Source organism: Edaphosphingomonas laterariae (assembly GCF_900188165.1).
Lineage (GTDB): Bacteria > Pseudomonadota > Alphaproteobacteria > Sphingomonadales > Sphingomonadaceae > Sphingomonas_E > Sphingomonas_E laterariae.
Genome location: NZ_FZOS01000030.1, coordinates 1 through 42991 on the forward strand (window position 1 = coordinate 1; position 42991 = coordinate 42991).

The 42991-nt window shown below is 65.3% G+C and carries 28 protein-coding genes, 1 pseudogene and 1 riboswitch; of the genes and pseudogenes, 13 read left to right on the top strand and 16 right to left on the bottom strand.

Going from position 1 to position 42991, the window contains the following annotated elements; genetic code table 11:
• Positions 1-95: 95 nt before the first annotated feature.
• Positions 96-877, bottom strand: a pseudogene (locus CHB74_RS22835) (IS5 family transposase).
• 163 nt (positions 878-1040) lie between these two features.
• Between CHB74_RS22835 and CHB74_RS17840 the strand changes: the two are divergent.
• The 3 genes from CHB74_RS17840 to CHB74_RS17850 all read left to right on the top strand — a co-directional run bounded on the left by CHB74_RS17840 (position 1041) and on the right by CHB74_RS17850 (position 6039).
• Complete coding sequence (locus CHB74_RS17840; protein ID WP_089220895.1) at positions 1041-1562, top strand: RNA polymerase sigma factor; 522 nt, start codon at positions 1041-1043, stop codon at positions 1560-1562.
• On the top strand, positions 1559-2590 hold the full coding sequence (locus CHB74_RS17845; protein ID WP_089220896.1) for a FecR family protein: 1032 nt from the start codon (positions 1559-1561) through the stop codon (positions 2588-2590). Before CHB74_RS17840 ends, CHB74_RS17845 begins: the two co-directional genes overlap by 4 nt.
• 209 nt (positions 2591-2799) lie before the next feature.
• The gene (locus CHB74_RS17850) at positions 2800-6039 is read left to right on the top strand and encodes a TonB-dependent receptor (RefSeq protein ID WP_089220897.1); all 3240 of its coding nucleotides are present in this window, start codon (positions 2800-2802) and stop codon (positions 6037-6039) included.
• 72 nt (positions 6040-6111) lie between these two features.
• On the opposite strand, the gene CHB74_RS17855 is transcribed toward CHB74_RS17850, so the two are convergent.
• Entirely contained in the window at positions 6112-6468 is a 357-nt protein-coding gene (locus CHB74_RS17855; protein WP_089220898.1) for a hypothetical protein, read from the bottom strand.
• Between the two features lie 138 nt (positions 6469-6606).
• Here CHB74_RS17855 and CHB74_RS17860 point away from each other — a divergent pair, with 138 nt between their 5' ends.
• Entirely contained in the window at positions 6607-7740 is a 1134-nt protein-coding gene (locus CHB74_RS17860) for a sensor histidine kinase (protein WP_245843006.1), read from the top strand.
• Positions 7733-8353: a response regulator transcription factor gene (locus CHB74_RS17865; protein WP_089220917.1), complete on the top strand. Its 621-nt coding sequence runs from the start codon at positions 7733-7735 to the stop codon at positions 8351-8353. The genes CHB74_RS17860 and CHB74_RS17865 overlap by 8 nt, the downstream gene beginning before the upstream one ends.
• Positions 8354-8371: 18 nt before the next feature.
• Here CHB74_RS17865 and CHB74_RS17870 read toward each other — a convergent pair whose 3' ends face one another.
• Both CHB74_RS17870 and hemN read right to left on the bottom strand, forming a co-directional pair.
• Positions 8372-8599: a multidrug efflux MFS transporter gene (locus CHB74_RS17870; RefSeq protein ID WP_144033849.1), complete on the bottom strand. Its 228-nt coding sequence runs from the start codon at positions 8597-8599 to the stop codon at positions 8372-8374.
• A complete protein-coding gene (hemN, locus tag CHB74_RS17875; protein ID WP_089220900.1) occupies positions 8589-9902 on the bottom strand; it encodes an oxygen-independent coproporphyrinogen III oxidase in 1314 nt (437 codons plus the stop codon). The genes CHB74_RS17870 and hemN overlap by 11 nt, the downstream gene beginning before the upstream one ends.
• A 139-nt stretch (positions 9903-10041) precedes the next feature.
• On the opposite strand from hemN, the gene CHB74_RS17880 reads away from it, so the two are divergent.
• Positions 10042-10698 carry an OmpW/AlkL family protein gene (locus CHB74_RS17880; protein ID WP_089220918.1) on the top strand — a complete coding sequence of 219 codons (657 nt, stop codon included), beginning with the start codon at positions 10042-10044 and terminating at the stop codon, positions 10696-10698.
• 38 nt (positions 10699-10736) lie between these two features.
• Here the strand turns inward: CHB74_RS17880 and ccoS are convergent, their stop codons facing one another.
• From ccoS to ccoN, 8 genes are read right to left on the bottom strand one after another with little or no spacing between them, the layout of a single operon-like run.
• Positions 10737-10898: a cbb3-type cytochrome oxidase assembly protein CcoS gene (ccoS, locus tag CHB74_RS17885; RefSeq protein WP_089220901.1), complete on the bottom strand. Its 162-nt coding sequence runs from the start codon at positions 10896-10898 to the stop codon at positions 10737-10739.
• Positions 10895-13027, bottom strand: a complete 2133-nt coding sequence (locus CHB74_RS17890; protein ID WP_089220902.1) for a heavy metal translocating P-type ATPase — start codon at positions 13025-13027, stop codon at positions 10895-10897. The genes ccoS and CHB74_RS17890 overlap by 4 nt, the downstream gene beginning before the upstream one ends.
• The gene (locus CHB74_RS17895; protein ID WP_089220903.1) at positions 13024-13488 is read right to left on the bottom strand and encodes a FixH family protein; all 465 of its coding nucleotides are present in this window, start codon (positions 13486-13488) and stop codon (positions 13024-13026) included. Before CHB74_RS17895 ends, CHB74_RS17890 begins: the two co-directional genes overlap by 4 nt.
• The gene (gene ccoG, locus CHB74_RS17900) at positions 13485-14936 is read right to left on the bottom strand and encodes a cytochrome c oxidase accessory protein CcoG (protein ID WP_089220904.1); all 1452 of its coding nucleotides are present in this window, start codon (positions 14934-14936) and stop codon (positions 13485-13487) included. The genes CHB74_RS17895 and ccoG overlap by 4 nt, the downstream gene beginning before the upstream one ends.
• Positions 14923-15861: a cytochrome-c oxidase, cbb3-type subunit III gene (ccoP, locus tag CHB74_RS17905; protein ID WP_144033850.1), complete on the bottom strand. Its 939-nt coding sequence runs from the start codon at positions 15859-15861 to the stop codon at positions 14923-14925. The genes ccoG and ccoP overlap by 14 nt, the downstream gene beginning before the upstream one ends.
• A complete protein-coding gene (locus tag CHB74_RS17910; protein WP_089220905.1) occupies positions 15854-16015 on the bottom strand; it encodes a cbb3-type cytochrome c oxidase subunit 3 in 162 nt (53 codons plus the stop codon). Before CHB74_RS17910 ends, ccoP begins: the two co-directional genes overlap by 8 nt.
• Positions 16012-16746, bottom strand: coding sequence for a cytochrome-c oxidase, cbb3-type subunit II (gene ccoO, locus CHB74_RS17915; RefSeq protein WP_089220906.1), 735 nt, complete (start codon positions 16744-16746; stop codon positions 16012-16014). Before ccoO ends, CHB74_RS17910 begins: the two co-directional genes overlap by 4 nt.
• 11 nt (positions 16747-16757) lie before the next feature.
• The gene (gene ccoN / locus CHB74_RS17920; protein WP_089220907.1) at positions 16758-18437 is read right to left on the bottom strand and encodes a cytochrome-c oxidase, cbb3-type subunit I; all 1680 of its coding nucleotides are present in this window, start codon (positions 18435-18437) and stop codon (positions 16758-16760) included.
• A 340-nt stretch (positions 18438-18777) separates the two neighbouring features.
• On the opposite strand from ccoN, the gene CHB74_RS17925 reads away from it, so the two are divergent.
• The 4 genes from CHB74_RS17925 (at position 18778) to CHB74_RS17940 (ending at position 22895) form a co-directional block, all read left to right on the top strand.
• Positions 18778-19437 carry a Crp/Fnr family transcriptional regulator gene (locus tag CHB74_RS17925; protein ID WP_179220900.1) on the top strand — a complete coding sequence of 220 codons (660 nt, stop codon included), beginning with the start codon at positions 18778-18780 and terminating at the stop codon, positions 19435-19437.
• Positions 19438-19624: 187 nt separating this feature from the next.
• Positions 19625-20545 carry a VOC family protein gene (locus CHB74_RS17930; RefSeq protein WP_218821464.1) on the top strand — a complete coding sequence of 307 codons (921 nt, stop codon included), beginning with the start codon at positions 19625-19627 and terminating at the stop codon, positions 20543-20545.
• A gap of 13 nt (positions 20546-20558) precedes the next feature.
• Positions 20559-21752 (top strand): flavin-dependent monooxygenase, encoded by a 1194-nt coding sequence (locus CHB74_RS17935; protein ID WP_089220920.1) that lies wholly within the window; start codon positions 20559-20561, stop codon positions 21750-21752.
• A 66-nt stretch (positions 21753-21818) separates the two neighbouring features.
• On the top strand, positions 21819-22895 hold the full coding sequence (locus CHB74_RS17940; RefSeq protein ID WP_089220909.1) for an aromatic ring-hydroxylating dioxygenase subunit alpha: 1077 nt from the start codon (positions 21819-21821) through the stop codon (positions 22893-22895).
• A gap of 99 nt (positions 22896-22994) precedes the next feature.
• Here the strand turns inward: CHB74_RS17940 and CHB74_RS17945 are convergent, their stop codons facing one another.
• Entirely contained in the window at positions 22995-24020 is a 1026-nt protein-coding gene (locus CHB74_RS17945) for an AraC-like ligand-binding domain-containing protein (protein WP_089220910.1), read from the bottom strand.
• A gap of 202 nt (positions 24021-24222) precedes the next feature.
• A riboswitch (cyclic di-GMP riboswitch) is annotated at positions 24223-24302 on the top strand.
• Positions 24303-24441: 139 nt separating this feature from the next.
• Here CHB74_RS17945 and CHB74_RS17950 point away from each other — a divergent pair.
• Complete coding sequence (locus tag CHB74_RS17950) at positions 24442-37662, top strand: autotransporter-associated beta strand repeat-containing protein (protein WP_089220911.1); 13221 nt, start codon at positions 24442-24444, stop codon at positions 37660-37662.
• Positions 37663-37731: 69 nt separating this feature from the next.
• Here the strand turns inward: CHB74_RS17950 and CHB74_RS17955 are convergent, their stop codons facing one another.
• Complete coding sequence (locus CHB74_RS17955) at positions 37732-38589, bottom strand: helix-turn-helix domain-containing protein (RefSeq protein ID WP_179220901.1); 858 nt, start codon at positions 38587-38589, stop codon at positions 37732-37734.
• A gap of 168 nt (positions 38590-38757) precedes the next feature.
• Between CHB74_RS17955 and CHB74_RS17960 the strand changes: the two genes are divergently transcribed.
• The gene (locus CHB74_RS17960; protein WP_089220913.1) at positions 38758-39981 is read left to right on the top strand and encodes a cytochrome P450; all 1224 of its coding nucleotides are present in this window, start codon (positions 38758-38760) and stop codon (positions 39979-39981) included.
• 20 nt (positions 39982-40001) lie between these two features.
• On the opposite strand, the gene CHB74_RS17965 is transcribed toward CHB74_RS17960, so the two are convergent.
• Positions 40002-41123, bottom strand: a complete 1122-nt coding sequence (locus CHB74_RS17965) for a helix-turn-helix transcriptional regulator (RefSeq protein WP_089220914.1) — start codon at positions 41121-41123, stop codon at positions 40002-40004.
• A gap of 67 nt (positions 41124-41190) precedes the next feature.
• On the opposite strand from CHB74_RS17965, the gene CHB74_RS17970 reads away from it, so the two are divergent.
• Positions 41191-41676 carry a nuclear transport factor 2 family protein gene (locus tag CHB74_RS17970; protein WP_089220921.1) on the top strand — a complete coding sequence of 162 codons (486 nt, stop codon included), beginning with the start codon at positions 41191-41193 and terminating at the stop codon, positions 41674-41676.
• A 48-nt stretch (positions 41677-41724) separates the two neighbouring features.
• On the opposite strand, the gene CHB74_RS17975 is transcribed toward CHB74_RS17970, so the two are convergent.
• Entirely contained in the window at positions 41725-42585 is an 861-nt protein-coding gene (locus tag CHB74_RS17975; RefSeq protein ID WP_089220915.1) for a hypothetical protein, read from the bottom strand.
• Between the last annotated feature and the right edge of the window lie 406 nt (positions 42586-42991).

Sequence of the window (42991 nt, forward strand, 5' to 3'; positions counted from 1 at the left end):
CTCGTCCATCGCCAGCCTCCGTCAAGCTGGCTCCCCATGAATCAGGGAAATCTCTCCTTGGGAATCCCAAAAATCACACTTCTGCCAAAGTAGCGCTAGGTCGCGTTGACAAAGTCGGGTAGCCACCTGCGGACGGCGGCGAGGTTGAGGAAGCTGGCGAAGGACAGAGCGGTTTTGTCGTAGCGGGTGGCGATACGGCGCTGGTGCTTGAGAAAGCCGAACATGCGCTCGATGCGGTTGCGGTCCCGGTATCGGCGAAAGTCGCAGGCAATCGGTTCGCGGCGATTGGACTTGGGCGGGATGATCGGCAGGATACCGCGCATCAGCAGGCTTTGGCGGACGCCATCACCATCATAGCCCTTGTCGGCCAGCAGCGCTTTGGGCGTGGCGACCGGCAGAGCCATGAGCGCCTCAATCGCCCCATAGTCCGATGCCTCACCCCCGGTCAGGATGAAGCCGAGAGGGCGTCCTTGATTGTCACAGCGGGCGTGGACTTTGCACGTAAAGCCACCGCGTGATCGACCAAAAGCCTCCTTATCAGTCCCCCTTTAGCGCCCGCAGCCGAAACATGGCCGCGAACCGTGGTGCTGTCGATCATGTGCTGCCAGTCGTCGGTCAGCCCGAACTCGACCAGCGTCGCCAGCATCGCGTCCCAGACGCCTTGTTCGGCCCAGCGCCGGAACCGGACATAGACCGAGTTCCACTTGCCGTAGCGCTCGTGCAGATCGCGCCAGGGGCAGCCCACCCGCAGGACGTGCAACATGCCGTTGAGATAGCGCCGATTGTCATGGGCCGGTCGCGACTTGCGGCCCCGCTCCGAGGGTAAAAGCCCCTCGACCACAGCCCATTCCTCGTCCGTCAGATCGCCACGCGCCATTGCCGCTCCCCGCAAAGAGCAGCTTTGAATCAGAGATCAGACTGTTTGGGAATCCACTTTGTCAACATGACATAGGTGAAATTTCCGCGCCTTCCCAAAATTCTGCTGTGTGATCCGCATGCTGGTGCGTCTTACTGGCTGAACCGGCCTTTTGCCGAAGAGGATGCGTGCCCTGTCGCCAGAGCGGGAACCCGAGCTCACACAGCATTATCGCCGCTGGCGGCCGGCGCTGATGTCCTATTTCCTGAAGCGCGTGCATGACCATGCCGAGGCGGAGGATCTGACGCAGGAGACCTTCACACGCCTGTTTGGCGGGGCGGCGGCGGATACCGGGTTCCATGCCGGCTATGTCTTTCAGGTCGCTGCCAACCTTTTGCGGGATCGCGCGCGGCGGCTGAAGGTGCGCACCGACCATCAGGATGCGGTTGATACCCTTTACGGCCAGGGGGTGGACTGGCTGGACCCGGAGAAGCTGGCCGCAGGGCGCAACGCCCTGTCGCGCCTGATGGCCGGGCTTGGTGAACTGCCCGAACGAACACGGACGATCTTTGTGCTGTATCGCGTTGAAAATATGGACAAGCGCCTGATCGCGGAAAGCTTTGGCATTTCGGCGAGCGCGGTGGAAAAACATGTGACGCGCGCGCTCACCTTCCTGATGGCGCGTGCGCGGGGGGAGGGGCGATGAGCCTGATCCCGCCGCACCAGAATGCCGCATCGCGCGACGACGAGGCCGCCTTGTGGTGCATGCGGCTTGGCGCCGCCCCGGTGGGCGCGGTCGAGCGCGCTGCATTCGACGCGTGGATTGCGGACGACCCCGCCAATGCGATGGCGTTCGAGGAGGCGTTCGAAGTCTGGCAGGCGATGGATGCGGCCCGCGACATGCCCGAGATGATCCGTTTCCGGGCCGAGGCCGTGGAGGCGCTGCGCGACGCAAACGAACGCCGCTGGTCGCGCGGGTTGCGGGCGCACTGGCGCGGCGTGGTCGCAGCGGCGGCCTGTCTGGCGCTGGCTTTCCTGCTGGCGGTCCATTTTTTCTACGATCCCGCCCGCGTGTACGAAACCGGCCTCGGTGAACGCCGCGTCGTCATGATGGAGGATGGCACAAGGCTGACGCTGGATGCCGCCACGCGCGTCGAGGCGCGCATGGAGGATGACAGCCGGCGTATCGAGCTGGTCAGCGGGCGGGCCCGCTTCGATGTCGCGCATGATCCGCTGCGCCCGTTGAGCGTGCTCGCGCGGAACCGGCTGACCGTCGCCACGGGCACCGCGTTCAGCGTGGAACTGCTGCCGCGCCAGATGCGGGTGGTGCTGTATGAAGGCAAGGTCGAGGTGATGGAGCGCCCGCGCGACGGGAAGCCCGTGAACCTGCTCGGCAATGCCCATGGCGGCGCGGCGCTGGTGCCGGGGCGCGAACTGGTCGCGTCGACGGAGGGGCGGCAGGTCCGCGTCGCCGAGGCCGATATTTCCCGATCGCGTGATTGGGAGAGCGGCCAGCTGAGCTTCGATGGCGAGCCTTTGGCGCTGGCTGTCGAGCGCATCAATCGAGACGCGAAGGACAAGCTGATCGTGGCCGATCCCGGCATCGCCAATTTCGCCATCGTCGGCACGTTCAACGCGGGCGATACCGAAGCCTTCCTGGAAGGCGTGAGCGAGCTTTATCCGGTGCGCGTCGAACGCGGGGAAGGGGCGGTGATCCTGAAGAAAGGCGGCTGAACGGCCCGGCTGCCGGCCGCGATAGCCCCCGCTGGCTGCCATCGTCCGCGATGGGGCTGGCGTGCTTGCGTGTGCCGAATTTTCAGAATAACCTGATGATAATTAGATAAAAATAATGGATGGTTCGGTGCGATGATGGGAATGTCGCGCGTATTACTTCCGTGACAGCAAGTCGAAATCAGGGTTGCTGCGAAACGGAGGGGGTAATCATGACGCGGGGCATTCTGCGCATCTATCTGTTTTCGGCAACCGCATTGTCGGCGCTTGCCATATCCGCCGCGCCACCTGTCGCGGCGCAGACCAGCGAACAGCTTTATGACTTCGACATTGCCGGGCAGGGGCTGGGCGATGCGCTCAACGCTTTTGCGCGGGCGTCGCGCCAACAGATCACGTTCGATCCGGCGGTGGTGCGTGGCAAGACGAGCCCGCCGGTCAAGGGCCGGATGAGCGCCCGCGCCGCGCTCGATCAGTTGCTGGCCGGATCCGGCCTTTCGGTTCGCGTGGGCCGGACGGGCTTGTTCATCGTCGAGCGGACGGCGGCGCCGGTGGCGGCGACATTCGGCGGCGCGGACGGGCCGGATGCGCCGTCCGCCGATATCATCGTCACGGCGCAGAAGCGCGAGGAAAGCATCCTCAACGTGCCGATCGCAGTCACGGCCCTTTCCAACACCGCGTTGCAGGAACGCAAGATCGATGGCGGGCCCGATATCGTGCGCGGCGTGCCGAACATGAGCTTCTCGAAAAGCTTTTCGAGCATGTACAATATCTCGATCCGCGGCATCGGCACCAAGGCGCTCAATTCATCGAGCGATCCCGGTGTCGCGGTCAGCTACAACAATACGCCACTGATCCGCAACCGCCTGTTCGAGCAGGAATTTTTCGACATGGCGCGACTGGAAGTGCTGCGCGGGCCTCAGGGCACGCTGTATGGGCGCAACGCCACCGGCGGCGTGGTGAACATCATTCCGGCCTTGCCGGATGATGAATTCAGCGCCGAGTTCAAGGGCGAGATCGGCAATTACGAAACGCGGCGGCTGAACGGGATGGTCAACATTCCGATCACCGACACCTTCGCTATTCGCGCCGCCGGGGCGATGACCAAGCGCGACGGGTTCGATTACAACACCTTCACCCAGAACCGCGTCAACGGCCGGGATCTCTGGTCGACGCGACTGTCAGCGCAATGGGAACCCAGCGACAGCTTCAAAGCCAACATCATCTGGGAACATTTCGAAGAGGACGATGATCGTTCCCGCACCGGCAAGGCCTTGTGCACCACCGACCCGGGCCCGACGACCGTCCGCAGCGCCACCGTGCCCGATTTTCTGCGCGGCCGGATGAGCCAGGGGTGTCTTCCGGGTTCCATCTATGACGATGCGGCCTTCGGCATTCCCAACCCCAATTCGGTCACATCGCTCTTCGTGCTGCAATCGCTGAGCCTGGGCATCGATCCGACGGATCCGTTCGCTTACCAGCAAGTGCCCGTCATCGCCGGCAACCCCTATGAAGGGATCGTCCAGTCCCGGAATCCGCGCCAGGTCGCAACAGCGGTGGATCCGGTCTTTCGCGCCAAGAACGACGTGGTGCAGCTCAATTTCGAAGGCGAAGTGAGCGATGGCCTGACACTGGTCTCGCAGACCGCCTATAGCCGCGATCGCTGGTATTCATCGCAGGACTATAATCGCTTCGCGTCCAACCCCGCGTTCAACGATTCGCGCGGCTTGCTGAACGCCTTCCTTGTTCCTTATGCCGATGACGGCTGGACCCCCGGCGGAATCTACAACGATCCGCAACTCGGCCCATCGGACCGCATCCTCGCCGTCGACATCAACCGCACCGATACGCGCCAATGGACGCAGGAGTTGCGGCTGCAATCGGATTGGGACAGCGCGTTGAACTTCAACGTTGGCGCCAATTATCTCGATTTCAAGACGACCGACGACTATTACGCGATCAGCAACATGTTCAACATGATTGCAGAGTTTTTCTATAGTCGAGACATCTTCCCCGAAGGCGGCACGCCGCCTGTGCACGGGACGATACCCTGCGCCCTGGGTCAGGTTGAGCCCGCCTGCATCTATATCGATCGCAACCCCATCGGGCAGCTCGACGATCAGGGGCACAATTACTTCCTGAGCCGCAACAAGGTGAGGACCAAATCCTGGTCGCTGTTCGGCGAAGGCTATTGGCAGGCGGCGGATGACGTCAAGGTCACACTGGGTCTTCGCTACACGCATGATGACAAGGATCAATCGCAGATCCCCAGCCAGTTGCTGCTGTTCGACAGTGTTCTCGTCGGCGGCCAGGTCAATAGCGGCTACCCGGCCCTACCCGATATCGAGCAGGAATGGGGCAAGTTCACCGGCCGCCTCGTGGTCGACTGGAAGCCGGAACTGGGTTTTACCGATGACACGCTGATCTATGGGTCCGCGTCGCGCGGCTATAAGGCCGGCGGCGCCAACCCGCCACGGGTCGATTTCGATCCGCGGACCGTGCAGTATCTGCCGCTGCCCGATCGCTACAAGCCGGAATATGTCAACGCTTTCGAGATCGGAACCAAGAACAGCCTGGCCGGCGGCAAGGTGTCGCTGAACGCCACGGCTTTCTTTTACGACTATAAGGATTATCAGGTTTCGCAGGTCACCGATCGCATCACGCAGACCGAAAATTTCGGCGCGCAGACCTGGGGCCTGGAACTGGAAGGGGCGTGGCGGCCCAGCCGGGCTTTTCGCATGGATGCCAATCTCGGCCTGCTCGAAACCCGGCTGAAGAAGGGCGCGAAATCGATCGACATCATGGATCGCACCCAGGGCAATGAGGACTGGACGGTCCTGCGGCCGTGGCTGCAGGCGCCCTCCAACTGCATCGCGCCCACCGAACATGTCGAAACGATCCTGAATTCGCCGTTCGCCAATACGTCGTTCGGGCAATATGGCTTGGCTGCGCTCTGCCCCGGCGTCTCGGGCTTTGGGACGTTCGATCCCAACGGGCCGGCCGGCCTGTTTCCCTTTTGGCAAATCTTCGGCTTCACCTACCTTCCGACCACGGAAGCCCCGAATGGCGGGCGCGGCTGGGATGCGGATCTGGAAGGCAACGAACTGCCTAATTCGCCCAATCTGACGTTCAACATTGGCGCCCAATATAGCCTTTTCTTCGACAATGATGACTGGTCGCTCACATTTCGTGGCGATTATTACTATCAGTCATCAAGCTACGCCCGTGTCTACAACACGACATTCGACAAGCTTAAAAGCTGGGACAACCTCAACCTCTCCCTCACCCTTGGGAAAGAGGACGGGGATTTTGCGATGCAGTTCTATGTGAAGAACGTATTCGATTCCCAGCCGGTCACCGATTTCTTCCTAAGCGCCGACGACATCGGCCTACCCACGAACACATTCTACCTGGACCCGCGGACATATGGGCTGAACGTGACGGTTAAGTTCTGATGAAAACGACGAATTTGAAAATCGGAAACTGTCGGTACGAGAGGGTTAGAGCCTCCCAAGAAGGCTTCTGCATCACGCCCCGCACTCGACGATGCGGAATGGTAGTGTGATGCCGTCGGCTTCCGCGATCAGCGCGGTGGTTCCGGGGCGGATCGGATCGGCGATGCGCAATTGGGGGGCGCCGTCGTCGGCCGAGACGGCGAAGGAGAAGGCCCAGCCGGCCGGCTTGCGCAGCAGATAGCCGGATTTGTCGGGCTGGTTGGGCCAGTGCCGGCGGACTGTCGCATAGCCGGGATGGTCCGCCAGCCGCGCCTCGTCGACGCTGCCATCGTCGTTAAGCGGCAGCCGGAGCAGATAGGCGCGCGCCGCCGATCCGTTGGGGAAATCGGGGGTACCGGCAAGCTCCAGGCGAACGGTTTTCCACGTCATGCCGAACTTGTGTCCGCCCTGCGCGGGCAAGCATATACGCGTTCCTACGGAGGTGCGGCGGCCCGGTGCGCGTTCACGGCATTCAAGCGGGTCAAATCGGCCAATTGCACATGCGCCGGTTCCGGCTAGGAAGGGCGGGTGACGATATCGAAGCCGACGACCGACGCGCATCTGCGCTCGATTCTTGCAACCGTGCCCGATGCGATGGTGGTGATCGATGCGCGCGGCACGATCCTGACGTTCAGCAGCGCTGCCGAGGAGATGTTCGGCTATGCCGAGGCGGAGATCGCCGGCGAGAATGTGAGCGTGCTGATGCCATCGCCCGACCGCGAGCGGCATGACGGTTATCTCGATCGCTATGCCCACACGGGCGAACGGCGCATCATCGGCATCGGCCGCGTCACCACGGCGCGGCGGCGGGACGGATCGACCTTTCCGATCGAATTGTCGGTGGGCGAGGCGCAGACCGCCGACGGCCGCGTCTTCACCGGCTTCATCCGCGACCTGACCGAACGGCAGCAGGCCGAACGCCGAATGCAGGATCTGCAGGGCGAGCTGGCGCATGTATCGCGGGTGAGCGCGATGGGATCGCTGGCGTCGGCGCTCGCCCACGAACTCAACCAGCCGTTGACCGCGATCGCCAATTATATGGAGGGCGCGCGCGATCTGCTGGAGGCGCCGGACGCGGACAGCATCGCGATGGTGCGCGAGGCGCTGGAGGCGGCGGCCGAGCAATCGGTGCGCGCGGGCCAGATCGTGCGGCGCCTGCGCGATTTCATCGCGCGGGGCGAGAGCGAGAAGCGCATCGAAAGCCTGCGCAAGCTGGTGACCGAGGCCAATGCGCTGGCGCTCGTCGGCACCGGCGAACGCGGCGTGGAGGTGCGGATCGCGCTCGACCCCGCCAGCGATCGCGTGCTGGTGGATCGCATCCAGGTGCAGCAGGTGCTGCTCAACCTAATCCGCAACGCATTCGAGGCGATGGAGGGCGCGGCGGTGTGCCGGCTGGAAATCTGTTCTAGCCTCGACGACGGCAATATGGTGCATGTCATGGTGGCCGACAGCGGCACGGGGCTGGACCCCGAGGTGGCGGGCCGGCTGTTCGAGCCTTTCTTCAGCACCAAGGATTATGGCATGGGCCTTGGCCTGTCGATCTGCCGCACGATCATCGAGGCGCAGGGCGGCAGGATCTGGGCCGAACCGTCCGAGTTCGGCGGCACCGCCTTCCACTTCACATTGATCGCGGCGACCGGGGATGAGGCAGGCGATGTCTGACAAGCGCGTTTATCTGGTGGATGACGAGGAAGCGATCCGCCGTTCGGCGAGCTTCATGCTGCGCGCTTCGGGCCATCAGGTTGAGGCATTCGCGTGCGGCGACGATTTCCTGAAGGTCGCCCGCGATCTGGAGCCAGGCTGCGTGCTGCTCGATATCCGCATGCCGGGCAGCGACGGGCTGGCCGTGCAGCAGGCGCTGGTCGATCGCGGGATCATGCTGCCCGTCATCATCATGACCGGCCATGGCGATATCGGCATCGCGGTGCGGGCGATGAAGGCCGGCGCGGTCGATTTCATCGAAAAGCCGTTCGAGAAGGCGGCGCTGCTCGGCGCGCTTGAACAGGGCTGGCTGCGGCTCGATCGTTCGGTGCGGCAGCATGTGCAGGCGCAGGACGCGGCGCAGCGGCTGAAAGTGTTGACCGCGCGCGAACGCGAGGTGCTCGACGGACTGGTCGAAGGCCTGCCCAACAAGACGATCGCCTTCGATCTGGGGATCAGCCCGCGCACCGTGGAAATCCATCGCGCCAACCTGATGGTCAAGCTGAAGGTGAGGAGCCTTTCGGAAGCGCTGCGGCTGGCCTTTGCGGCGGCCGAGGCGGAGGGCATCGTCTGACGCCGGGAGGCGGCTGAATCAATGCCCGCGCCGTTGTTTCTTGCGCGGGCAGCCGAAATGGCAGGCCTTGTCGCAATCGGCGGCGGGCGAACGATCATCTTCGCCGCCGGCGGGGAGCGCAATCCAGCGAATGCCCGCCTGGGAGCAGATGCTGACCATCGGCCCCGCCTGCGGCCGCGCCCCGGCAGGCGCGACCAGCATTGTGAGCGCGGCCGTGGCGAGGATGAGCCCCCGCCTAGATCGCATTGCTGAACCGCCGCACGTCGGGCTGGCGATAACCGTCGAAGCAGGCGGCGATGGCGCGGGCATAAGGCAGCGCCTCGGGCATCAGGCGCAGGCTGGCGCCATCGAGCCGCACCAGATTGCGGGTGATGAACGGCGCCAGCCGCACGCGCATGTCGGGCAGGTTGGACAGGTCGGCCTTGCCCTGACAGAGCAATTGTTCGATCACCCGGCCGCGCAGCCGATCCTCGGCATTGCGGAACAGGCCGCGCGTCTGCGGCAGGCGCCCGGCATCCACGATCATGCGATAGCGGCCGTTATTCTTTTCGGCTTGCAGGATGCGATCGGGAAAGCTGCTGATCGCGGTGGCGCCGAGGCCGATCAGAATATCGGCGGCATCATCGGTGAAGCCCTGGAAATTGCGGCGAAGCGTGCCGCCATAGGCCGCCATCGCCAGCGGATCGCCGGGCTTGGCGAAATGATCGAAGCCGATCGCGCGATAGCCCCGATCGACCAGCAGGCGGTGGCCGGCGGCGGCCTGCGCGAAGCGCGCGCGCGGATCGGGCAGCGCCGTCGCGTCGATCCGGCGCTGGCGCGGGATCAGGTGCGGGACATGGGCATAGCCGAACAGTGCGATGCGATCGGGGGCCATGGCGCAGGCCTCGTCCAGCGTCGCGGCGAGATCGCTGAGTTCCTGGCCGGGCAATCCATACATCAGATCGAAATTGATCGAGCCGACGCCGGCAAGGCGCAGCCATTCCATCGCCTGCGCGATCATCGCCGGCGGCTGGACGCGGCCGATCGCCTGCTGGACGGGTTCGCACAAGGTCTGCACGCCAAGGCTGACGCGATCGACGCCGAGCGCCCCCAGCATGCCTGCCCATTGGCGGGTGAAGCCGCGCGGGTCGATCTCCACCGAAATCTCGGCGGTGCGCGCATCGAACAGTGACTGGATGCGATGGGCGAGCGTGAGGAAGGTGAGGGGCCCCAGCGCGTTGGGGCTGCCGCCGCCAAAGGCGATCCGGCTTACCCGCGCCCGGCCGCCCAGACGTTCGGCGACCAGTGCGATTTCGGCATCGAGTGCATCGAGATAGGCGGCAAGCCGGGCTTCGCGGTTGGCGGCGCCGGTGTTGCAGCCGCAATACCAGCAGATCTGTTCGCAAAAGGGGATATGCACGTAGAGCGAGACGGGCGTGCCTTCGGCCACGGCGTCCAGCGCGGCGCCCATGTCGGCGGCGCCCGGCCCATCGTGGAATTCGGCGGCGGTGGGATAGCTGGTGTAGCGCGGCACGGCGGTTTCCAGCAGCTCGGGATGATAGGTCCACATGGCGGCACGCTAGGCCTGCCCGGCCGCCATTCCCTTGATCCACATCAAATGACGCGGCTTGACCTGGATCAAGGACCGGGTGGCGCATCGCGGCCACGTTCAGGTGGCAAATGGCATTGAAACGAAGGGACTAACAGCCATGCGAAATTTGATCGCCCTGGTTCTCGGCAGCGCGGCCGCCATCGCGCCGCCCGCGCATGCCGAGGCGGGCGACGTCTATCTCCGTCTGCGCGGCATCGTCGTCGCGCCCAATGAAAGCTCCGGCAGCATCCTTCCCGCCTTTCCGGGCGAGAAGGTGAAGGTGGACAACAGCGTGATGCCCGAAGTGGACGTCACCTGGATGGCGACCGACCATATCGGCCTGGAACTGATCGCGGCGACCACCAAGCACAGCGCCTCGGGCCGCACGGGCACCACCGGCGGCATCGGCAAGCTGGCGTCGACCTGGGTGCTGCCGCCGACGCTGACCGCGCAATATCACCCGATCCCCGATGGCCCGGTGCGGCCCTATATCGGCATCGGCGTCAACTACACCGCCTTCTATTCGGAAAAGCCTTCAGCGGCGCTTGAAGCGGCGGTGGGCGAAACCCGCGTGTCGATGAAGGACAGCTTCGGCTGGGCGCTGCAGGCCGGCGTCGATGTCGACCTGACGAAGAAGGTCTTCGTCAACCTCGACGTCAAATATCTCGATATCGACACCACAGCGACGTTGCGGACCACCGCCGCCGGCACCCAGCGCGTGCGTGTCAGCCTCGATCCGCTCGTCTTCGGCGTGGGGCTGGGCATCAGGCTCTAGCGTCCGCCGCCAACGCTCTCTCCGACTGCGGGGTGGATCTAGCGATCCGCCCCGTTCTTTTTGTCGTCTTCGATCAGGATACGCAGCGCAGCGCCGTCGAGATCGTCGAACTGGCCGCCGCGCAGCGCCCACAGGAAGGCGCCCAGCCCGCCAAGGCCGAGCAGCAGGGCAACGGGGATCAGGAAGGCAAGTCCACTCATCGAGCAGCCTTTCGCAAGCGCAGTGCATTGCCGACGACGATCAGCGACGAACCCGACATCGCCAGCGCCGCCACCAGCGGCGTGACATATCCGAGAAACGCCATCGGCACGGCGATCATATTGTAGCCGATCGCAATCGCGAAATTCTGGCGGACGACGCGCATCGTGCGGCGCGCGGCGCGGATCGCGGTGGCCACCGGCGCGATACTGTCGCCCAGCCACACGGCGTCCGCCGCGTTCTGCCCGGCGTCACTGGCCGAGGCCGGCGCCATCGAGACGTGGCCCGCGGCAAGCGCGGGGCCATCGTTCAGGCCGTCGCCGACCATTAGCACCTTCGCACCGCCGGCCGACAGCCGCGCGATGGAGGCGAGCTTGTCCTCCGGCAGCATCGCGGTCTGGGCGGTCAGGCCGAGGGCACGGGCAACCGGCGCCACCGCCGCCGTGCGATCGCCGGACAGAATGGAGGAGGAAATGCCCAGGGCGCCCAGTTCGGCCGGAAGCGCCACCGCGCCGGGGCGCAACTGATCGTGGAAGCGGAGCGTGATCGCGGTTTCGCCGGCAATCTCGAACCGGCAGGCCATGGCGCTGCCCGCACCATCCACGTCGTCGGCGCGACCCAGTCGAACGGCCTTGCCTTGCCATGCGCCGCTGAGCCCGGTGCCGGGTGTTTCGGCGATGGCGTGGATGTCGGCGGCGGCGATGCCTTCTGCTTCGATCGCGCGGCGCAATGCCTGGCTCAAAGGGTGGCGGCTGGCGCGGACGAGGCCGAGCAGCACCGATTGCTGGCCGGTGGAAAGATCGGCCAGATTATCCGGTTCGGGGCGGCCGAGGGTCAATGTGCCGGTCTTGTCGAACAGCGCGCGATCGGCGTCGGCAAGGCGTTCGAGGGCGGAGCCGTCCTTGACCAGCACGCCCGCGCGCATCAGCGCCCCGGCGACGACGATCTGCGCGGCGGGGACGGCGAGGCCCAGCGCGCAGGGGCAGGTGATGATCAGCACCGCGACCGCGATCAGCAACGCATCATGCCAGCCCGCGCCGGCCAGCATCCAGCCGGCGAAGCTGAGCGCGGCGAGCGTGTGGACCGCCGGCGCATAAAGCCGGGCCGCGCGATCGGCGAGGCGGACGTAGCGGGAACGGGCCTGCCCCGCATTTTCCATCATCCGCGCGATATCGGCGATGGCGGTGTCCGGTCCGGCGGCGGTGACGCGAACGGTGACGGGCGCGTCCAGATTGAGCGTGCCGGCGTGGACGGCATCGCCGGGGAGCGCGCGCTGCGGGGCGCTTTCACCGGTCATCAATGCGCGGTCGAAGTGGCTTTCGCCTTTCTCGATCACGCCATCGGCGGCCAGCCGTTCACCGGCGGCGACGATCATCCGCATATTGGGCGCAAGGCTCTGCGCGTCGCGCCATGCGGTGCTGCCATCGGGCTTGAGCACCAGCGCGCCGGGCGCTGTATGCTTGAGAAGCGCCGTCACGCCGTCGCGCGCGCGATCGCGCATCACGCTGTCCAGCACGCGGCCGACGAGCAGGAAGAAAAGCAGCATCACCGCGCCATCGAAATAGGCATGCGGGCCGCCGACGATGGTTTCGAACAGGCTCAAGGCGCTGACCAGCGCGACGCCGATCGCGATCGGCACGTCCATATTGGTGCGGCCGTGGCGCAGTGCGGCCCAGGCGGACTTGAAGAAGGGGCGGCCCGAATAAGCGACGGTGGGCAGCGCGATCAGCGCTGACAGCCAGTGGAACAGATCGCGTGTTGCGCCGTCCGCCCCCGACCAGACCGAAACCGAAAGCAGCATCACGTTCATCGACGCGAAGCCCGCCACGGCCATCGCGCGGACAAGCTGACGGCTTTCGCTATCCTTGGTCTCGGCGGCTTCGGCGAGCGGCTGGGCTTCGAAGCCGAGGCTGCCGATCATGTCCAGCAGATCGGGCACGGCCATGTCGGGCGCGTGCGCGATCGCCACGCGCTTTGCCGTGAAGTTGACGCGCGCGGCGGCGATGCCGGGCGCTTGCGCCAGCCCGTCCTCCAGCTTGGCGATGCAGCCCGCGCAGCGCAGCGACGGCACGGAAATCAGCGTCTCGGCAAATGCCGTGGATGCGGTGGGGGAGGGGCCCGGCGCGTTCATTGCACCGTCTCGACACGACGGATTTCGTGGCCACCCTGCGCGATCGTCAGCTGAAGCTGCCAGCGGCCGGCGGGCAGCGGCCGGCTGGCGCGCAGCCGGCCCGGCGCGGTGGCGACGAAATCCATCGCGATGCTCGGTTCGCGGCCGAGCGGGTGGGCGGCGATGCCGCTCGCGGCCACGCCCGCCAGCGGCTTGCCGTCATGGGCAATTTCGATCAGCGCATGGCGCGTCTCGTCCAGCCCGATGCGCGCTTCCCACCCCAGCGCCTCCTGCGCGCGGGCCTGTTCCAGCCAGCCGTTGAACTTCTGGCTGGCGACATAGCTGTTGTCGACGACGGTGCCGCCGAAGGTGCCGACGGCAAAGCGCGCCATCACCAGATTGACTGCGATGACGACACCGAAAAAGGCGATCAGGATCGTCGCCATATGGCGGCCGGTGAACGGCCTTGGGCTGGGATTCATGGTGTCGCCTCCGGTCTTTCGAACTGCGCGTCATCGCTGCTGGTGCCGCCATCCGCATCGAGCGCGCGGACGGTGAAATGGATCGGCGTGCGCTGTTCGCCCTCGGTGCCCGCCGCGACGAAGATGCGGACCTTGGCCACGCTGTCGGCATCGGCGGCCACGCGCACGGTTTGCCGTGCGGTTTCCCGTGTGCCGCCTTCCGACCACAGCACCGCGCCGGGCAGGCCGGCGAGGCCGATTTCGACGGTGCGGGGCCGCGCTTCCATGTTGCGGATCTTGATGGTGTAGTTGTTGCGGATCGTGCCGTCGGCAAGCCGCACATAGACCGGGTTGCGATCCTGCAGCGCGCTGATGCCGATGCGATCGCGGGCGCCGAGCATGAACAGCATGGCGATGCCGATGCCTGCCCACACGACGAAATAGATGATCGTGCGTGGGCGCAGCAGCGTCTTGAGCAGAGGGCGGGGCGCGGCGCCCTTCTTCTCGCGCTCGGCATCCTCGATCGTGCAATAGTCGATCAGGCCGCGCGGGCGATCGATCTGCGCCATCACCTTGTCGCAGGCGTCGATGCACAATGCGCAGGTGATGCAGCCGATCTGCGGGCCTTCGCGAATGTCGATGCCGGTGGGGCACACGGCCACGCATTGCAGGCAATCGATGCAGTCGCCCGTCGGCAGGTGCGTGTCGTCGGCCTTCTTGATGCCCCGGCTGCGCGGTTCGCCACGCCAGTCCTTATAGGTGACGATCAGCGACTTTTCGTCGAGCATCGCCGTCTGGATGCGGGGCCAGGGGCACATATAGATGCACACCTGTTCGCGCATGAAACCGCCGAGTACGAAGGTGGTGAGCGTCAGCACGCCGACGGTGGCATAAGCGACCGGCGCGGCATCGCCCGCCAGAAAGTCGCGCGCCAGCGTCGGCGCGTCGGCGAAATAGAAGATCCAGGCGCCGCCGGTGGCGACGGCGATCAGCAGCCAGACGCTCCATTTGGCGAGGCGGCGGGCGATCTTGGCTGGCCCCCACGGCGCCTTGGCAAGGCGGACCTGCGCGTTGCGATCGCCGTCGATGAAGCGTTCGACATGCTGATAGAGATCGGTCCACACCGTCTGCGGGCAGGCATAGCCGCACCAGGCCCGGCCGACGGCGGATGTGACGAGGAACAGGCCGATCCCCGCCATCACGAGCAGCCCCGCGACATAATAGAATTCGTGCGGCCAGATCTCGATCGCGAACATGTAGAAGCGGCGATTGGCGAGATCGACCAGCACCGCCTGATCGGGGGCGTAGGCGCCGCGATCCCAGCGCAGCCAGGGGGTGATGTAATAGATGGCGAGCGCCACCACCATCACCGCCCATTTGAAACGGCGGAAGGGGCCGTCCACCGCCTTCGGGTAGACGGCCTTGCGCTTTTCGTAGAGCGCGGGGCGGGGTTCTTCAGGGATGGACATCGGCCTTCGCTCCGTCCGCCGGCACGGCCGCCTGCGCCGTCTGGTCGACCGGCATCGCCTCGCCACCGCCCAGCGAATGCACATAAGCGGCCAGCATCCTGATCGTCGCGGGATCGAGCTTTTCGTTCCAGCGCGGCATCACGCCATAGCGGCTGTTGGCGATCGTCGCGGTGATGCTGGCGGGATCGCCGCCATAGAGCCAGATCGCGTCGGTCAGATCGGGCGCGCCGACCGTGCGATCGCCCTTGCCTTCGGCCCCATGGCAGACCGCGCAATTTTCCGCGAACAGCTGCCCGCCGCGCCGCGCCGCCGCATCGGGCTTCTGCGCGCCGGAAAGCGTGCGCACATAAGCGGTGACATCGGCGATCTGGGCCGCTTGCAGGATGCCGTCGCGCCCGAAGGCGGGCATCTGCGAGAAGCGGGTCGCTTCATGGTCGGGATTTCGGATGCCGTGGGCGATCGTATATTCGATGGTCTTGAGATCGCCGCCCCACAGCCATTCGTCGTCATTGAGGTTGGGGTAGCCCTTCGATCCCGCCGCGCCGGAACCATGGCACTGCACGCAATGCACCTTGAACGCTGCCCGCCCGCCTTCGACGGCCGCCTGCATCAGCTGCGGATTGGCGGATACCTGCTCGATCGGCGTGTTCGCCAGCGCCTGCGTAATCGGTGCGCGGCGTTGCGCCTGCGCGTCGAGTTCCTGCTGCAACTGGCCGCGGCTCGACCAGCCGAGCATGCCGCTGGTGGCATCGCTCAGCATCGGCCAGGCCGGATAAGCGATGGTGTAGACGACGCCCCAGACGATCGTGGCGTAGAGCGTCCACAACCACCAGCGCGGCATTGGCGTGTCGAGTTCCTCGATGCCATCCCATTCATGGCCGACGGTTTCGGTGCCCGTCGCCTGATCGACGCGTTTTTCAGCCATTGTCCACGTCCTCGTCGAAGATCATGCGGGCGGCGCGGTCATGATGCGCGGCGGCGCCCTTGCGGAAGGTCCATCCGATGCAGGTGACAAAGATGGCGGCGAGGAAGACCAGCCCCCAGCTGTCGGCCAGATGGCGCAGCGCGTCGTAGCTCATCGGCGCTGCTCCTGCGGGGCGGCGGCCTCGAAATCGACCAAGGTGCCCAGCATCTGGAGATAGGCGACGAGCGCGTCCATCTCGGTCACCTTGGCCGGGTTGCCGTCGAAATCGCGGACCTGCGCCTTGGGGTAGCGTTCCGCGAAGCCATCGGAATCGTGATCGGGATTGGCCTGGTGGCGCAGATCGTCGGCAGCGGCCGCGATCGCCTTGTCGTCATAGGGCACGCCGACGCGCGAGAGCGCGCGGAGGTGCTTTTCCATGCCGTCCGCCTTCAATTCGCGTTGGGCGAGGAAGGCGTAGCCGGGCATGATCGATTCCGGCACCACGGAGCGCGGCTCCTTGAGGTGCTGGACATGCCATTCATCCGAATAGCGCCCGCCGACGCGCGCGAGATCGGGGCCGGTGCGCTTCGATCCCCATTGGAAGGGGTGATCGTACATGCTTTCGGCCGCCAGGCTGTAATGGCCGTAGCGTTCCACTTCGTCGCGGAACGGGCGCACCATCTGGCTGTGGCAGGAATAGCAGCCCTCGCGGATGTAGATGTTACGGCCGGCCTGTTCCAGCGGGGTATAGGGCCGCATCCCCTCCACCTTCTCGATCGTGTTGTCGATCCAGAAGAGGGGCGCGATTTCCACGATCCCGCCGATCGCCACCACCACCAGCGACAGCGCGCCGAGCAGCGTGACATTGCGTTCGATCCGCTTGTGGTCGAAAAATTTGGTCGCCATGTCGTGCTTCCTTACTCGGCGGGCTGCGGGGCGGCTTGGGGGGCAGGGGCGGCGAGCGGGCGATCCCGCGCGGGATCATAAGCCGGCATGCTCATCGGCTGTTCGTCGCGCTGGCGGCCCGCGATGGTTGCCCACACGTTCCACACCATCACCACGGCACCGGCGAGGTAGAGGGCGCCGCCCACCGCGCGGAGCACGTAATAAGGGAACATGGCGGCGACGACTTCGGAGAAGGCGTAGACCAGATAGCCGTCCGACCCATATTCGCGCCACATCAGGCCCTGGGTGATGCCGGCCACCCACATCGCGGCGGCGTAGAGCACGATGCCCAGCGTCGCGAGCCAGAAGTGCCAGTTGACCATGCGCAGCGAATAGAGCCGTTCACGCCCCCAGAGACGCGGCACGAGGAAGTAGATCGCCGCGAAGCTGATCATCCCGTTCCAGCCGAGCGCGCCGGCGTGGACGTGGCCGATGGTCCATTCGGTATAGTGGCTGAGCGAGTTGACCGCCTTGATCGACAGCATCGGCCCTTCGAAGGTGGCCATGCCGTAAAAGGCCATCGCCATCACCATCATGCGGATGATCGGATCGGTGCGGATCTTGTCCCATGCGCCGTTCAGCGTCATCAGGCCGTTGATCATGCCGCCCCAGCTCGGCATCCACAGGACCACCGAAAACACCATGCCCAGCGTCTGCGCCCAATCGGGCAGCGCGGTGTAGTGCAGGTGGTGCGGCCCTGCCCAGATGTAGAGGAAGATCAGCGACCAGAAGTGGATGATCGACAGGCGATAGCTGTAGACCGGCCGTTCCGCCTGCTTGGGCACGAAGTAATACATCATCGCCAGGAAGGGCGTGGTCAGGAAGAAGGCGACGGCGTTGTGGCCGTACCACCACTGGGTCAACGCATCCTGCACGCCGGCAAAGGCGGAATAGCTTTTCGATCCGAACAGGCTGACGGGGATCGCCAGATTGTTCACGATGTGCAGCATCGCGATGGTGATGATGAAGCTGAGGTAGAACCAGTTCGCCACGTAGATATGCGGTTCGCGGCGCTTCAGGATCGTGCCGACGAACACGACGAAATAGGCGACCCAGACGATCGTGAGCCACAGATCGACATACCATTCGGGTTCCGCATATTCGCGGCTTTCGGTGATGCCGAGCACATAGCCCGTCGCCGCCAGCACGATGAACAGCTGGTATCCCCAGAAGACGAAACGGGCGAGCGTCGGGAAAGCGAGCCGCGCCCGGCAGGTGCGCTGGACGACATAATAGCTCGTCGCGATCAGCACGTTGCCGCCGAAGGCGAAGATCACGCCCGACGTATGCAGCGGGCGCAGCCGGCCGAAGCTGGTGAATTCGGACCCGAGGTTGAGCGCGGGAAAGGCGAGCTGGAGCGCGATGAACAGGCCGACCAGAAAGCCGACCATGCCCCAGCCGATCGTTGCCAATATGCCCCAGCGGACCGGATCGTCATCATAGACGCCTTCATCCGCCGGCACTTTCAGCACGCCACGCGCGAGCGCGGCATAATCGGTGCGGCTCATGCCCACCCACATCGCCGTCAGCGCGGCGAGCGCGACGATCGTCATGTGGACGGCGAAGCCGGAATCGTTCGCCAGCATGATGCCGACGAAGGCTAGCAGCGCGATGGCGAACCACCCCCCTGTCTTGAGCAGCAAGCTTTCCATTGTCGTCCTGTTCCCGCCTGTCCGTGCGATGCTGTCTCCGCGCTGCGGCCGCGCGGCCGCGACGTGCGCGATTTCAACGCTGTGGGCCAAATGGGCGGCGCGGCGATATACGGGATATCCCTAGGCTCGCGGACGCGGCCGACTACGTAGAATTGCGGCTTACGCGGCGCGGCCGCAGCCAATAGGCCTTGTCCCATGGCTCCACCGCCCGGCGCATTGATCTGGATCATGACGGGGCGAATTTTTCGGGGGACGACGAACCATGGCGTCATTGGCATTGGCCGTAGCCGATCAGGCCTTAGCGGATCTGCCGCCCACCCATCCGTGCGGGACGTGCCCGGTGCGCGACATCGCGGTGTGCGGCGCGCTCGACGATGCGTCGTTGCGCTGTTTCAAGGAAGGTGGGCCGACCGTCGCCTATGATGCGGGCGAAACGGTTGCGTTCGAAGGCGATGCCGCGACCAGCGTCTATACGCTGACCGCCGGCCTGCTTCGTCTGTCGCGTTTCCTGCCCGATGGCCGACGGCAGATTGCGGGCTTCCTGTTCCCCGGCGACTTCCTGGGCCTGACGCTGGAAAAGGAACATGCCTTCACCGTGCAGGCGGTGGTGCCGTCCACCCTGTGCCGCTTTCCGCGCCCGCGCTTCGACAGCTTCGCGGCGGGGCAACCGGCGCTTGAGCGGCGGCTTTATGCCCTTGCCGCGCAGGAACTGGCGGCGGCGCGCGAGCAACTCGTCCTCCTCGGCCGCAAGACCGCGACCGAACGGATCGCGTCCTTTCTGCTGATGCTGGCCCGGCGCGGGCGGGCCGAGGGGACGGCGGCGGACGATATCCGCATTCCCGTCTCCCGCGCGGACATGGGCGATTATCTCGGCCTGCGTATCGAGACGGTGAGCCGTGAACTCAGCAATCTCAAGGCCGCGCGCGTCATCCAGTTCACCGGCCGCCAGACCTTGCGGCTGTGCGATCGCGATCGGATCGAGCAACTCGCCGAGGGCTGATCCGGCGCATCGGTTTGTTGCTTTGCGTATTGTTTTACGCATATCGGCATCATGAGGCATTCATGGTGCCGATATTCGTTTTATGATCTGGATTGGGAATCGCATTTCGCGCTAATTTGATCTGGATCAATGAAGCGATCCACCCACCGTCTATCCTCACCCGGTAAGGACAGACCGGGAGGCGAGGGTGAGGATCAAGGCGCTTTCATATGCGGTGGTCGACGCCGTTGCGCCCGAAGCATGGGCGCGTTTCGGCGAAGATGTGCTCGGCATGATGGCGATTGCCGGCGATGGCGGCGTGGCCCTGAAGATGGATGCCCGCGCGGGCCGCATCTTCATCCGCCCAGGCGCGGTCGATCGCTACGCGGCGAGCGGCTGGGAAATCGCCGATCAGGCACAATTCCGCGCCGCGCTCGACAAGCTGAATGCCGCTGGCGTCGCCTTCACCCGTGGCACGGCGGCGGAATGCGCTTTCCGCCATGTCCAGGATCTCGTCCGTTTTCAGGATCCTTCCGGCAACCAGCACGAACTGGCGCTGGGTTTCGTTACCGATTTCGCCGGTTTTCAGTCGCCGCAGGGGGTGCCGCGTTTCATCACCGATGAACTTGGCTTCGGCCACGTCGTGCTGCCCGCGCCGGATTTTGATCGAACGGCAGCCTTCCTTGCCGACGTGATGGGCTTCGGCCTGGCCGACATCTTGGTCCACCGCCCGATGGGGCCGGCCGGCCCCGCGCAGCGCATCCATTTCCTCCATTGCGACAATGGCCGCCACCACAGCCTTGCTTTGTTCGAGGGCGAGGTGCCGGCGGGCTGCGTCCACCTGATGGTCGAGGTGGAAAGCATGGACGAAGTGGGCCGTGCTTATGATCGGATGCTGCGCGCCGGCGTGCCGCTGATGGCCACGCTCGGCAAGCACACCAACGATCATATGACCAGCTTCTACATGGCCACGCCGGGCGGCTTCGCGCTCGAATATGGCTATGGCGGCCGGACCGTCGATTGGGACCGGCACACGCTTTTCGAAAGCACGTCGGTCAGCCTCTGGGGTCACGACTTCAGTGTCGGCTTCGCCGCCGCCGATCCAGCAACGCTCGCCAATGCGGCCTGACGGGAGACAAATGATGCACGGTTCCAGCGCCCTATCTTCGCAAGAAACCGCCGAATTGCTCGCCCGTGCCGGGGCGATGGTGCCCACGTTGCGGGCACGCGCCGCACAGTGCGAGGCGGAGGGCAAGGTGCCTGACGAAACCATTCGCGACTTTCAGGAAGCGGGTTTCTTCAGGATCCTCCAGCCGGCGCGGTGGGGCGGGTTCGAGATGGACCCCGAAGCCTTCTACGCCGCCCAGATGAAGCTCGCCGAAGGCTGCATGTCCTCGGCCTGGGTGCTCGGCGTGGTCGCGGTGCATAACTGGCAGCTCGCGCTGTTCGATCCGCAGGCGCAGGCCGATGTGTGGGCCGAAGACAGCAGCACGCTGATCGCTTCGTCCTATATGCCGCGCGCCAAGGTGGTGCCGGTGGATGGCGGCTACCGGATCAGTGGCCGCTGGGGCTTTTCCTCGGGCGTCGATCATTGCGCCTGGGTGTTCCTCGGCGGGCTTGTGCCCGATCCCGAAGGTGGCGCGCCGGATTACCGCACCTTCCTCGTCCCGCGCGCGGATTTCACCGTCGATCGTATCTGGGATACGCTGGGCCTGCGCGGCACCGGCAGCCAGGACGTCGTGGTGGAGGACGCGTTCGTGCCGGCCTATCGCTCGCACCGTTCCAAGGACGGTTTCGCGGCAACCAGCCCGGGCCTGAAGCTCAACGACGCGCCCTTGTTCAAGCTGCCTTTTGGCCAGATCTTCGTCCGCGCCGTCTCCTCCTCGGCGATCGGGGCGCTGCAAGGCGCGCTGGACCAGTTCCGCGACTATGCGGCGGGCCGCGTCAGCAGCAATGATTTCTCGCGCACGGCGGACGACCCCGACGCGCAGGTGATCGTCGCCGAAACCGCCGCCGCGATCGACGAGATGAAGCTCACGCTCAACCGCAATTTCGCGGCGTTGATGGCGGGGGCGCGGGCCGGTGAGGTGCCGGCGCTCGATCAACGGCTGCTGTTCCGTTTCCAGTCGGCGCAGGTGCTCGATCGCTGCGCCCAGCTGATCACGCGGCTATTCTATTCGTGCGGGGCGCAGGGCGTTTATCGCACCAGCCCGCTGGCGCGCACCTTCGTCGATATCCACACCGGCCGCACGCATGTGGCGAACAACCCGCTGAAGGTGGGCCGCAATGTCGGCGGCGTCATGCTCGGCAACGCCAATAGCGACACCTTCGTCTGAACCACCCCAACGAAGCGGGGGAGGCGCGACGGCACCCCGCCCGACAATCTGGCACAGGAGAGTGAAATGGCCGGTACTGCCGAATATGGCCTGGGCGAACTGACCTTCCCGCGTGGCTGGTTCATGATCGCGGAAAGCAGCGAAGTGGCCGACAAGCCCGTCGCGCTCCACTATTTCGGCCGCGAGTTCGTGGTCTATCGTGGGGCCAGCGGCCGCGTTTATCTGGTCGACGCTTATTGCCCGCACATGAAGGTGCATATCGCGCGCAACACCACATCCTACATCGTGCAGGATGGCGCGCAGATCGAAGGCGAATCCATTCGCTGCCCCGGCCATGGTTGGCGCTTCGGGCCGGACGGCAAGTGCGACGACATTCCCTATTCCACCCACGGCATCCCCAAGGCCGCCTGCATCCGCACCTTCCCGGTGGTGGAACGCGCGGGCTGCATCTGGATGTGGCACGACATGGAGGGCGGGGCGCCCGATTATGACCTGCCGTCGTTCGACGAATGGGACAGGCCGGGCTGGGTGCGCTGGCGGATCGACCATCTCGGTACCTTGCCGATCCACCCGCAGGAGATCGTCGACAATATGACGGACTTCGCGCATTTCGTGCCCGTCCACGGCAGCCGCGACATCGTCTATTTCGAGAACGAGTTTCGCGATCATGTGCTGAAGCAGCGTTTCGGCGCCGAACATCGCACGCTGGTCGCCGATTCCGGCCTGCTGGAAACCGATACCTGGTATACCGGGCCGGGCATCCTGCTGTCGCGGATGGAAGGGCAGCATCCCTCGCTGATGATGATCTGCAACACGCCGGTCGAAGATGGCGAGGTGCGGGTGTGGTTCGCGCTGATGGTGCGCACCGGCGATCAGCAGCCGGGCGACGCCGATGTCGCCATGGCGCGCTCCTATCAGGATGTGGCGCTAAGCGCGTTCGCGCAGGATTTCGAGCTGTGGACCCACAAGCAGCCGGCCCTGTCGATCCTGCAGGTTCCTGACGATGGGCCGTTCCACAAGGAGCGGATCTGGTACAAGCAATTCTACAATCCGCGCGCCCGCGCCGGCGAATTCCACAAGCGGGTCAACGGCGTGCATGTGACGATGGACCGGCGGCCAGGCCAGTTGCAGAAAGCCGGCTGACCAATACCGTTTTCTTCGCGCTGATCCGAAAACGCCGCGCCGTTCGATCGCCTCATGCGAACGGTGCGGCGATGGGATGGAAGCTGCGCGACATGAACGTCAGGGATGTTCGCGCCAGCGCTCCACCTGATTGGCAAGATGGGCTTGCAGGCCATGGACTGAACCAGGTTCGGCCGAACCGCCGGCGGAGCCCTGTTTCGCGTCGCTTGGCGAAAGATCGAACCGGGCGCGGAAGGCGCGGGTGAACTGGGCGCTGCTCGAAAAGCCAAGTTCGAACGCGATCTCGCTGATCGACGTGCCGGCCGCGTCCGCCGTGCGAAGGCGATGGAAGGCGGTATCCAACCGGCGATTGCGGATCACGGACGCCACGCCTCCGTCATCGGCGAACATGCGGTAAAGATGCGCGCGCGAGACCTGGAACTCCTGCAAGATCAGCTCGACGCACAGGTCCGGGTTGGTGAGCTGGGTGTCGAGATAGGCCTCGATCCGCTCCCGCAATCGCTGCGCCAGTGGGCCTTGGGCGTCGGGCAGATCGAGCCTGCGGCGGGAGACGACGGCGGCCAGCACTTCGATCATGGCCGTTTCCGCCGCTCGCGCGTCATCGCCGTCAAGATCGCCGCCGACTTCGTGAAGATCCACGATGAACCCGCGCAGCAACCGCGCCATCGGATCGGTGGCCGCGAGGACGAGGCCGTGCAGATTGCGCCGTCCGACGGCCTGATCGATCCGTACGCGCGGAACCGATATGGCAACACGGGCCCCGGCATCGGCATGCGTGACATAGGGCCGCGCGAGATCGAAGATGCAGATGTCGCCCGTCGCCGCCGTGATTGTGCGGCCTTCGCAATCGCCGCGCAGCGTGCCGGCAACAAGCACCTGGACCAGATAGGTGTCGAGGCCGCTTTCGACGATCGTTCGGCGATCGCGACGATAACGCTGGGCGTTGAAACGCGTCGTGGCGACGGTGAGCCCCGCAACCGGGCGCGAACTGAACGCACCCCGCAGGGCGTCGTCCTCGCCGTTCAGAAGCTCCACTTCGAAAAGTGGACGTGAAATATCGCGCCAGAATTCGTCCCGCAAATTGGGTTCGATCTGGTCGGTCGAAAGGCGAACGCTACGCGGCATGATGCCCCCCCTCTCGCTTTGACCTATGTCAGACCTTTGACTTTGAGACAATTACTGAATCCGGCCGCAAGTCATTCGAGTGAGACGATTTGCACTATCTTATGGGACGCCTTGGAAAGCCGGGTGCGGATGCTTGTGCTAGGCCATTGCCATAGGGTTGGTCCGTTGCGCTTGCTGCGCAGCGCGGCGGACGTTGGTTCGACTCAGCAAAGGGCAAACTGTCGGTGACGGCAAGACGCAAAACCTCCGGCCTTTTCTGTTGAAGGTAGCGGGGTTGCCTGGGGGGCGGGCGATGAAGACGTAACGCATTGCGATGCCCGGGCGGCCCGGGCGGTTCAGGACAATCAGGGAATGTGAACGGCAGTCCTGCGCGCCGTGCAGGATTCGTGCGCCGTTTTCGCGCGTAGATCGGGGTATATCCATGACATCGGCAATCGTCGGCACCGTCCACAAGCGTCGTTCGGCGTCGCTTTCCATGCTGTGGGGGGCTTCGATTTCGGCGATGGCGCTCGTCGGCGCGCCGATGGCCGCGCGCGCGGCCGATCGTCATTGGGATCCCAATGGCACGGCGGTGGGCACTGGCGGAGCCGGAAGCTGGAATACGACCGCTTCCGGCTGGAGCCCCAGCGGCGATGGTGTGAGCGGCCCTTATGCGCCGTGGAACAATGCCGCCCTTGATGATGCCATTTTCGGTGGTGCCAGTGGCGGAACGGTGACGCTGACGACGCCGATCACCGTTAATGACATCACGTTCAACACCACCAATTATGCCCTGACAGGAAGCACGCTGACGCTTGGTGGCGCGACGCCGACCATCACGTCGAATGCCGGTGTAGTGGCCACGATCAATTCGATCGTCGCGGGCACGGCCGGGCTAACGAAATCCGGCGTAGGCGTACTCAACCTCAACGGTGTCAACAGCTTCACCGGAACGGTCAATGTTGCGGGTGGCGGGCTTGTTATCAACAATGATGCGGCGCTGGGTGCTGCGGGCAACGCCATCACCATGGCCAGTGGAACGAGCCTGACGAGCACCGGTGCGCTTAATGCCAACCGGGTCGTCACGCTGCAGGGCGGCCAGTCGACGGTCAACGGTGTCGGGGTCGGCTCGGCCCGCTACACCGGCGCGGGGGGGCTCTATGCAACGAGCGGTGTGGCGCTGAGCAACGACGCCAATGACTATGCCGGTGCCACATCGATGAACGGCAATGTGCGCTTTTCCTCGATCGCCGATCTCGGCCTGGCGAGTGCACTGGGCGCTGCTGCGGATGCGACAAGCGGTACGATCGCGCTCAACGTCACTGCGACGGGGTCGACGAATGCCATCTATCATGGCGATGGCGACAGTTCGAACCGCAACTGGCGATTGGGGTCGTGGTTCAGCCAGACCTCGACGATCACCAATCAGGGCACCGGGACGCTGCGGCTGACCGGCGATATCCTGAACAATCACACCAATTCGTCCACCGGCCCGCGCTATATCGGGTTCAGTGCCGATACCGCCGATATTGAGCTGCTCGGCACGATCAGCAGCACCAACGCCGGTGTCGGCGTCAATTTCTACGGCGGTGGGCTGGGCCGCACCGTCACCGTCGGTGGCGTCAACACCTTCGGCGGGGCGGTCAGGATCCAGGACGTCACCGTTCGTGCGGCGACACTGAAGAATAGCGGTGTGGCCAGCGCCCTCGGCACGGGCAGCAATGGCGGGATCATCCTCGTCAATGGCCAGCTTTCCTATGTCGGTGCGGGGGATGCCAGCGACCGAGATTTCGTGGCCGAAGGCGGTGCGGTGCTCGCGAACGACGGCACCGGGGCGCTGGCGCTTGGCGGCGATGTCGCATTCTCGCCGGGCGGGGCCGCCGACATTCTGAGCCTTGGCGGGACTTTCAACGGCACCAACACATTGTCCGGTGTGATTTCCGGTTCAGGAACGCTGGCCGGCAACGGTGCCGGCGCGTGGTTGTTGACCGGCGCCAACACGTTCGTCGGCGGCATCACGGTCAATAGCGGGGCGATCGTAGCGGGCAATGTGCAAGCCTTTGGCACGGGCAACGCCGCAACCATCAATGGCGGGACGCTCGACCTCGGCGGTTTCGATGCCGGCTTCGCGTCGATCGCCGGCACCGGCGGTACCCTCGACATCGATGGCGCAAACCTTACGGTCAGCGGTGCGGCCAGCACGCGCTATGCGGGCAGCATCACGGGGGCCGGCAGCCTGCTGAAGCGCGGCACCAGCGTGCTCACGCTCGCGGGTGCGAACAGCTTTACCGGTGGCACCACGATCAATGGTGGCACGATTAGCCTGGATTTCTCGGCCGCCGGCGGCCCCGTCACCGACATTCTGTCCGGTGCCGGATCGCTCACCCTGGCGGGTGGCTCGCTCAACCTGATCGGTGCGGCGGGCGAGGCCAACAGCCAGTCGATCAATGGGCTCACCATTGCTGCGGGGAGCAATCGAATCCGCGCCACGTCCGGCACGGGGGGCAGCCTGACGGTCAATCTCGGGGCCATTGCACGGACCGGCGGCCTGATCGATTTCGCGTTGCCGGTGAACGGCAGCATCACCACCAGCAATGCCACGCTCGGCGGCTGGGCAACGGTCAACGGCACCGATTATGCCAAGGTCGTCGGCGGGGTCATCACCGCGTTCACGGCGGCGGATTATGTCACCAAGGACGATGCGGCGACGTGGATCAGCGGCGATTTCGTGACGGACGATGACGGCAACGCCGACAGCTTCTTCGGTGCGGTGGCGGGCAGCGTCCAGCTTGGCGGTTTGCGCTACACGGTCGCCGATACAGCACCCAATCCGAACCTGGTCACGATTGGGGCCGGCGAGACGCTGGGTATCGACGGCACCATCATCGTTGCCGCCACCGTGGGCACCAACAACCAGATGATCGCCGGCGGTTCGCTGACCGGCGCGGCCGGCGGGGGCACGCTTGGCCTGCAGCAGAATGGCGCGGGCAATTTCACGATCACTTCCGCCATCGTCGACAATGGTGGCGCCATCGGCTTCGCCAAGGCGGGCAGCGGCCTTGCCACGCTGACGGGCGCGAACAGCTACACCGGTGTCACCACGCTGAGCGGTGGCCAGTTGCAGATCGCCAGCCTTGCCAATGGCGGGCTGGCCAGCAGCATCGGCGCGGCTTCGGCGGACGCGGCCAATCTTGTGCTCGAAGGCGGCACCCTGGCCTGGATTGGCGGCGGCGACGCCAGCACCGATCGCGGCTTCACCTTGGTGAACGGTGGTGCGGGGGCGCCCCAGATCCGGGTCGATGCTGGTCGCACCATCGAATTTTCGGGCCTGGTGACGAGCCCGGACGATGCCGGGTTGAGCAAGATCGGGGCGGGCACGCTCGTCCTGTCGAACAGCGCCAACAACTATGTCGGCGTGACCTCGGTCACCGGATCCTATCTCGGCAATGCCAGCACGCTATCGGTCGGGACGCTGGCCGATGGCGGAATCGCCAGCGGCATCGGCGCTGCAACTGGCGATTCCGCCAACCTTGTCATCGGCGATGGCGGGCGCCTGCGTTATACTGGCGGTACGGTTGGTATCGACCGGGGTTTCACGCTGGGTGCCGGTGGTGGTCGGATCGACGTTTCGTCCGCCGGTACGACATTGACGATTGGTGGCGTTGCGGCCGGACCGGGTGGGCTGACCAAGGATGGCGACGGCATTCTCGTCCTGACCGGCGCCAATACTTATGTCGGGGCGACCGTGGTGAACGAGGGCACGCTGCGTGCCGGATCGGCGGCAGCCTTTGGTGCTACGGCCGGCATGACGGTGAACAGCGGCGGGCGGCTGGAACTGGGGGGATTTAACGTCACGGTTGCCGGCCTGATCGGTGGCGGCACGGTCGACCTTGGTGGCAACACGCTTACCTCCGCCAATGGCAGCATCATATTCTCGGGCCGGATCACTGGCACCGGCGGCTTCACACGCGGTGCGGGCAGCTTCACGCAAGCGCTGAGCGGGTGCGCCAACGACTATACCGGCGTGACGACCATCAACGGCATTCTGAATGTCGACTGCATGGCCAATGGCGATGTCGCCAGCGGCATTGGCGCATCGGGTGCGGCCTCCTCCAACCTCGTCTTTGGTGGCGGTGTGCTGGGTTATACCGGTGCGAGCGTGGTCACCGATCGTGGCTTCACGCTTGCCGGCAGCGGCACGATCGCCGTTGCGAACGCGGCGACAACACTTGAATTCACGGGTGTCGTTACCGGTGGCGGGCTACTGAACAAGACGGGTGACGGCACGCTGGTGCTGTCCGGCAACAACAATTACGGTGCCACGTCGATCACCGCTGGCACGTTACGCCTCGGCTCGGGCAACTCGCTCGGCACCAACAACGTGTCGCTTGCCAATGCCGCGGGCGCGGCGCTTGATCTCAATGGCTATGACACCAGCGTCCGCGCACTGTCCGGCGGCGGTGCGGATGGCGGCGACGTGCTGCTTGGCGACGGGACGATGACGTTGTTCGCCCCCGGCACGGGGGCGGTGGATTATGCTGGCGCGATCCGGGGTACGGGATCCGTCGTCAAGGGCGGCACCTATACCCAAAATGTCAGTGGCTGCGGCAGCGATTATACCGGCAGCACCACGATCACCGGCGGCGTGCTGGCGGTGGCGTGCCTGGCCGATGGCGGTGCGGCAAGTTCGATCGGTGCATCCGGCGCCGGGGCTGGCAACCTGATCATCAGTGGCGGCACGCTGCGTTACACGGGGCTTGGCGGCAGCACCGACCGCCAGTTCATGCTGGGCGCATCGGGCGGCAACACGCTCGACGCATCGGGCGCAGGCGCGATTCGTTTCACCAGTGGAGCGGCCGTGACGTTCAGCGCGGCGAACACCGCCCAGACGCTGACGCTGACCGGCACCAACACGGGTGCCAACATGCTTGGTCTCCAGCTCGGCGACAATGGTACCGGGCGGACGTCGCTCACCAAGACGGGCACGGGGACCTGGATCCTCACTAATCCGGGCAGCAGCTATACCGGGATCACGACGATCAGCGGTGGCGCGCTGGGCGTCGACAAGCTGGCCGATGGTGGACTGGCGAGCAGCCTTGGCGCGTCTTCGGCGGCCGCCGCCAACCTGGTGATCGGGAACGGATCGACCCTGCGCTACACCGGCGCCGGGGATGTGACCAACCGACTGTTCACGCTCGCGGCGGGGACGACCTTCCTCGAATCCTCCGGCACTGGTGCGATCGTTTTCACCGATACCGGGCCGGTGACGCTGGCCGGGAACAATCAGGCGCGCACCATCGCGCTGGGCGGCACCAATACCGGCAACAACACGCTTGCCGGATCGATCGGCAATGCCGGTACAGGCGCCACCATTCTCGCCAAGAATGACGCCGGAACCTGGGTGCTGACCGGCAACAACAGTTATACCGGCAATACCGTCATCAATGGCGGCATGCTGGTGCTGGGTAATGGCGGCACCACCGGATCGGTGGTCAGCAACATCATCAACACCGCAACGCTCGGCTTCAACCGGGCGGATAGTTACAGCTATGCCGGCACGATTTCGGGCAGCGGCATGCTGCGCCAGATCGGCATCGGCACGACGATCCTGACCGGCGGCAACAGCTATATCGGCGCGACCGATGTCTTCGCCGGGCACCTTATCGTCAACGGCGATCAATCGGCGGCGACGGGCCTCACGACCATTCACAATGGCGGCACGCTGGGTGGTTCGGGCACGATCGGCGGCGATGTCGTCGTGGCCAATGGCGGCACGCTCGCACCGGGTAACAGCCGGGGTACGCTCACGATCAATGGCAATCTTTCGCTCGCCTCGGGTTCGCTCCTCAATTTCGAATTCGGCCAGGCCGATGTCGCCGGCGGTGCGCTCAACGACCTGATCGAGGTCGGTGGCGATCTCGTGCTCGACGGCACGATCAACGTCACCCCATCGGCGGGGGGCACGTTCGGGCCGGGCATTTATCGCGCGATCAACTATTCGGGCACGCTGACCGACAATGGCTTGTCGATCGGCGCCTTGCCCGCTGGCAGCACGGCATTCGTGCAGACCTCGGTCGCGGGACAGGTGAATCTCGTCAACACGACAGGCCTTGAACTGCGCTTCTGGGACGGTGCGGCCGGCCCGAAATTCGACGGCCTGATCAATGGCGGCAACGGTATCTGGCAGAACGGAACCGGCAACGACAACTGGACCGAAGCGACCGGCGCGATCAACGCGCCGTTCAGCGATGGGGCCTTTGCCGTGTTTGGCGGTGCGGCGGGCATCGTTACCGTCGACAATGGCCTTGGCGCGGTAAGCGCGGCGGGCATGCAGTTCGCGACGAGCGGCTATCAGGTCAATGGTGGGCCGATCCTGCTGGTCGGTCCGCAATCGACCATCCGCGTCGGCGATGGAACGGTTGCCGGCGCCAGCATCAGCGCGACTATCGATGCCGTGCTGAACGGCGCGACGCAACTGGTGAAAAGTGACGCCGGCACGCTGATTCTGACCGGTACCAACGGCTATACCGGCGGCACCGCGATCAATGGCGGAACCGTCCGCATTTCGGCGGACGCCAATCTTGGCGATGCTGCGGGGGCGCTGAGCCTCGATAACGGCACACTCCACACGACGGCCGATCTCACCTCTGGCCGGGCGGTCACACTCGGCGGAGCCGGCACCGTGCGCGTTGGCGGTGGCACGACCTTCAGCCTGACCGGCGTGATCGATGGGACGGGCCGTCTCACCAAGGACGGTGCGGGAACGCTGACCCTTACCGGCGCCAGCCTTTATGACGGAGGCACCAGCATCACCGCCGGCACGCTGCAACTGGGCGCCGGCGGCACCACCGGAAGCATTGTCGGCGACATCGCCAATAATGGCACGCTCGCCATCAATCGCACCGACAGTCTTACGCTCGATGGCGCGATTTCGGGTACGGGCGCGCTCGCCCAGATCGGCACGGGCACGACCATTTTGACCGGCGATAACGCTTATAATGGCGGCACGACGATTGCCGCCGGCACGCTCCAGATCGGCAATGGCGGCACAAGCGGCAGCGTGACCGGTAACATCGCCAATGATGGCGCGCTGATCTTCAATCGGGCGAACGACCTTGCCTATGCCGGATCGATCTCCGGCGGCGGCTCGCTCAGCCAGAACGGGGGTGGCACGCTGACGTTGACCGGAAGCCACAATTATACTGGCGCGACCACGGTCGGGGCAGGCAAGCTGGTACTCCAGTCGGGTGGCGAAATCACCGCTACGTCCGGGCTTATCGTTCGGGGCGGTGGCGAAATGGTTGTCGATGGTGCGGGGTCGCGACTGATCGTCGGGCCGGGCACAGCCACGATCGGCACGGCAACCAATGGCGACGGCAGGTTCACGGTCAGCAATGGCGGTTTCGCCAGCCTGGTCAATCTGGATGCCGGGACCACGAACAACGGTAGCGGCACGCTGAATGTCATCGGTGCCGGATCGCGGTTGACGAACAGCGGCACCACCGTGCTCGGCCGCCTCGGGACCGCCAACATCAACATATTGGATGGTGGCAAAATGGCCTCGACGGGACCGAGCGTCCTTGCCGGCGGTCAGTTCCCGACTAATGCTCAAGCGTTTGTCACGATCTCTGGCATCGGATCGGAATGGAATGTCACGGGTGCTTATTACGGGCGCAGGGGCACGATGGTGATTGCAGATGGCGGCGTGCTGACGGCGGACTCGTCGATCATCGGCCACCATGGCGGCTCCATCAACAACCCGACCTTCGACCTGACGGTAAAGGGCGCCGGCTCGCGTTTCGAGACGGCGGGCGCGCTGGGCATTGCCAATTCCGCGGCCAACGGCACACGGGGCACGATCACCATCGCCGATGGCGGCCTAGTCAAGGTAGGCGGGGGCACGCTTACCATGGGGCCGCGCGATGCAGCGCTCAATATCGGCGGGGCCGAAGGGCTGGCGGCGGCCGCTGCGGGTACGCTCGATGCCTCGTTCGTCACCACCGTCGCGAGCAGCCGGGTCAATTTCAATCATGTCGATACCGGCCATGTCTTTGCAGCCGCGATCTCGGGCGCGGGCGTGCTCAATCAGGTGGGATCGGGCAGGACCATCCTGACCGGCGACAGCAGCCATAGCGGCGGCACGATCATCACGGCCGGTGCCCTGCAACTCGGTAACGGGGGCACGACGGGGGGTATCACCGACGCTGTCGCCAATGATGGCGCGCTGATCTTCAACCGATCCGACGAGGTCACCTTCGCGGGTCTGATTTCGGGAAGTGGCACGGTCGAGCAGGCGGGGGCCGGCACCACCATCCTGACCGCAAACCAGGCTTATACGGGCGGCACCAGCATCAGCGCCGGAACGCTTCAGCTTGGCGACGGTGGCACCACCGGCGCGATCCTGGGCGACGTGGCCAATAATGGCACGCTGGCGTTCAACCGGTCCGACGACATCATCTTTGCCGGCCTGATTTCGGGCTCGGGCGCGCTCGTCCATGACGGTGCGGCGTCCAGGCTGACGCTGACCGCGGAAAACAGCTTCACCGGCGGCACGACGATCAATGGCGGCGTGCTCGAACTTGGCAATGGCGGCGTCTCGGGCTGGATCGTCGGCGATGTCGCCAATGATGGCGGGCTCATATTCAACCGTTCCGACGATGTCGGCTTCGGCGGTGTCATCTCCGGCACCGGCGTCGTTCGCCAGATTGGCACCGGCATCGTCACGCTGACGGGCAATAACAGCTATGCCGGGCAGACGCTGGTCGATGCGGGCACGCTGCGCATCAGCGGTGATCAGTCGGCGGCGACCGGCGACACCATCGTTGCCGGCGGCGCGACGCTGGGCGGCAGCGGCATCATCGGCGGCAACGTCCTCGTCCAGAATGGCGGCACGCTTGCACCGGGCAACAGCCCGGGCACGCTCACCGTCAATGGCAACCTCTCGCTCGCCGCGGGTTCGCACCTCGATTATGAATTTGGCGTGGCGGATGTCGTCGGCGGACCGCTCAACGATCTGGTCAATGTCGGTGGGGATCTCGTCCTCGACGGCACGATCGACGTGACGGTCGCGCCCGGCGGCGATTTTGGCCCCGGCCTGTATCGCATCATCAACTATGCGGGCAGCCTCACCAATAACGGGCTGGATCTCGGGGCGATGCCCGCGGGCAGCAGCGTCGTGGTGCAGACCTCGATCGACAAGCAGGTCAATCTCGTCAACACGGTGGGCTATGTCTTCCGTTACTGGGACGCGGTGCCCGGCGGAAAGAATGATGGCCAGCTCGATGGCGGCGCGGGCCTGTGGCAAAATCTGCCTGCCGGCGACAACTGGACGCAGGATCCTGACGCTGCGCTCAACGCGGCCTACAGCAATCGCAGCTTCGCCGTGTTCGCGGCGGCTGCCGGTACGGTCACGGTGGACAACAGCCTTGGCGCCGTCGAAGTTGCGGGCATGCAATTCGCGACCGATGGCTATGTCGTCACGGGCGACGCCATCTTGCTCGCCGACGCGAGCCCGATTATTCGGGTGGGTGATGGCACAACGGGCGGTGACGGCATGACGGCCACCATCGCGGCCGAATTGCAGGGTGTCGACGGCCTCGTAAAGGCCGATCGCGGTACGCTGATCCTCACGGCGGCCAACAGCTATACTGGCGGCACGACCATTGCGGCCGGCACGTTGCAGATCGGCGATGGCGGAACCACGGGCGCGATCCTTGGCGATGTCGTCAACAACGGCACGTTCGCCTTCGATCGATCGGACGATATCGTCCATGCGGACGCGATCAGCGGCACCGGCGCGTTCGTCAAACGCGGCGCCGGCAGCCTGACCTTCACGGCCGATCACAGCTATGCCGGCCTGACCACGATCAGCGATGGCGCGCTGCACCTCGGCAACGGTGGAACCACGGGCAGCATCGCCGGTGATGTCGCGAACAACGGGGCGCTGGTCTTCAATCGGTCCGACGATGTGGGCTTTGCCGGCCTGATTTCCGGCGGCGGTTCGGTGCGCAAGGCGGGCGCCGGCACGCTGATCCTGACGGGGGGCAACAGCTATACGGGCGGTACGCTGGTCGACGCTGGCACGCTGATCGTCAATGGCGATCAGTCGGCGGCGACGGGGCTGGTGTCGGTGGCCGGCGGCGCGACGCTGGGCGGCTTCGGCGTGATCGGCGGCGATGTCGCGATTACCGATGGCGGTACGCTGGCACCCGGCCAGGGTGTCGGCACGCTGACGATCGACGGCGGGCTTTCGCTCGCGGCGGGATCGCGGATCGACATGCAGTTCGGTCAGGCCAATGTGGCGGGCGGGGCGCTCAACGATCTGATCAATGTCGGCGGCGATCTCGTCCTCGACGGCACCATCGACGTTTCGGTTCCGGCCGGCGGCAGCTTCGATGCCGGGATCTACCGGGTGGTCAACTATGGTGGCACCCTTACCGACAATGGCCTCGCTCTCGGTAATTTGCCGGCGGGCAGCAGCGTTGCGGTGCAGACGTCGGTTGCGGGGCAGATCAACCTCGTCAACGCGGCCGGCCTGTCGCTGAACTTCTGGGACGGCGATGCCGGGCCGAAGAATGATGGAGCGATCAATGGCGGCAATGGCGTGTGGCGCGTCGGTGGTGGCCTGAACGACTGGACTGACCTGAACGGCCAGATCAATGCCGATTATGCGCAGGGCAGCTTTGCGATCTTCGAAGGCACTGCGGGTATTGTCACGGTCGACAACGGCGCCGGCAATGTCAGCGCCTCGGGCATGCAGTTCGTCACCGACGGCTATCGTATCGAGGGTGGCGCCCTTCAGCTTGTGGGGCAGCAGGCGGTGATCCGCGTCGGTGACGGCACGGTGGCGGGCGCAGGCGTGACCGCGACGATCGCATCGCGGCTGACGGGTGTGTCGCAGCTGGTGAAGGCCGATGCCGGCACGCTGATCCTGACGGGGGGCAACAGCTATACAGGCGGTACGCTGGTCGACGCTGGCACGCTGATCGTCAATGGCGATCAGTCGGCGGCGACGGGGCTGGTGTCGGTGGCCGGCGGCGCGACGCTGGGCGGCTTCGGCGTGATCGGCGGCGATGTCGCGATTGCCGATGGCGGTACGCTGGCGCCCGGCCAGGGTGTCGGCACGCTGACGATCGACGGCGGGCTTTCGCTCGCGGCGGGATCGCGGATCGACATGCAGTTCGGTCAGGCCAATGTGGCGGGCGGGGCGCTCAACGATCTGATCAATGTCGGCGGCGATCTCGTCCTCGACGGCACCATCGACGTTTCGGTTCCGGCCGGCGGCAGCTTCGATGCCGGCATCTACCGGGTGGTCAACTATGGTGGCACCCTTACCGACAATGGCCTCGCTCTCGGCAGCTTGCCGGCGGGCAGCAGCGTTGCGGTGCAGACGTCGGTTGCGGGGCAGATCAACCTCGTCAACGCGGCCGGCCTGTCGCTCAACTTCTGGGACGGCGATGCCGGGCCGAAGTTCGACGGCGTCGTAAGCGGCGGCAATGGCGTGTGGCAGAACGGTGCGGGCAACAATAACTGGACCGACGCGACCGGTGACATCAACGCGGCCTTTGCCGACAACGCCTTCGCGGTGTTCGCCGGTAGCGCCGGCACGGTGACGATCGACGGCAGCCTGGGCGCGGTGGGTGCGTCGGGAATGCAGTTCGCCAGCGATGGCTATCGCGTCGAGGGCGACGCCCTTCATCTGGCGGGGCAGCAGGCGGTGATCCGGGTTGGCGATGGAAGCGCGGCGGGCGCGGGCATGACCGTGACGATCGCGGCCGAACTCGCCGGTGCCGCAGAACTGGTGAAGACCGACGCCGGCACGCTCGTGCTGACCGCCGACAACAGCTATGCCGGTGGCACCACCATCGACGAAGGCACGCTGCGGATCGCGCGCGACACCAATCTTGGGGCGGCCGCGAGCGGCCTCACCTTCAATGGTGGCACGTTGCACACGACGGCCGATATCACCAGCGAGCGTGCCATGGCCTTTGCGGGCACCGGTGCGCTGGCGGTCGATGCGGATACGAACCTGCGCCTGAACGGCGTGCTTTCCGGTTCGGGGGTACTCGTGAAGGAAGGCGCCGGCACCTTGCTGCTGACGGGCGATAGCGCCGGATATGCTGGCAGCGCCCAACTGATGGCGGGGCAGACGATCGTCACCGGCTTGTTTGGCGGCACGGTGGACCTGATGACCGGAGCGACGCTTGCGGGCACGGGCCGGGTCGGTTCCGTCACGCATCATGCGGGTGGTATCATCGCGCCGGGGCAGGATGCGATCGGCACGCTCACCATTGCTGGCGACCATGTCGGCAATGGTGGCACGCTCGCTATCGAAGCGGCCTTGGGTGACGATGCATCGGCCACCGATCGCCTTGTCGTGAACGGAGCGACATCGGGCACCACGTTCGTAACCGTCGCCAATCGCGACGGGCTGGGCGGCCAGACGGTCGATGGTATCAAGATCGTCGATATTGCGGGCGCGTCCAACGGTGTGTTCCAGCTGCGGGGCGATTACGTCTTCCAGGGCGATCAGGCGGTGATCGCCGGCGCTTATGGCTATCGTCTCCAGAAGAATGGCATCACCGATGCCGGCGATGGCGACTGGTATCTGCGCTCGGCATTGCTCAACCCCGTGGAACCGGAGGAACCCGAGGTTCCCGAAGTGCCAGAGGTGCCAGAGGTGCCAGAGGTGCCAGAGGTGCCCCAGCCGCTCTATCAGCCCGGCGTGCCGGTCTATGAAAGCTATGCGCAGACGCTCCAGACGCTGAATGGCCTGCCCACGCTGCAGCAGCGCGTCGGCAACCGCAGCTGGGCCGGCGGCACGGTTGCCGGGCAGGGCATCTGGGGCCGGATGGATAGCGCGCGTCATCGGCCGGAAGCGGCGATGTCGACCAGCGGAACGGACAGCAACATCAACAGCTGGAAGATGCAGATGGGCGTCGACACCATCATCGCCGAACGCGGTGACGGTGCGGCCCTCGTCGGCGGGCTGACGGCTTATTATGGCGAGGCGAAGGCCCATGTCTCATCGATCTTCGGCAACGGGGCGATCGACACCAGCGGCTACGGCTTTGGCGCGACGCTTACCTGGCACGGACCGCGCGGCTTCTACGCCGACGGGCAGGCACAGCTGAGCTGGTTCGACAGTAATCTGAGCTCGGGCACGCTTGGCCGGCTTGTCGATGGCAACAAGGGCGAGGGACAGGCCTTCAGCCTCGAGGTCGGCAAGCGTTCGGCTGTCGGGGGCGGGCTGACGCTGACCCCGCAGGCGCAGGTTAGCTATGCCCATGTCGGCTTCGATCGCTTTGCTGACCCGGCCAAGGCGATGGTGGCGAGCGATGCGGGCGCAAGCCTCACGACGCGCTGGGGGCTCTCGCTGGACCATCAGGCGACCTGGATGGAGGGCGCACAGGCGCAGCGCAGCCACCTCTATGGCGTCGTCAACCTGAGCTATGAATGGATGGACGGCACCGCCGTGAAGGTTTCGGGGACACGGATCGCGCGCCGCGACGATCGCTTGTGGACCGAACTGGGCCTCGGCGGCAGCTATGGCTGGAACGACCTGATCACGCTCTACAGCGAGATTTCGGTCAATTCGGCGGTGGCCGATTTCGGCGACAGCAACATGTTCAAGGCCGTCGCCGGCGTGCGCCTGCGGTTCTGACAAGCTCGCAACGGGCGCGGCCGTATGACCCCGGCCGCCGCCAGATGCAGGGGAGGAGATCCTGTCCGATCAGGACGAAGAAGTCTGACGGCGGGAGATCTGGCGGAACTGGGTTGGCGACAGGTTGGTCGCGCGGCGGAAGGCGGTGGAGAAATTGCTCGGGTGGGCAAAGCCCAGACGCGCGGCGATCTCCTTCAGTGAAAGCTCGCTTTCCGTCAGCAGCCGGCGGGCGCGGTCGATCCGTGCGCGATCGATGAAGGCGCTTGCGGTTTCGCCGGTCAGGCTGCGGAACAGGCGCAGGAAATGCCGGTTGCCGACGCCGCACAGCGCGGCCAGTTCGGACACGCTGGGCAGGGGCCCGTCTTCCGCCAGCCGTTCGGTGACCTTGCGATATTGCCAGGCGGCCAGCCGGCCGTGCGCGGTCGTATCGCTTTGCAGATGGACGATGCGGGCGGTTTCGATGATGAGCGCGGTGACGCACGCCTCGACGAAGGTGGTGCTGGCGGCGCCGGGGGCTTCCAGTTCATGGACCAGCCGGCGCAGCAGCGGTTGCAGCACGCCGCCGCGCAGGTTGAGGCAGGTTTTCAGCGCATCGGCGGTCCAGTCCAGCCGCGTGCCGGCGATGCGGGCATAAACGGCGGGTTCGACGGCGCAGCGGATCACGCGGACCTGCCCGCCCGCGCTCTTCACCCGCAGCCGCACCCCGGCCGGCCGCAGGAAGATGTTGCCCATGAAGCTATATTGATCCGGCTCGATATCGGGAAAGCAGGCGCGCCCGTCCGACGCGTGGGGCGGCAGCGACATTTCGATCATCAGCCGTTCTTCGGTCGCCGTCACGTCCATCGGCGACGGCCAGTGCCATTCGAGCAGTTTCACGTCGCCGATGGCGGAGCGGCAGGCGGCAAGGATCTTGGGTTCGACGGACATGTGGGCCTTTCTGCCAACATCAAAGCATTGCGGGCAGGGCATGGCCAATGTTTCCGGCCGATCCGGCAAAGATTATCCGGCCGGCAAAGCTGCTGCCGATTGCCGGGACGGGCGGGGCGGGGCCATCAATCCGGGGACAATGCCGATCGACGGCAGGAGAGAGGCCCGATGACTATCCATGCCGCCACCGTTCCGGCCCATGTGCCGCCCGAACGCGTCATCCGCTTCGACTTCCGTAACGACGATGCGCTGCGCCGCGACCCGTGGGGCACGATCGCGGCGATGAACGACCGGCCGGACATCTTCTTTTCACCCGATCTTGGCGGTTACTGGGTGGTCACGCGCGGCGACCTGATCGCGGAGGTGTTCAGCCGGCACGATCTGTTCACGGCCACGTCGCTCGCCATTCCCAAGATCGAAAATCCGATGAAGCTGATCCCCAACAGCTTCGATCCGCCCGAACATACCGGCTATCGCCGGATCTTCGCGCAGAACCTGTTTTCGCCGCGCGCGCTGGCCACGCTGGAGGAGGATAGCCGGCGCCACACCCGGAGCCTGCTGGCCGGGTTCGCCGCGGGCCGGTGCGAATTTGTCGGCGAATTCGCGACGCGGCTGCCGGTGGAGATATTCCTGCTGATGATGGGCTGCGATCTCGCCCGGCGTGACGATTGCATCCTTTGGGTGCGCGACATCTTTCGCGGCCGCACACTGGAGGAAACGGTGCGCGGCTTCACCGCCGCCGACGGCTTCATCCGCGAATGGCTGGCCGAGCAGCTGGCCGATGCTGACGCCAATCCCGGCGGCATGTTCCAGGCGATGGTGCGATCGACGATCGACGGCCGCGCGCTGACGTTCGAGGAGATGCACTCGATCACGATGATGCTGTTCGCCGGCGGGCTGGATACGGTGACGTCGCAGATGACGCACATCATGCGCTTCATGGCCGAAAGCCCGGAGCATCGCGCCTATCTGGTCGATCGGCCGGACGCGATCCCGGTGGCGCTGGAGGAGATGCTGCGCCGGTTCGGCATTTCCCACATCGGGCGGATGGCGGCCCGGGACTTCGAATATCATGGCGTGGCGTTCAAGGCAGGCGATCCGGTGCTGGCATCGACGCCGATATCGGGGCTCGACGCGCGAGCCTTCCCCGATCCGCTGCGTGTCGATTTCGGCCGGGCAGGCAAGCGGCGGGTGAAACATTGGGGCTTTGGCGCGGGGCCGCACCTGTGCCCCGGCGCGTTCCTGGCCCGCACCCAGCTGCGCGTGATGCTGGAAGAATTGCTGCCGGCCATGCCGGACCTGCGGATCGCGCCCGGCGCCGAGATCGAGACGCTGCCGGGTGCCACAATCATGCTGGCGAGCCTGCCGCTGAAATGGTCAGCCGCCCGCTGATGCCGGCCGGCACGGCGGGTTCAGCGCCGCGCCGCGAGTTCGGGCAGGCTGGTGTGGACGAGGTGGACGAGCTGCGATTGCCGCGCCACGCCGGTCTTGGCGAAGATCGAGCGGAGATGCGCGCGCACCGTGTTGCTGGCGATCCCCAGCCGTTCGGCGGATTCGTGGACCGACAGGCCGTTGGCCACACAGGCGGAAATCGCGGCCTCGGTCGGCGTCAGGTTGAACAGGTCGCGCAGGGCATCGGCGTTGACCTGCATCTGCCGTTCGGGATCGCCGAGATAGAGGGCGAGCGCGGGCGCGCTGGCGGCGTGGAGATAATCGGGTGTCTCGATCGGCCGGGCGACGATGCCGATGTCGCGCCGCCCCGACGGCCGTTCCACCCGGAATACGTGCGCGCTGCCCGCTGGGCCCCGCGCATCCCGCAGGAAATTGCGGAAATCGGCGTCGCTGGTGGCATTGCCCAGGCTGACGCGGCGGCCGGTGCGGGCAATGCCGTCGGCTTCGTCCAGGATCGCTTCGGCAATCGGGTTGCAGCGGATGATGTTGTTATGTTCGTCGAGGATCACCGCGCCCAGCGCGAATTGTTCCACCGCGCCCGAATAGACGGCATGTTCGGAGCGTGAGGTTTCGAGCCGCTGGTAGATATCCATCGCCTGGCGGATATGGGGGATGATCCGTTCGCACCGGGCGCGTTCGGTTGCGCCATATGGTTGCCCGTCGCTGGTGCGCGTCACGCGGATCGCGGTGACGAAGCCGCCGGTCCTGAGGTCGAACCCCAGGATGTGCGACGTGTCCTCATATTGCAGATAGTCGCGATAGAAAGCCGATTGCTTGAAACCGCGCTCGGACAGATGCTCGAACTGCGACACCACCTTGCCTTCGGGAAGATCGGTGAACGGATCGATGCGGAACAGATGGTCGCAATAATCCTCGATCCCCTGCGGGTTGCCGAGCGGCGTGACCATCAGGCTGGGCGCCACGCTGGATGCGCGCGACACGATCAGGGTGGCGAATTGCGCGCCGAGCTGGTCGCGAAATTCGGTGAGGAAGCCATACCATGGCTGATCGGCCACCAATGACGCGTAAAGCGTGCGCACCAGCCGGGAAAAGTCTTCAAGTTCGTCTTTGTCGCGGTTCATCTCTTGGCCTCTCCCGGTGCCACTCTAAAAGGATCGGTGAAAGCCGCAAACAGGCCGGGAGAGGATGATGGAAGCCGACGACTATTTTGCCATTCAGAATGTCCTGTTCAGCTACCCCTTCGCGCTTGACGCGGGCGATTTCGACGCGGTGGGCGAATTGCTGGGCGATGCGCTGATCCACAGCGGCGGCGCGGTGATGGCCGATCGCGATGCGAAGGCGGTGGCGGAAGTGTTCCGTTCCTGGGTGCTCACTTATGCCGATGGCACGCCCCGCACGCGGCACATGCTGTCCAACGTGATGATCGTGCCCGAAGGCGAAGGGCGGGCGCGGGTGAGTTCCTATGTGATGGTGTTCCAGCAGGCGCCGGACGGCCCGCTCGAGCCGGTGATCGGCGGCGATTATCTCGACCGGCTGGAAAAGCGCGATGGCCGCTGGCGGATCGTCGAACGCACGATGGGCAACGACATCGTCGGCGATCTTTCCCGCCATGGCCGCGATCTCGGCACGATCCGGCCGACCCGGGCGAACGGATCGCGCCCGCTGCAAGGCTGATCCGCGGAACGGCGCGGGATCGCCCGGCCGGCAAGCGCGGCCGGGCGGTCAGCGTCGGCGGCGGGCAGGATCGAACGATCGGCTCATGCCTGCAAGGAACAGCCCGGCGATCGCGACGATCGTTCCGGCAACGGCCATGAACAGCGGAATATTGTAAAGTTCGTCATTCCGTTCGCGCAGCAGGAAACCGATTGCGGCGCAGGCCGACGCCAGGCCGGTGCCGATCAGCCCGAACCGGATTCGCGATTTCCAGAAGCCGGGGCGGACGATCACTTCGTGACGCTGCACCGCCTGATAATGGCCGAGCACCCTTTCGGCGGCATGCGTCGCATCCGATGATACGGGCACGCGCAACGTGCTGTGGATCCGCCGGAACCGTACCGTGTTGGTGCTGCTACCCGTCGTGGTGACCATCCCGAATTCGATCATCGGCGTGGTCGAACGGATCATCGCGACATCGCTGAAATGGTTGAGCCCCGTGCTCGCCAACCCGAAATAACGATCGCCGATCAGCACGCCATCCTGCGAGAAAAGCACCTGCACGCCGCCGGGCGGGGAGGTCCGCAGGGGGCGATAGTCGTTCTCGCGACTGCCTTTGCTGACGAAATTGCCGTCGATTTCGCGAAACCGATCATAGTCGGCGGGCGATACCGTCCAGCCGGCGAACTTCGTTTCACCCGCCTCCAGCCGGGCGATGATGCGATAACCCCAGAGGAAGTTGAGGCCCAAGATCAGGCTGAGGAAGAAGATGACCGCGCCGAAGCCGATCCGGGCGGCGGTGCTCCCCGTTTCATGGCCCATAGCGATCATGTCGTAGATGCCCGTGACGATCGCGATCGCGCTGGCGATGACGAGGATCAGGCAGATGATGACATTGCGTCCGGTATTGCGCGCGCCCCGACTTTGCATGGCCGCCCCCCCGCTGTGCACGATTGCGCAATACATCATTTTCGGGGGTGGAATCCATCGTGACGACTTCGCGACGGTGCTTCGAAAGCCATGGCAGGCGATCGGGACCAAATAGCCGCGCGCATCGGCTGCAGAGTCCTTCCCTGAGAAAAATGGCCCCATCGGCCATGCCGCGCGGCCTTGTTCGGCGTGGCGTGCTGTGATGCCTTGGCCGGGATAATGGCACGCGGCCCATGAGGCCGGTGCTTCCATAAGCCTTAAGCCTCGGGGGGATCAGATGAAAACACGTCACACGGCTGCCGTGCTGATGACTAGGCCACGTGGACAAAGGGTAGCCACAGCAATGCTGATGCGAGGCTGACGAAGCCGAGATAGGAGCTTTTGCTTTTGTCGTAGCGGGTGGCGA

Coding starts and splice junctions, on each gene's coding strand:
- CHB74_RS17940 (WP_089220909.1), top strand. CDS start 21,819: ATGGCCGGTACTGCCGAATATGGCCTGGGCGAACTGACCTTCCCGCGT.
- CHB74_RS17845 (WP_089220896.1), top strand. CDS start 1,559: ATGAGCCTGATCCCGCCGCACCAGAATGCCGCATCGCGCGACGACGAG.
- CHB74_RS17950 (WP_089220911.1), top strand. CDS start 24,442: ATGACATCGGCAATCGTCGGCACCGTCCACAAGCGTCGTTCGGCGTCG.
- hemN (WP_089220900.1), bottom strand. CDS start 9,902: ATGTGGACCTATCATCCCGAGCTGCTGGAAACCGCCGTGCCGCGCTAC.
- CHB74_RS17850 (WP_089220897.1), top strand. CDS start 2,800: ATGACGCGGGGCATTCTGCGCATCTATCTGTTTTCGGCAACCGCATTG.
- CHB74_RS17975 (WP_089220915.1), bottom strand. CDS start 42,585: ATGCAAAGTCGGGGCGCGCGCAATACCGGACGCAATGTCATCATCTGC.
- ccoP (WP_144033850.1), bottom strand. CDS start 15,861: ATGGCTGAAAAACGCGTCGATCAGGCGACGGGCACCGAAACCGTCGGC.
- ccoO (WP_089220906.1), bottom strand. CDS start 16,746: ATGGCGACCAAATTTTTCGACCACAAGCGGATCGAACGCAATGTCACG.
- CHB74_RS17870 (WP_144033849.1), bottom strand. CDS start 8,599: ATGCGATCTAGGCGGGGGCTCATCCTCGCCACGGCCGCGCTCACAATG.
- ccoS (WP_089220901.1), bottom strand. CDS start 10,898: ATGAGTGGACTTGCCTTCCTGATCCCCGTTGCCCTGCTGCTCGGCCTT.
- CHB74_RS17935 (WP_089220920.1), top strand. CDS start 20,559: ATGCACGGTTCCAGCGCCCTATCTTCGCAAGAAACCGCCGAATTGCTC.
- ccoN (WP_089220907.1), bottom strand. CDS start 18,437: ATGGAAAGCTTGCTGCTCAAGACAGGGGGGTGGTTCGCCATCGCGCTG.
- CHB74_RS17970 (WP_089220921.1), top strand. CDS start 41,191: ATGGAAGCCGACGACTATTTTGCCATTCAGAATGTCCTGTTCAGCTAC.
- CHB74_RS17945 (WP_089220910.1), bottom strand. CDS start 24,020: ATGCCGCGTAGCGTTCGCCTTTCGACCGACCAGATCGAACCCAATTTG.
- CHB74_RS17955 (WP_179220901.1), bottom strand. CDS start 38,589: ATGTCCGTCGAACCCAAGATCCTTGCCGCCTGCCGCTCCGCCATCGGC.
- CHB74_RS17960 (WP_089220913.1), top strand. CDS start 38,758: ATGACTATCCATGCCGCCACCGTTCCGGCCCATGTGCCGCCCGAACGC.
- CHB74_RS17895 (WP_089220903.1), bottom strand. CDS start 13,488: ATGAATCCCAGCCCAAGGCCGTTCACCGGCCGCCATATGGCGACGATC.
- CHB74_RS17890 (WP_089220902.1), bottom strand. CDS start 13,027: ATGAACGCGCCGGGCCCCTCCCCCACCGCATCCACGGCATTTGCCGAG.
- CHB74_RS17865 (WP_089220917.1), top strand. CDS start 7,733: ATGTCTGACAAGCGCGTTTATCTGGTGGATGACGAGGAAGCGATCCGC.
- CHB74_RS17840 (WP_089220895.1), top strand. CDS start 1,041: ATGCGTGCCCTGTCGCCAGAGCGGGAACCCGAGCTCACACAGCATTAT.
- CHB74_RS17910 (WP_089220905.1), bottom strand. CDS start 16,015: ATGAGCTACGACGCGCTGCGCCATCTGGCCGACAGCTGGGGGCTGGTC.
- CHB74_RS17855 (WP_089220898.1), bottom strand. CDS start 6,468: ATGACGTGGAAAACCGTTCGCCTGGAGCTTGCCGGTACCCCCGATTTC.
- CHB74_RS17965 (WP_089220914.1), bottom strand. CDS start 41,123: ATGAACCGCGACAAAGACGAACTTGAAGACTTTTCCCGGCTGGTGCGC.
- CHB74_RS17880 (WP_089220918.1), top strand. CDS start 10,042: ATGCGAAATTTGATCGCCCTGGTTCTCGGCAGCGCGGCCGCCATCGCG.
- ccoG (WP_089220904.1), bottom strand. CDS start 14,936: ATGTCCATCCCTGAAGAACCCCGCCCCGCGCTCTACGAAAAGCGCAAG.